General features: G+C 67.5%; 52 protein-coding genes and 1 tRNA gene (1 of these 53 only partly in view). 34 read left to right on the plus strand and 19 right to left on the minus strand.

The window, feature by feature from the left end; translation table 11 throughout:
- The first annotated feature begins 153 nt into the window (after positions 1–153).
- A complete protein-coding gene (gene sucD / locus ABQJ54_RS11410) occupies positions 154–1,029 on the plus strand; it encodes a succinate--CoA ligase subunit alpha (RefSeq protein WP_192163173.1) in 876 nt (291 codons plus the stop codon).
- Between the two features lie 63 nt (positions 1,030–1,092).
- Here sucD and ABQJ54_RS11415 read toward each other — a convergent pair whose 3' ends face one another.
- The gene (locus ABQJ54_RS11415; RefSeq protein WP_367854434.1) at positions 1,093–2,001 is read right to left on the minus strand and encodes a LysR family transcriptional regulator ArgP; all 909 of its coding nucleotides are present in this window, start codon (positions 1,999–2,001) and stop codon (positions 1,093–1,095) included.
- Between the two features lie 102 nt (positions 2,002–2,103).
- Here ABQJ54_RS11415 and ABQJ54_RS11420 point away from each other — a divergent pair, with 102 nt between their 5' ends.
- Together ABQJ54_RS11420 and ABQJ54_RS11425 are read left to right on the plus strand one after the other, a co-directional pair.
- Complete coding sequence (locus tag ABQJ54_RS11420; protein ID WP_367854435.1) at positions 2,104–2,721, plus strand: LysE/ArgO family amino acid transporter; 618 nt, start codon at positions 2,104–2,106, stop codon at positions 2,719–2,721.
- Positions 2,722–2,844: 123 nt separating this feature from the next.
- Positions 2,845–4,467 carry an NAD+ synthase gene (locus ABQJ54_RS11425; RefSeq protein WP_367854436.1) on the plus strand — a complete coding sequence of 541 codons (1,623 nt, stop codon included), beginning with the start codon at positions 2,845–2,847 and terminating at the stop codon, positions 4,465–4,467.
- Positions 4,468–4,548: 81 nt separating this feature from the next.
- On the opposite strand, the gene ABQJ54_RS11430 is transcribed toward ABQJ54_RS11425, so the two are convergent.
- Entirely contained in the window at positions 4,549–5,415 is an 867-nt protein-coding gene (locus ABQJ54_RS11430) for an outer membrane protein assembly factor BamD (RefSeq protein ID WP_367854437.1), read from the minus strand.
- Between the two features lie 94 nt (positions 5,416–5,509).
- On the opposite strand from ABQJ54_RS11430, the gene rluD reads away from it, so the two are divergent.
- The 3 genes from rluD to clpB all read left to right on the plus strand — a co-directional run bounded on the left by rluD (position 5,510) and on the right by clpB (position 10,134).
- The gene (gene rluD / locus ABQJ54_RS11435; RefSeq protein WP_367854438.1) at positions 5,510–6,484 is read left to right on the plus strand and encodes a 23S rRNA pseudouridine(1911/1915/1917) synthase RluD; all 975 of its coding nucleotides are present in this window, start codon (positions 5,510–5,512) and stop codon (positions 6,482–6,484) included.
- 133 nt (positions 6,485–6,617) lie between these two features.
- Positions 6,618–7,367: a peptidoglycan editing factor PgeF gene (gene pgeF, locus ABQJ54_RS11440; protein ID WP_367854439.1), complete on the plus strand. Its 750-nt coding sequence runs from the start codon at positions 6,618–6,620 to the stop codon at positions 7,365–7,367.
- A gap of 184 nt (positions 7,368–7,551) precedes the next feature.
- A complete protein-coding gene (clpB, locus tag ABQJ54_RS11445) occupies positions 7,552–10,134 on the plus strand; it encodes an ATP-dependent chaperone ClpB (protein ID WP_367854440.1) in 2,583 nt (860 codons plus the stop codon).
- 174 nt (positions 10,135–10,308) lie between these two features.
- Here clpB and ggt read toward each other — a convergent pair whose 3' ends face one another.
- Both ggt and ABQJ54_RS11455 read right to left on the minus strand, forming a co-directional pair.
- Complete coding sequence (ggt, locus tag ABQJ54_RS11450) at positions 10,309–12,090, minus strand: gamma-glutamyltransferase (protein ID WP_367854441.1); 1,782 nt, start codon at positions 12,088–12,090, stop codon at positions 10,309–10,311.
- Between the two features lie 139 nt (positions 12,091–12,229).
- Positions 12,230–14,722: a TonB-dependent receptor plug domain-containing protein gene (locus ABQJ54_RS11455; RefSeq protein WP_367854442.1), complete on the minus strand. Its 2,493-nt coding sequence runs from the start codon at positions 14,720–14,722 to the stop codon at positions 12,230–12,232.
- Positions 14,723–15,009: 287 nt separating this feature from the next.
- Here ABQJ54_RS11455 and ABQJ54_RS11460 point away from each other — a divergent pair, with 287 nt between their 5' ends.
- From ABQJ54_RS11460 to ABQJ54_RS11555, 20 genes are all read left to right on the plus strand, one after another.
- On the plus strand, positions 15,010–15,333 hold the full coding sequence (locus ABQJ54_RS11460; protein ID WP_367854443.1) for an FmdB family zinc ribbon protein: 324 nt from the start codon (positions 15,010–15,012) through the stop codon (positions 15,331–15,333).
- Between the two features lie 16 nt (positions 15,334–15,349).
- On the plus strand, positions 15,350–15,505 hold the full coding sequence (locus tag ABQJ54_RS11465; protein WP_367854444.1) for a DUF3011 domain-containing protein: 156 nt from the start codon (positions 15,350–15,352) through the stop codon (positions 15,503–15,505).
- 91 nt (positions 15,506–15,596) lie between these two features.
- The gene (gene aspS / locus ABQJ54_RS11470; RefSeq protein ID WP_367854445.1) at positions 15,597–17,360 is read left to right on the plus strand and encodes an aspartate--tRNA ligase; all 1,764 of its coding nucleotides are present in this window, start codon (positions 15,597–15,599) and stop codon (positions 17,358–17,360) included.
- A 181-nt stretch (positions 17,361–17,541) separates the two neighbouring features.
- The gene (locus ABQJ54_RS11475) at positions 17,542–18,174 is read left to right on the plus strand and encodes an alpha/beta fold hydrolase (protein ID WP_367854446.1); all 633 of its coding nucleotides are present in this window, start codon (positions 17,542–17,544) and stop codon (positions 18,172–18,174) included.
- Between the two features lie 80 nt (positions 18,175–18,254).
- Positions 18,255–18,983, plus strand: coding sequence for a YebC/PmpR family DNA-binding transcriptional regulator (locus tag ABQJ54_RS11480; RefSeq protein ID WP_367854447.1), 729 nt, complete (start codon positions 18,255–18,257; stop codon positions 18,981–18,983).
- Positions 18,984–19,016: 33 nt separating this feature from the next.
- Positions 19,017–19,538 carry a crossover junction endodeoxyribonuclease RuvC gene (gene ruvC, locus ABQJ54_RS11485; protein ID WP_367854448.1) on the plus strand — a complete coding sequence of 174 codons (522 nt, stop codon included), beginning with the start codon at positions 19,017–19,019 and terminating at the stop codon, positions 19,536–19,538.
- On the plus strand, positions 19,535–20,128 hold the full coding sequence (ruvA, locus tag ABQJ54_RS11490) for a Holliday junction branch migration protein RuvA (protein ID WP_367854449.1): 594 nt from the start codon (positions 19,535–19,537) through the stop codon (positions 20,126–20,128). Before ruvC ends, ruvA begins: the two co-directional genes overlap by 4 nt.
- Before the next feature lie 15 nt (positions 20,129–20,143).
- Complete coding sequence (locus ABQJ54_RS11495) at positions 20,144–22,066, plus strand: potassium transporter Kup (protein WP_367854450.1); 1,923 nt, start codon at positions 20,144–20,146, stop codon at positions 22,064–22,066.
- 27 nt (positions 22,067–22,093) lie between these two features.
- Positions 22,094–23,989 (plus strand): potassium transporter Kup, encoded by a 1,896-nt coding sequence (locus ABQJ54_RS11500; protein ID WP_367854451.1) that lies wholly within the window; start codon positions 22,094–22,096, stop codon positions 23,987–23,989.
- A 184-nt stretch (positions 23,990–24,173) separates the two neighbouring features.
- Positions 24,174–25,223: a Holliday junction branch migration DNA helicase RuvB gene (gene ruvB, locus ABQJ54_RS11505; protein ID WP_367854452.1), complete on the plus strand. Its 1,050-nt coding sequence runs from the start codon at positions 24,174–24,176 to the stop codon at positions 25,221–25,223.
- On the plus strand, positions 25,216–25,626 hold the full coding sequence (ybgC, locus tag ABQJ54_RS11510; RefSeq protein ID WP_367854453.1) for a tol-pal system-associated acyl-CoA thioesterase: 411 nt from the start codon (positions 25,216–25,218) through the stop codon (positions 25,624–25,626). Before ruvB ends, ybgC begins: the two co-directional genes overlap by 8 nt.
- A gap of 31 nt (positions 25,627–25,657) precedes the next feature.
- Positions 25,658–26,341: a protein TolQ gene (gene tolQ, locus ABQJ54_RS11515; RefSeq protein WP_367854454.1), complete on the plus strand. Its 684-nt coding sequence runs from the start codon at positions 25,658–25,660 to the stop codon at positions 26,339–26,341.
- Positions 26,342–26,354: 13 nt separating this feature from the next.
- Positions 26,355–26,816, plus strand: coding sequence for a protein TolR (tolR, locus tag ABQJ54_RS11520; RefSeq protein WP_367854455.1), 462 nt, complete (start codon positions 26,355–26,357; stop codon positions 26,814–26,816).
- Positions 26,803–27,747: a cell envelope integrity protein TolA gene (gene tolA, locus ABQJ54_RS11525; RefSeq protein ID WP_367854456.1), complete on the plus strand. Its 945-nt coding sequence runs from the start codon at positions 26,803–26,805 to the stop codon at positions 27,745–27,747. Before tolR ends, tolA begins: the two co-directional genes overlap by 14 nt.
- 8 nt (positions 27,748–27,755) lie before the next feature.
- On the plus strand, positions 27,756–29,078 hold the full coding sequence (gene tolB, locus ABQJ54_RS11530; protein ID WP_437343346.1) for a Tol-Pal system beta propeller repeat protein TolB: 1,323 nt from the start codon (positions 27,756–27,758) through the stop codon (positions 29,076–29,078).
- Between the two features lie 241 nt (positions 29,079–29,319).
- Complete coding sequence (pal, locus tag ABQJ54_RS11535) at positions 29,320–29,829, plus strand: peptidoglycan-associated lipoprotein Pal (RefSeq protein ID WP_367854457.1); 510 nt, start codon at positions 29,320–29,322, stop codon at positions 29,827–29,829.
- A gap of 42 nt (positions 29,830–29,871) precedes the next feature.
- Positions 29,872–30,696 carry a tol-pal system protein YbgF gene (gene ybgF, locus ABQJ54_RS11540; protein ID WP_367854458.1) on the plus strand — a complete coding sequence of 275 codons (825 nt, stop codon included), beginning with the start codon at positions 29,872–29,874 and terminating at the stop codon, positions 30,694–30,696.
- Between the two features lie 42 nt (positions 30,697–30,738).
- On the plus strand, positions 30,739–31,395 hold the full coding sequence (gene queE, locus ABQJ54_RS11545) for a 7-carboxy-7-deazaguanine synthase QueE (RefSeq protein WP_367854459.1): 657 nt from the start codon (positions 30,739–30,741) through the stop codon (positions 31,393–31,395).
- Between the two features lie 147 nt (positions 31,396–31,542).
- Positions 31,543–32,238, plus strand: coding sequence for a 7-cyano-7-deazaguanine synthase QueC (queC, locus tag ABQJ54_RS11550; RefSeq protein WP_367854460.1), 696 nt, complete (start codon positions 31,543–31,545; stop codon positions 32,236–32,238).
- A 61-nt stretch (positions 32,239–32,299) separates the two neighbouring features.
- Positions 32,300–32,375 (plus strand) — tRNA-Lys (locus tag ABQJ54_RS11555).
- A 98-nt stretch (positions 32,376–32,473) separates the two neighbouring features.
- On the opposite strand, the gene ABQJ54_RS11560 is transcribed toward ABQJ54_RS11555, so the two are convergent.
- From ABQJ54_RS11560 to ABQJ54_RS11580, 5 genes are all read right to left on the minus strand, one after another.
- Entirely contained in the window at positions 32,474–33,469 is a 996-nt protein-coding gene (locus ABQJ54_RS11560; protein WP_367854461.1) for a YncE family protein, read from the minus strand.
- A gap of 75 nt (positions 33,470–33,544) precedes the next feature.
- A complete protein-coding gene (locus ABQJ54_RS11565; protein ID WP_367854462.1) occupies positions 33,545–34,267 on the minus strand; it encodes a TVP38/TMEM64 family protein in 723 nt (240 codons plus the stop codon).
- Positions 34,264–34,824: a deaminase gene (locus ABQJ54_RS11570; protein ID WP_367854463.1), complete on the minus strand. Its 561-nt coding sequence runs from the start codon at positions 34,822–34,824 to the stop codon at positions 34,264–34,266. Before ABQJ54_RS11570 ends, ABQJ54_RS11565 begins: the two co-directional genes overlap by 4 nt.
- 7 nt (positions 34,825–34,831) lie before the next feature.
- Positions 34,832–36,592, minus strand: coding sequence for a glutamine--tRNA ligase/YqeY domain fusion protein (locus tag ABQJ54_RS11575; RefSeq protein ID WP_367854464.1), 1,761 nt, complete (start codon positions 36,590–36,592; stop codon positions 34,832–34,834).
- An 81-nt stretch (positions 36,593–36,673) separates the two neighbouring features.
- Positions 36,674–37,729, minus strand: a complete 1,056-nt coding sequence (locus ABQJ54_RS11580) for a diguanylate cyclase (protein ID WP_367854465.1) — start codon at positions 37,727–37,729, stop codon at positions 36,674–36,676.
- Positions 37,730–37,863: 134 nt separating this feature from the next.
- On the opposite strand from ABQJ54_RS11580, the gene ABQJ54_RS11585 reads away from it, so the two are divergent.
- The 3 genes from ABQJ54_RS11585 to msrA all read left to right on the plus strand — a co-directional run bounded on the left by ABQJ54_RS11585 (position 37,864) and on the right by msrA (position 39,454).
- Positions 37,864–38,148 carry a putative signal transducing protein gene (locus tag ABQJ54_RS11585; RefSeq protein ID WP_367854466.1) on the plus strand — a complete coding sequence of 95 codons (285 nt, stop codon included), beginning with the start codon at positions 37,864–37,866 and terminating at the stop codon, positions 38,146–38,148.
- 78 nt (positions 38,149–38,226) lie between these two features.
- Positions 38,227–38,745, plus strand: a complete 519-nt coding sequence (locus tag ABQJ54_RS11590; protein WP_367854467.1) for an adenine phosphoribosyltransferase — start codon at positions 38,227–38,229, stop codon at positions 38,743–38,745.
- Positions 38,746–38,797: 52 nt separating this feature from the next.
- Positions 38,798–39,454, plus strand: a complete 657-nt coding sequence (gene msrA, locus ABQJ54_RS11595; RefSeq protein ID WP_367854468.1) for a peptide-methionine (S)-S-oxide reductase MsrA — start codon at positions 38,798–38,800, stop codon at positions 39,452–39,454.
- Positions 39,455–39,457: 3 nt separating this feature from the next.
- Here msrA and ABQJ54_RS11600 read toward each other — a convergent pair whose 3' ends face one another.
- The 4 genes from ABQJ54_RS11600 to oxyR all read right to left on the minus strand — a co-directional run bounded on the left by ABQJ54_RS11600 (position 39,458) and on the right by oxyR (position 43,275).
- Positions 39,458–40,039: a DUF3501 family protein gene (locus tag ABQJ54_RS11600; RefSeq protein WP_367854469.1), complete on the minus strand. Its 582-nt coding sequence runs from the start codon at positions 40,037–40,039 to the stop codon at positions 39,458–39,460.
- A gap of 299 nt (positions 40,040–40,338) precedes the next feature.
- Positions 40,339–41,682: a heterodisulfide reductase-related iron-sulfur binding cluster gene (locus ABQJ54_RS11605; protein ID WP_367854470.1), complete on the minus strand. Its 1,344-nt coding sequence runs from the start codon at positions 41,680–41,682 to the stop codon at positions 40,339–40,341.
- Between the two features lie 83 nt (positions 41,683–41,765).
- Positions 41,766–42,185 (minus strand): rubrerythrin family protein, encoded by a 420-nt coding sequence (locus ABQJ54_RS11610; protein ID WP_367854471.1) that lies wholly within the window; start codon positions 42,183–42,185, stop codon positions 41,766–41,768.
- Between the two features lie 109 nt (positions 42,186–42,294).
- Complete coding sequence (gene oxyR / locus ABQJ54_RS11615; RefSeq protein ID WP_367854472.1) at positions 42,295–43,275, minus strand: DNA-binding transcriptional regulator OxyR; 981 nt, start codon at positions 43,273–43,275, stop codon at positions 42,295–42,297.
- A 164-nt stretch (positions 43,276–43,439) separates the two neighbouring features.
- Between oxyR and ABQJ54_RS11620 the strand changes: the two genes are divergently transcribed.
- From ABQJ54_RS11620 to prmC, 3 genes are all read left to right on the plus strand, one after another.
- Positions 43,440–46,121, plus strand: coding sequence for a M1 family metallopeptidase (locus ABQJ54_RS11620; RefSeq protein ID WP_367854473.1), 2,682 nt, complete (start codon positions 43,440–43,442; stop codon positions 46,119–46,121).
- A gap of 77 nt (positions 46,122–46,198) precedes the next feature.
- On the plus strand, positions 46,199–47,209 hold the full coding sequence (locus ABQJ54_RS11625) for a hypothetical protein (protein WP_367854474.1): 1,011 nt from the start codon (positions 46,199–46,201) through the stop codon (positions 47,207–47,209).
- An 88-nt stretch (positions 47,210–47,297) separates the two neighbouring features.
- Entirely contained in the window at positions 47,298–48,128 is an 831-nt protein-coding gene (gene prmC / locus ABQJ54_RS11630) for a peptide chain release factor N(5)-glutamine methyltransferase (RefSeq protein ID WP_367854475.1), read from the plus strand.
- Between the two features lie 227 nt (positions 48,129–48,355).
- Here prmC and ABQJ54_RS11635 read toward each other — a convergent pair whose 3' ends face one another.
- The 5 genes from ABQJ54_RS11635 to ABQJ54_RS11655 form a co-directional block, all read right to left on the minus strand.
- Entirely contained in the window at positions 48,356–48,520 is a 165-nt protein-coding gene (locus ABQJ54_RS11635; RefSeq protein ID WP_367854476.1) for a DUF1328 domain-containing protein, read from the minus strand.
- A 141-nt stretch (positions 48,521–48,661) separates the two neighbouring features.
- On the minus strand, positions 48,662–48,859 hold the full coding sequence (locus tag ABQJ54_RS11640; RefSeq protein WP_367854477.1) for a CsbD family protein: 198 nt from the start codon (positions 48,857–48,859) through the stop codon (positions 48,662–48,664).
- Entirely contained in the window at positions 48,859–49,224 is a 366-nt protein-coding gene (locus tag ABQJ54_RS11645; RefSeq protein ID WP_367854478.1) for a BON domain-containing protein, read from the minus strand. The genes ABQJ54_RS11640 and ABQJ54_RS11645 overlap by 1 nt, the downstream gene beginning before the upstream one ends.
- A gap of 550 nt (positions 49,225–49,774) precedes the next feature.
- Entirely contained in the window at positions 49,775–51,667 is a 1,893-nt protein-coding gene (gene dxs / locus ABQJ54_RS11650) for a 1-deoxy-D-xylulose-5-phosphate synthase (protein ID WP_367854479.1), read from the minus strand.
- 79 nt (positions 51,668–51,746) lie between these two features.
- On the minus strand, positions 51,747–52,346 hold the full coding sequence (locus tag ABQJ54_RS11655; protein ID WP_367854480.1) for an HNH endonuclease: 600 nt from the start codon (positions 52,344–52,346) through the stop codon (positions 51,747–51,749).
- A 303-nt stretch (positions 52,347–52,649) separates the two neighbouring features.
- Here ABQJ54_RS11655 and ABQJ54_RS11660 point away from each other — a divergent pair, with 303 nt between their 5' ends.
- Positions 52,650–53,426: a SapC family protein gene (locus ABQJ54_RS11660; RefSeq protein ID WP_367854481.1), complete on the plus strand. Its 777-nt coding sequence runs from the start codon at positions 52,650–52,652 to the stop codon at positions 53,424–53,426.
- 202 nt (positions 53,427–53,628) lie between these two features.
- On the opposite strand, the gene ABQJ54_RS11665 is transcribed toward ABQJ54_RS11660, so the two are convergent.
- Complete coding sequence (locus tag ABQJ54_RS11665; protein WP_367854482.1) at positions 53,629–55,593, minus strand: CocE/NonD family hydrolase; 1,965 nt, start codon at positions 55,591–55,593, stop codon at positions 53,629–53,631.
- A 104-nt stretch (positions 55,594–55,697) separates the two neighbouring features.
- Between ABQJ54_RS11665 and ABQJ54_RS11670 the strand changes: the two genes are divergently transcribed.
- Positions 55,698–56,067: the 5' end (the start) of a TolC family protein gene (locus ABQJ54_RS11670; RefSeq protein ID WP_367854483.1), read on the plus strand. Its footprint extends 1,010 nt past the window's final position; 370 of the gene's 1,380 nt are visible here — the first part of the coding sequence; the start codon lies at positions 55,698–55,700; its stop codon lies off the right edge, out of view.

Below are 56,067 nucleotides of genomic sequence, written 5' to 3' on the forward strand. Positions count from 1 at the left end.
GCGCAGAAAGCCGTGGCCGCCGCCAAATAATCCCCTGGGGGCGCGGCGCGGGGTGGTTGTAGGAGCGGCTTCAGCCGCGATCCTGCAGCCATCGCGGCTGAAGCCGCTCCTACCCAGGCCGCTCCTACGGGCAAGCATTTCGAGGATTGATCCATGAGCGTTTTGATCAACAAGAACACCAAGGTGCTGGTGCAGGGCTTCACCGGCCAGCAGGGCACCTTCCACGCGCAGCAGGCGATCGACTACGGCACCAAGGTCGTCGGCGGCGTCACCCCCGGCAAGGGCGGCAGCGAGCACATCGGCCTGCCGGTCTTCAATTCGGTGTCCGAGGCCGTCGATGAAACCGGCGCTGACGCGTCGGTGATCTTCGTGCCGCCGCCGTTCGCGGCCGACTCCATCCTCGAAGCCGTCGATGCCGGCATCCGCGTGATCGTGGCGATCACCGAGGGCATCCCGGTGCTGGACATGCTGCGCGTGAAGAACGTGCTGGCGCAGCATCCGGAGACCGTGCTGATCGGCCCGAACTGCCCCGGCGTGATCACCCCGGGCGAATGCAAGATCGGCATCATGCCGGGCCACATCCACCAGCCGGGCAAGGTCGGCATCGTGTCGCGTTCGGGCACGCTGACCTATGAAGCCGTGTTCCAGACCACCAACGAGGGCCTGGGCCAGTCCACCTGCATCGGCATCGGCGGCGACCCGATCAACGGCCTCAGCTTCATCGACTGCCTGAAGCTGTTCCAGGACGATCCGCAGACCGAGGGCATCATCATGGTCGGTGAGATCGGTGGTTCGGCGGAGGAAGACGCCGCCGAGTTCATCGGCGAGTACGTCAAGAAGCCGGTGGTGTCCTTCATCGCCGGCGCCTCGGCCCCGGCCGGCAAGCGCATGGGCCATGCCGGCGCGATCATCTCCGGCGGCAAGGGCACGGCGGCGGCGAAGTTCGCCGCGCTGGAGAAGGCCGGCGTCACCACGGTGAAGTCGCCTGCCGACCTCGGCAAGACGCTCGCCAAGCTGATGAAGAAGTAATCGGGTTCGTCCGACCGATACCGGAAGGGCCGCCGTCGTGCGGCCCTTCTTGTTTTCCTGCGTCTACGGGGAAGAGTGCGCGCTGCGCAAGCCTTGCCGTGCCGCGCGCAGCAGGGCGTCGGTGACCTTGGCCAGTGCGGTCGAACGGATCGACCAGTGTTGCCAGTACAACGGCACGTCCAGCCAGCGCCGGGGCGCGATCGGCTGCAGCATGCCCTGGGCGAAGGGCTGTTCCAGCATGGCCTCCGGCGCCATCGCCCAGCCCAGGCCCAGCGCCGCGCCTTCCACGAAGGCGGTGGAGGAGGGCAGGTAGTGCATGGGCGGGGCCAGCCGGGCGTGGGTCACGCTGCGAATGAAGCGCCATTGTAGGGCGTCCTTGCGGTTGAACACCAGCATCGGCGCCGCGCCTAGCGAAGCGGCGTCCGGGCCCTGAGGGAAATGCCTGGCGACGAAGCTTGGCGAGGCGATCGGCAGATAGCGCATCACCCCCAGCTTCTTCACCGTGCAGCCCTGCACGGGTCTGGCATCGGCGGTGATCGCGCCGAGCACCGAGCCGTCGCGCAGCAGATTGGCGGAATGGTCCTGGTCCTCCACCCGCACGTCGAACAGCAACCCGTCGTGCTGGTGCGGTTCGACCAGGGCGCCGAGCACCCACGTGGCGAGCGAATCCGCGTTCACGGCGATCGACACCGTGACCGGGGCGGCGCGCGCGGTTTCGACGGCGAAGTCACCCAGGATCTCGGCCTCCAGCAGGCGCATCTGCTGCACGCCACGCAGCAGCCGTTCCCCCGCGGGCGTGGCCCGGCTGGGCGACTGGCGCAGCACCAGCACCTGGCCCAGGCGGTCCTCCAGCGCCTTGATGCGCTGCGAGATGGCCGAGGGGGTCAGCGCGAGCCGTCGCGCGGCGCCATCGAAACTGCCCTCGTCCAGCACGGCGACGAAGGCGGCCAGTTGGGGATTGAGCATGCGCACGGGCTCTCTCCTGAATTCAGGAAAACTGAATTGAGTTAAGCAAATATAGTTTTACTGATGCGGACGGCTATTCGAAAGTAGGCCACTTTCCGCGGGGTCTCCATGCTTTCGTCCGCCTATTTCGCCGGGCTCGGTACCGGTGCCGGCCTGATCGTCGCCATCGGGGCGCAGAATGCCTTCGTCTTGCGCCAGGGGCTGCAGCGCCTGCATGTCGGCGCAGTGGTGCTGGTCTGCGTGCTGGCCGATGTCGTGTTGATCGCATTGGGCGTGGCCGGCATGGGGCTTGCGGTAAAGCAGCAGCCCGTATTGCTGCAGGTCCTGCGCTTCGTGGGTGCCGCCTTCCTCGCCACGTATGGCCTGCTGGCCGCGCGGCGTGCCTGGCGCGGCGAAAGCGGCTTGCGTCCGGCCGATGCAGCGGCGAACGGGCGCGGACGCACGGTGCTGGCCTGCCTGGGCTTCACCCTGCTCAACCCGCACGTGTACCTGGATACCGTGGTGCTGCTCGGCAGCCTGTCCACCCATTACGACGGCCGCAGACAATGGTCGTTCGCCGCCGGCGCAGGGAGTGCCAGCCTGCTGTGGTTCACGGCGCTGGGCTACGGTGCGCGGTGGCTGCTTCCGGTATTCCGCAGCCCAGCCGCCTGGCGCGTGTTCGATGTATTCGTAGCTGCGCTGATGTGGGGGCTGGCCTGCCTGCTGCTGTTGCAGCCGATGGCCTGAGGCCGGCATGGCGCGGGGGAGCTGGTGACGGCGGGGTGTCCAGGGAGAGCTGTCCGGGCCTCTTGTGCGGATGGCGATGCACTACCATTTCGTTCCCGATTCCATCCCTGAAGAGCTTGATCCATGGCTGTCCTGAGACTGGCGCTGGCCCAGCACGATTTCCCGGTCGGCGCGGTCGCGGCGAATGCCGCGAAGATGGGCGACCTGATGGCACAGGCCCGCAGCGGTGGCGCCGAGCTTGTGGTATTCCCCGAGCTGGCTCTTTCCGGCTACCCGCCGGAAGATTTGCTGCTGCGCCCCAGTTTCCTCGCCGCCTGCCAGCAGGAACTGGAAGCGCTGGCGACCGGTACGAACGGCCTGGCCGCGCTGGTGGGCTTTCCGCACAGCGAGGGCGAGGTGTTCAACGCCGCCGCGCTGCTGCGCGATGGCCGCATTGCGCAGATCGCGCACAAGCAGGCGTTGCCCAACTACGGCGTATTCGACGACAAGCGCTATTTCCGTCCCGGCCATGCCAGTGCGGTGACCACGCTGGGCGGCGTGCGCATCGGCCTCTTGATCTGCGAGGACGTGTGGCGGCCCGAGCCAGCTGCCGCCGCGGCCCATGCCGGCGCCGAGCTGATCGTGGTGATCAACGCATCGCCCTGGAACGACGCGAAACAGGCCGAGCGCGAGGCAGTGCTGGTTGCGCGCGCGCAGGAGACTGGCTGCGCCTTCGCCTACCTCAACCTGGTCGGCGGCCAGGACGAAGTGGTCTACGACGGCGGCTCGCTGCTGGTGAACGGCGACGGCCGTGTCGCGGCGCGTGCGCCGGCCTTCGTCGATACGCTGCTGTGGACCGAGTTCGACCCGGCCACGCGCACCTTGCAGGCCGAAGGCTGGCCAACGCCGGCCGAGGTGCCACCCGCGGCCGCGCTGTATGCCGCGCTGGTGCGCGGCATACGTGACTACATCGACAAGAACGGCTTCCCCGGCGTATTGCTGGGCCTGTCCGGCGGCATCGACTCGGCGCTGACCCTGGCGCTGGCGGTGGATGCACTGGGTGCCGAACGCGTCACCGCGGTGATGATGCCCACCCGCCACACCTCGCAACTGTCGCTGGACGGTGCCCGCGCACAGGCGGAGCAACTGGGTGTGGACTACCACGTGATCGATATCGAGCCGACCTGCCGCTCCTTCCTCGGCGCGCTGGCCCCCGTCTTCGCCGGCAGGGGCGCCGACACCACCGAGGAGAACCTGCAGTCGCGCACCCGCGGCGTGATGCTGATGGCGTTGTCCAACAAGCACGGCAAGCTGCTGCTCGCCACCGGCAACAAGAGCGAGATGGCGGTGGGCTACTGCACGCTGTACGGCGACATGTGCGGCGCCTACGCGCCGCTCAAGGACGTCTACAAGACCACGGTGTACCGCCTGGCACGCTGGCGCAACGCGCAGGCCGGTGGCGGGGAGGCGATCCCGGCGGCCGTGATCGACCGTCCACCCTCGGCCGAACTGCGCGACAACCAGACCGACCAGGATTCGCTGCCACCCTACGAGGTGCTGGACGCGATCCTCGAGCGTTTCATCGAGGGCGAGCAGTCGCAGGCCGAGATCATCGAAGCCGGTTTCGCCGCCGACGTGGTGCATCGCGTGGTGCGGCTGGTGCTGGCCAACGAGTTCAAGCGCCGCCAGTCGGCGCCAGGGCCGCGCGTCACCACTCGCGCGTTCGGCCGCGAGCGGCGTTACCCGATCACCTCGGGCTGGCGTTGAGCTGCGCGCGACGCTCCTCGGCATCGGGCATGAAAAAAGACACCGGGCCAGGCCCGGTGTCTTTGTGTGATGTCGCCGTGCTCAGTGATGTCGCATGAATGGAACCATCTTGCGCCACTTCGCCACTTCGTGCGGCCACTTCGGATCCTTCAGGTAGGGATGGTTCGGGTAGTTCATCGCCAGCACCTGGCGGGTCTGGTCGGCCAGCTTGTCCTGCTTCAGCGCGAGATAGCTGCGAGTGAGGATGGCCAGCGCGTCGCCGGCCTGTGGAGCCTGCTGGTAATGCTCGATCACGTACTGGGCGCGGTCGGCAGCGCCGACGTAGACGCGGTTGAACAGGTAGAACTCGGCCACGTTGATCTCGTACTGCGCCAGCACGTTGCGCAGGTAGATCATGCGCTGGCGCGCATCGGCCGCGTAGGCGCTGTTCGGGAAGCGGCGCGACAGCTCGGCAAAGTCGTCGAAGGACTGCAGGTTGTAGCCCTGGTCGCGGCGCGACTGCGCCTCCTTGTCGTGCGAGACGCGATCCATGAAGCCGGTGGTGCGGTCGAAATTGATCAGGCCGCGCAGGTAGTAGGCATAATCCACATGCTTGTTGGCCGGGTAGGTCTTGATGAAGCGGTTGATCGTCGAGTACGCGTCGTCCGACTGGCTGTCCTTGTACTGCGCGTAGGCCAGCTCCAGTTGGGCCTGCTCGTTGTAGTCGCCGGACGGGAAGCGGGCGATCAGGCGCTGGTAGGCCTTGATGGCCGCGGAATAGTCGGAATTCTCCAGCGAGGTGTGCGCGTTGTTGTACAGCGCGTCCACCGGCATGGTATCGATGTTGGGGCGGTGGCGGCCGAACAGCGAGCAGGCGCTCGTCGTGAGGGCCAGGGCGAGTACGGCGAGCGTCCTGATGTAGAACCGGGTGGTCATCGGCAGCTTGAGCGAGTCGATAGTTGGACGCATGGAAAAGGATTCAGATGTTTGATCGAAAAGGCATGATAGCCGAAACCGGCACCACTCCGCGGCATGTCGCCAGCCGCCTTGCGGGAGGCGGCGCATGACCGTAATACGCCATGAGGCCCGGGTGCCGCTGTCGGCGGCCGGACGCAGGTTCGACCAGGCCTTGGCCGAGTTGTTCCCGGACTATTCACGCTCGCGCCTCTCCGCCTGGATCAAGTCCGGCGCGGCCACGCTGGATGGCGCCACGGCGCCACCCCGCCAGCTGCTGCGCGGCGGCGAACAGGTGCGGCTGGAGGCCGAACTGGAGGCCGAGGTGGCCAGCGCACCGGAGGCTATTGCGCTGCGCATCGTGCACGAGGACGAGCACCTGCTGGTGCTGGACAAGCCGGCCGGGCTGGTGGTGCACCCCGGCGCGGGCAACCCTTCCGGCACCCTGCTCAATGCGCTGCTGCACCACGATGCGAAGCTGGCCGAGCTGCCGCGCGCCGGCATCGTGCACCGGCTGGACAAGGACACCTCCGGCCTGATGGTGGTGGCGAAGACCCTGCCCGCGATGACCGCCTTGGTGGAGATGCTGTCGCGCCACGATGTCGAGCGCCAGTACGAGGCCGTGGTGCTGGGCAGCCTGGTTTCCGGCGGCACGGTGGACGCGCCGATCGGCCGCAGCATGGGCGACCGCCTGCGCCAGGCCGTGCGCGACGAGGAAAGCGGCAAGCACGCCGTCACCCATTACCGGCTGCGCGAGCGCTTCCGCGTCCACAGCCTGATCCAGTGCAACCTGGAAACCGGCCGCACCCACCAGATCCGCGTGCACCTCACCCACGCCGGCCATCCGCTGGTGGGCGATCCGCTCTACGGCGGCGGCCTCAAGCTGCCGAAGCGCGCCACGCCGGAGCTGGTTGCCGCCCTGCGCGGCTTCCGGCGCCAGGCACTGCATGCCGAGCGGTTGGCGTTCGCGCATCCGGTCAGCGGCGAGGCCCTGTCTTTCGCCGCCGAACGCCCCGCCGACTTGACTGCGCTGATCGCTGCCCTGCGCGACGACCTCGCTGCCCACGGCCACGACGACGGCTGACCTCGAACCCTCCCTTCTCTGTACGCAGGGGAGGGCAGCGGTGGGTTTCTTGTTTCAGGGTGCCGTCGCCACACGCCGATGACGCGGGTATGCGATGCTTGCCGCTTCCCCGCCTCCACCCGCGTCGAAGGACATGACCGACACCTGGATCTTTCCCGACTGGCCGGCGCCCGCGCGCGTGCACGCGGCGGTGAGCACCAGCGAAGGCCCCGGCGTTTCGGCGCCACCGTTCGGCCGCTTCAACCTGGGCCTGCGCAGCGGCGAATCCGCCGAGGTGGTGGGCAGCAATCGCGGCGTGCTGCAGCAGGCGCTGGACCTGCCCAGCGCACCGCGCTGGCTGCACCAGGTGCATGGCGCCACGGTCGCCGAACTCGGCCCGCTGCCCGGCACGACCGAACCGCAGGCTGACGCTGTGGTCTCGCGCATCCCCGGCACCGCGCTCGCCATCCTCACCGCCGACTGCCTGCCGGTGCTGTTCTGCGCCGACGACGGCAGCGCCATCGGCGCCGCCCACGCCGGCTGGCGCGGCCTTGCCGCCGGCGTGCTGGAAGCGACCATCGAGCAGATGCAACTCGCACCGTCGCGCTTGCTGGTGTGGCTGGGACCATGCATCGGCGGACCTTCCTACGAGGTGGGTGAGGAGGTTCGCACCGCCTTCGTGGATCACTCGGCCGGGGCTGCCGCCTGCTTCACGGCGACGCGGCCGGGGCATTGGCGTTGCGACCTCGCGGCGCTGGCGCGGCAGCGCCTGGCCGCTGCAGGAATCATGCGGATGCACGGGGGCGGATTCGATACCTTCGTCGATCCGCGGTTCTACTCGTATCGGCGGGAAGGGGCGCGGAGCGGGCGATTCGCGAGCCTGATCTGGCTGGCCGGCGGTTGACCTTGCGCTGGCGGCATTGCCCTGCCGCCTGCACAAACACCTGCCAGCATCACGTTGCAATCCCGCCTGCCGGCTGAAGCCTTGACGCCAGCTAGGCACCCCGCCTGCTTGAATCGACGGGCGCCGTCCGCATCTCCCTGCCCAGTGGCGGCGCAGCCGCCAAACCTTTGTGGGGATTGCACCGATGCGGATGGACAAACTCACCTCGCGTTTCCAGCAGGCGCTGGCCGACGCGCAGTCGCTGGCCGTCGGCCGCGACAACAACATGCTCGAACCCGTGCACGTGATGGCGGCGCTGCTGAACCAGCAGGGTGGTTCGACCGCGCCGCTGCTCACGCACGCGGGCGTGAACGTGCCGGCGCTGCGCCAGCGCGTGAACGAGCTGCTCGACCGCCTGCCCAGGGTCAGCGGGCAGGAGGGCAACCTCAACGTGGGCAACGACCTCAATCGCCTGCTCAACCTCACCGACAAGCTGGCGCAGCAGCGCGGCGACCAGTTCATCGCCAGCGAGCTGTTCGTGCTGGCGGCACTGGGGGACAAGGGCGAGCTGGGCACGGTGCTCAAGGCGGCGGGTGCCACCAAGGCGAACCTCGAGGCCGCCATCGAGCAGGTGCGCGGCGGCGAGAAGGTGCAGAGCGAGAACGCCGAGGACCAGCGCCAGGCGCTGCAGAAATACTGTATCGACCTCACCGAGCGGGCGGAGTCGGGCAGGCTCGATCCGGTGATCGGCCGCGACGAGGAGATCCGCCGCACCATCCAGGTGCTGCAGCGGCGCACCAAGAACAACCCCGTGCTGATCGGCGAACCCGGCGTGGGCAAGACCGCGATCGTGGAAGGCCTGGCCCAGCGCATCGTCAAGGGCGAGGTGCCGGAGGGCCTGCGCGACCGCCGCGTGCTGGCGCTGGACATGGGCGCGTTGATCGCGGGCGCGAAATTCCGCGGCGAGTTCGAGGAGCGGCTGAAGGCCGTGCTGAACGACCTCGCCAAGAACGAAGGCCAGATCATCCTGTTCATCGACGAGCTGCACACCATGGTCGGCGCTGGCAAGGGCGAGGGCGCGATGGACGCGGGCAACATGCTGAAGCCCGCGCTGGCGCGCGGCGAGCTGCACTGCATCGGCGCCACCACGCTGGACGAGTATCGCCAGTACATCGAGAAGGACGCCGCGCTGGAACGCCGTTTCCAGAAGGTGTTCGTGGGCGAGCCCTCGGTGGAGGACACCATCGCGATCCTGCGTGGCCTCAAGGAGCGCTACGCGGTGCACCACGGCGTGGAGATCACCGACCCAGCCATCGTGGCCGCGGCCACGCTCTCGAACCGCTACATCCCCGACCGCCAGCTGCCCGACAAGGCCATCGACCTGATGGACGAGGCGGCCTCGCGCATCCGCATGGAGATCGACTCCAAGCCGGAGGAACTCGATCGCCTCGAACGCCGGCTGATCCAGCTGAAGATCCAGCGCGAGATGCTGAAGAAGGAGAAGGACAGCGAATCGAAGCAGCGCCTGGCCGACCTGGAAGCCGACATCGCCAAGCTGGAGCGCGAGTTCTCCGACCTCAACGAGGTGTGGAAATCGGAAAAGGCTGCGCTGCAGGGCGCGACCAAGGTGAAGGAGCAGATCGAGGCCGCGCGCCTCGAGCTTGAAACGGCCCAGCGCCGGCAGGACTACGCCAAGATGAGCGAGATCCAGTACGGCAAGCTACCGGAACTGGAAAAGCAGCTCGCCGCCGCACAGGCCGCCGAGACGCAGGAATTCACCCTGGTGCAGGACAAGGTCACCGCCGAGGAAATCGCCGAAGTGGTGGCGCGCTGGACCGGCATCCCGGTCGCCAAGATGCTGGAAGGCGAGCGCGAGAAGCTGCTGCACATGGAGGACGAGCTGCACAAGCGCGTGGTGGGCCAGGACGAGGCCGTGCGCGCGGTGTCCGACGCGGTGCGCCGTGCGCGGGCGGGCCTGTCCGACCCGAACCGGCCCAGCGGTTCCTTCCTGTTCCTCGGCCCCACCGGCGTGGGCAAGACCGAGCTGTGCAAGGCGCTGGCCGAGTTCCTGTTCGACACCCAGGATGCGATGGTGCGCATCGACATGAGCGAGTTCATGGAAAAGCACTCGGTGAGCCGGCTGATCGGTGCGCCCCCTGGCTACGTGGGCTATGAGGAAGGCGGCTACCTCACCGAAGCCGTGCGCCGGCGTCCGTACAGCGTGATCCTGCTGGACGAGGTGGAGAAGGCGCATCCGGACGTGTTCAACATCCTGCTGCAGGTGCTGGACGACGGCCGCCTCACCGACGGCCAGGGCCGCACCGTGGATTTCCGCAACACCGTGATCGTGATGACTTCCAACCTCGGCTCGCAGCTGATCCAGGAGCAGGCCGGCGATTCGGAAGCGGACTACCTGCAGATGAAGGCCGCTGTGCTCGGCGTGGTGCAGGCGCACTTCCGCCCCGAGTTCATCAACCGCCTCGACGAGCTGGTGGTGTTCCGCCCATTGGAGAAGAAGCAGATCCGCCGCATCGCGCTGATCCAGCTCACCGCGCTGGAGAAGCGCCTGGCCGAGCGCCAGTTGAAACTGGAGATCAGCGAGAAGGCGCTGGACCTGCTTGGCAACGTGGGCTTCGACCCGGTGTACGGTGCGCGGCCGCTGAAGCGCGCGATCCAGCAGCAGCTGGAGAACCCGCTGGCGAAGGAAATCCTCGAAGGCCGCCATGCGCCGGGCAGCACCATCGGTGTGGATGCAGCAGGCGGGCATCTGGTGTTCCGCCAGGATTGACGTGCGGAACACTGCCCAGTGAATCCCTCTCCCTTCGGGAGAGGGTGCCCGAAGGGCGGGAGAGGGTTCGGGCGGAGCGCGTGATTGAATTGCACGGGAAACTTCTTCAACGCGCTGCGCCCGAGCCCTCTCCCCCAACCCCTCTCCCGCAAGCGGGAGAGGGGAGTTACGGCGTCAGTAGCCGGCAGCCAGACCCGCCGGGCGGCGACGGTCGTTGGCGCCTTCGAGCACGCCGGTATCCGGGTTCACGCGGATCGCTTCGTCCGCGCCCCATGAGCGCACTTCCTTGAACTTGTAGCCCATCGCTTCAAGCCGCTTCTGTACGTCGGGCGCGAACAGGCCGGGCTCGATCATCACCATGTCCGGCAGCCACTGCATGTGCATGCGCGGCGCGTCCACCGCCTGCTTGATGTTCATGCCGAACTCGGCCACGTTGAGGAAGCTCTGCAGCACGGTGGTGATGATGGTGGAGCCGCCGGGGCTGCCGGTGACCATGTAGAGCTTCTTCTCCGGGCCGCGCAGCACGATGCTGGGCGACATGGAGCTGAGCGGGCGCTTGCCGGGTTCGATCTGGTTGGCCTTGCCCTGCACCAGGCCGAAGGAATTGGGCACGCCCGGCTTGGAGGTGAAGTCGTCCATCTCGTTGTTGAGGAAGAAGCCGGTGTCGCCGGCGATCTGGCCGTTGCCGAACAGGTAGTTGATGGTATAGGTCACGGCCACCGCGTTGCCGTGGCTGTCCACCACGGAGTAGTGGGTGGTGTTGGTGCCTTCTTCCGGCCCCAGGCTGCCCTTGATCTCCGACGACGGCGTGGCCTTGTCGGGCTGGATGCTGGCGCGCAGCGCGGCGATGTGCCCGGGTGCGAGCAGCTTGGCTATGGGGTTGTGCACGAAGGCGGGGTCGCCGAGGTAGGTGTTGCGGTCGGCGTAGGCACGCCGCTCGGCCTCGATGATGGTGTGCGCGCTGTTCACCGAGCCGTAGCCCCACTTCGCCAGCGGATACGGTTCCAGGATCTGCAGGATCTGGCAGATCGAGGCGCCGCCGGAACTGGGCGGTGGTGCGGCGACGTAGGTATAGCCGTGATACGAGCAGGTGATCGGCGCCTCCCACTGCACCGTATAGTCGGCGAAGTCCTGCAGCGACAGGATGCCGCCGTTGGCGTCGCTGCCGGCGACCACGGCCTTGGCGATGGGCCCGCGGTAGAACGCGTCGGTGCCGTCCTTCGCGATCAGCTCCAGCGTCTTCGCCAGTTGCGGCTGGCGCAGGCGCTCGCCCACGGTCCACGGCTTGCCCTGGTTGAGGAAGGTCGCGGCGACGTTGGGGTATTTGGCGAAGTCCTTGACCCGCTGGTCGAGGATGTTGACGTCGCCCTGTTCCAGCACGTAGCCCTCGCTGGCCAGCTTGATCGCAGGCGCGATCACCTTGCTGAGCGGCATCGTGCCGTACTTCTGCAGCGCAGTGTCCAGGCCCATCACGGTGCCCGGCACGCCGACGCCGAGGTAGGTATGGGTGCTCTTGCCCGGGATCACGTTGCCCTTGTCGTCCTGGAACAGCGTGGGGGTGGCCTTCAGCGGTGCCTTCTCGCGGAAATCGAGGAAGACGTTCCTGCCGTCGGCCAGGTGCACCAGCATGAAGCCGCCGCCGCCGATGTTGCCGCAACAGGGATGCACCACTGCTTCCGCATAGCCCACCGCCACCGCGGCGTCGACGGCGTTGCCGCCCTGCCTGAGGATGTCCACGCCCACCTGCGTGGCGAGATGCTGGGCGGAGACCACCATGGCGTGTCGCGCCGTCACCGGCCTGGCGTTGGCGAGTTCCGCCATGGTGGTGCCATGCGCGGTGGCGTCGAGGGCCTGCTGGGGAATCGGCGCCTGCGTCGCCTGCCGGGCTGTGGCCTGCGCGATGGGTGCGGCCGCCAGCACGGTGGCGAAGCTCCACAGGAAAGCTGACTTGGTCATGTTCGAAACCTTGGAGATGGGGCAAAGATCAGCGTGGCGATTTTCGACATCGCGTCAGCGATGGCCCGTTGGGCGACCGCCAGGGATGGTGAGCGCAAAATAACGGCGCGGCCGGAGCCGCGCCGTTCGTGCTGGACCGTTACCAGCTGTAGCGCACCTTGCCGTAGACGTAGGCGCCGTTGTAGCCGAATGGCGAGAACGTGGAGTAGGGCAGGGTGCCATTGTTGGTGCCGCTGGCGATGTTCTTGTCCGGGTAGGTGTCGGTGGCGTCGTCCACGCCCAGGGTGAAGGTCCAGCTCTGCCAGCGGTAGCTGCCGGACAGGTCCAGCACCCACTTCGGGGTGAAGGTCTGGTCGACCACGCCCGTCGCCGGGTCGTAGCTGGTCAGGCTGCTCACGTAGCTGGTGTAGCGGCCATAGCGGGTCAGCGTGCCGTTGAAGCTCCAGTTGCCGATGGCGTACTGCTCGCCGAGGATCAGCTTGCTGCGCGGCGTGGAATTGGCGAGATAGCCCTCAATGTCCTGGCGGTTGAGGCGCACGAAGCTGACGCCGAGGTTGTTGAGCACGGCGGGGTTGGGTTTGACGCTGGTGACCACGTTCTGGTTGTAGTTGGCACTCAGCGTGGTCGTGAACGTGCCGATATCACCGAGATCCTTCACCCAGGTGCCCACGAAGTCCACGCCGCGCGTGCGCGTGTCGCCGGCGTTGGTGAAGTAGTTGACGCTGCTGTAGTTGAGGTTGGTGATGCCGTTGGCCGCCAGGTAGCTGGTCACGACCGGCGAGGTGGTGGAGATGGCGCCGGACAACGCGATGCGGTTGTCGATGTAGATCTGGTAGACGTCCAGGCTGAGGTTCAGCGTGTCGGTGGGGTTCCACACCGCGCCGAGGGTGTAGTTGCGCGACTTCTCCGGTTTCAGCGCCTCAGCGCCGAGCAGGGTGGCGATCTGGCTGCCCACCGGCACCAGGCCGCTGTTGTAGATGCCGGGCGGCAAGGCCGCCGAGTTGCCGGCGCCGAAATACAGCGAGGAGATCTGCGAGAAATACTCCTGCCCGAGCGATGGCGCGCGGAAGCCGGTGCCCGCAGTGCCGCGCAGCGCGAAGCTGTCGGTGAAGTCATAGCGCAACGACAGCGAGCCCGAGGTGGTGTTGCCGAAGTCGGAGTAGTCCTCGTGGCGCACCGCCAGCGAGGCGCCGAGCTTGTCGGTGAGGTTCGTCTCGAGGTCGATGTACTCGGCCACGTCGTGGCGCGCGGCATTCACGGCGTTGGCCGGCTGCCAGCCGGCGAAGCCCTGCGCGCCGCCGGAGACGCCCGAGGTGCCCACGTACCAGGAAGCCAGCTCGCCCGGGCCGATCTGATAGCCCTGGCGCAGGTACTCGGTGCCGAAGGCCAGGGTCAACGGATTCGGCAGCCAACCGGGGTTGAGATCCTTCGCGATGTCGATGTCGAACGACTGCTGGCTGGACTTGAGGATGCCGTCCTGGAACACCGTGGGCGAGTAGCCGAAGTCGTTGAAGAAGGCGAAGTTCATGCTGTTTTGCGTCTCGTAGGAGACGCGGTTGCCGCCGGCGTTGGCCGAGACGTCCCAGCGCCAGCCGTCCACCGTGCCGCGCAGGCCGGCCACCAGCGACTGGTCGAAGGAGTCGGCGTTTTCCAGCGGCAGGAAGCCGTCGGGATACATCGAGGCCATCAGCGGGCTTTTCGGCGAGGGCGAGTTCAGTCCGTAACGGAAGAACGCCGGCGAGATGCTGTTGCGGCGGCCATAGTGGCCGAAGGCGTAGAACTGCACGTTCGGCGTGATGTCGTACTGCATGTTGAGCAGCACGTTGTTGCTGTGTACCCAGGGGTCGCCCTGGCGGAAGTTCACGCCCAGCGCTTCCCAGGCCGGCGAGCGGTCATCCGGGCCGGCGCGGTTGGTGTTGTCCTCGTTGCCGCTTTCCAGCGCGAGGCGCAGCCAACCGCTGTCGCCGCCGAGCGGGATGCCGAAGTTGGCCGAGCCCAGCCACTGCCGGCCGTCGCCGGCGGAGTACTGGCCGCCGCTCACCTCCACGTCGCCGCCCTTGGCGCCCTTCTTGAGGATGATGTTGATCACGCCGGCGATCGCGTCCGAGCCGTATTGCGCCGAGGCACCATCGCGCAGTACCTCGATGTGGTCGATGGCCGACATCGGAATGGTATTGAGGTCCACCGGCTGCGAGCCGCGCCCGATCACGCCGTTGTTGAGCAGGATCGCGCCGGGGTGCCAGCGCTTGCCGTTCACCAGCACCAGCACCTGGTCGGGCGACAGGCCGCGCAGTTGTGCGGGGCGCTGGGTGTCGGCGGTATCGGCGGCGGCCGGGCGCGGGAAGTTCAGCGAAGGAATGATGCGCGCCAGCGCGGTGGGCAGATCGGTGGTGCCGGTCTGCTGCAGCACCTGGGCGGAAACCACGTCGATCGGCGTCAGCGCGCTGCTTTCGGTGCGGTTGGCGGAGCGGGTGCCGGTGACGATTACCGTCTGCAGCTGCTTGGCCTTGGCGGGCGTGGTGGTGTTGGTGGCGGTGTTGTCCTGGGCGGCGACGGTGCCGCTGGCGAGCGCCAGCAGCACGGCGGCAGCCAGGGCTGCAGGAAGCAGGGCAGTGTGATGTGGCTTGTTCATGGTGTCTCCCCGGGCAAATGGTTGGTGCGACGCAACAATTGCAGGCTAGTGGCGAAGCGTGGCTTCGTCAATAGCCGTATAGACGGCCAAATAGACAAGCTTGCGTGTTCTTTGGCGTGTTGCTTGACGGTCCGGAGTTCCCCTGATGGACAGCCTGCCGTGACTCGCGCCCGTCTGTCCATGCGCCACATGGCGCATTGAAAAGCGGGGGCGTGGCCCGAATAATGGGATGCTGCCGCGTCGCCTGCCCGGTTCGGGCGCGACGGTCCGGCAGCCACGGAGTGCCCATGCCCATCTACGAATTCGAATGCAGCCAGTGCGGTCACCGCTTCGACCGCCTGCAGAAACTGTCCGATGCCGATCCCGTCGATTGCTCCGAGTGCGGCGCGCCGCAGGTGCACCGGCGCGTGAGCGCGCCCTCGTTCCGGCTGGCCGGCGCCGGCTGGTACGAGACCGATTTCAAGAAGGATGGCGACAAGAAGCGCAACCTCGCTGGCGATGGTGGCGGCGCCCCGGCACCTGCACCTGCGCCAGCCCCGACTTCCGCGACCGCCGCTGCTGCTGCGCCGGCACCTGCCAGCGGCTCCTCCGCAGGCAACGGATCAAGCTGAATCGCCGCGTGTCGTGATGGTGGCCACACGCTATCCGGCGCTGTCGCGGCTGATGTCCGATGCGGCCTGCATCGAGGGTCGCACCTGGGGTAGCGACCCCTGCAGCGTGTGGGTGAAGGGCGGGTGCCGGGCCCAGTTCCGCGATGCGAGGGGCGGTCGGCCGCGCTGGTAGCTGCACCGCCGCCGGCCAACGCGGTCGGGATGCTAATATTCCAAGCCTTTCCTTCCGTTCCCCAAGGGCCGCGGCCCGGAGTTCCAAGCGCATGCGCACGCATCACTGCGGCCTCATCGACGAGTCGCTGCTCGGCCAGACCGTCACCCTGTGCGGCTGGGTCAACAAGATCCGCCTGCAGGCCCATGTGGCCTTCGTCGACCTGCGCGACCACGAGGGCCTGGCGCAGGTGGTGGTGGAGCGCGATAACGCCGCTGCGTTCGCGGTGGCCGGCGAACTGGGCTACGAGTACTGCGTGCGCGTCACCGGCACGCTGCGCAAGCGGCTGTCGGTGAACGACAAGCTGCGCACCGGCACGGTGGAGGTGCTGGCGGACAAGGTGGAAATCCTCAATGCGGCGAAGGACCTGCCGTTCGCGCTGCACGAGAATCCCAACGAGGACATGCGGATGACCTACCGCTACCTCGACCTGCGCCGCCCCGAGATGCAGGCGATGATGCGCAAGCGCATCAAGCTGGTGCAGGCGCTGCGCCGCTATCTCGATGCCCGCGGCTTCCAGGACATCGAGACGCCTATCCTCACCAAGGCCACGCCGGAAGGCGCGCGTGACTACCTGGTGCCCAGCCGCGTGCATCCGGGCCAGTTCTACGCGCTGCCGCAGTCGCCGCAGCTGTTCAAGCAGATCCTGATGATGGCGGGCTTCGACCGCTACTACCAGATCGCCCGCTGCTTCCGCGACGAGGACCTGCGCGCCGACCGCCAGCCGGAGTTCACCCAGCTCGATCTCGAATTCGCCTTCGTCGAGGAAAAGGACGTGCAGGACTTCGTGGAGGAGTTGATCCGACACGTGTTCAAGGAAGTGCAGGGCGTGGAACTGGACACGAGCTTCCCGCGCATGACCTGGGCGGAGGCGATGCGCCGTTTCGGCTCCGACAAGCCCGACCTGCGCATCGCGCTGGAACTGGTGGACGTGGCCGATGCGTTGAAGCACGTCGAGTTCAAGGTGTTCGCCGAGCCGGCCAACGATGCCGCCGGCCGCGTGGTCGCGCTGCGCGTGCCGGGCGGCGCGGCGCTGTCGCGCAAGGAGATCGACGGCCTTGCCGAATACGTCGCCAGGTATGGTGCCAAGGGTCTGGCGTGGATCAAGGTCGAGGATCTGGCCAAGGGCCGCGAAGGCATCAATTCGCCGGTGGTGAAGTTCCTCGACGACGTGGCACTGGACGCTGTGCTCAAGGCCACGGGTGCCGAGTCCGGCGACATCGTGTTCGTGGGCGCGGGCAGGTGGAAGGCGGTCACCGACTTCATGGGCGCGCTGCGCCTCAAGGTGGGCAAGGACCGCGGCCAGGTTGAGGAGGGCTGGCGCCCGCTGTGGGTCACCGATTTCCCGATGTTCGAATACGACGAGGAGGCGCAGCGCTACGTGGCCCTGCACCACCCGTTCACCGCGCCGAAGATCGACGACATCGCCGACCTGCGCAGCCACGCCGCCACCGCGGTGAGCCGCGGCTACGACATGGTGCTCAACGGCAACGAGATCGGCGGCGGCTCGATCCGCATACATAGCCCAGAGATGCAGAGCGCGGTGTTCGAGCTGCTCGGCATCGGGGCGGAAGAGGCCGAGATGAAGTTCGGCTTCCTCCTGAAGGCGCTGAAGTTCGGCGCGCCGCCGCATGGCGGCCTGGCCTTCGGCATCGATCGCATCGCCGCGTTGATGGCCGGCACCGAGTCGATCCGCGACGTGATCGCCTTCCCCAAGACCACCAGCGCGCAGGACCTGATGACCGACGCGCCGTCGGTGGTGACGGCGGTGCAGCTGAAGGAACTCGGCGTGGCGGTGGTGGCCGGGAAGGCCTGACTTTGCTTCCCTTCTCCCCGTGGGGAGTACGCAGGGAGGCGCCATGGATGGCGCCGGCTTTGAGGAGCGAGGAAGGTGGCCCGAAGGGTCGGATGAGGGGGCGGGGGCTTGCGATGTCGCAAGTTTTGGCCCTCACCCCAGCCCTCTCCCCGGTGGGGAGAGGGGGTTGATCGGGAACCTCATGACTGAGCATGTCATTCTGCTGCACGGCCTGTGGATGCGCGGTTTCGCGCTGGGCATGCTGCATCGTCGCCTGATCGCCGACGGCTTCCGCGTGCATCGCTTCGACTATTTGAGCGTGGCCTCGTCGCAGCAGCGCATCCTTGCGCGGCTGCAGGCCCAGATGGGCGAATACGTGCCTGATGCGGTGCACCTGGTGGGGCACAGCCTGGGCGGTCTGCTGGCACTGCGTGCCTGTCTCGATGCGACGGCACTGCCGCCGGGGCGCGTGGTCTGCCTCGGTTCGCCGCTCAAGGGCAGCGCGGCGGCGCGCGCCTTTGCCACCTGGGGGCGCGGCAGCGAGGTGCTGCTGGGCCACAATCGCAGCCTGCTGGAGCAGGGTTTCGAACGCTGGGATGGTCCGCGCGAAGTGGGCGTGATCGCCGGTCGCCTGCCGTTGGGGCTGGGTGCGATGCTGGGCCAGCTGGACGGCGAACACGACGGCACCGTGGCGGTGGAGGAAACCCGGTTGCCCGGCGTGGCCGACCATTGCGTGGTCGAAGCCAATCACACCGGCCTGCTGTTCTCGCAGGAGGTGGCCAGGCTGGTGAATGCGTTCCTGCGCCAGGGGCGGTTCGATTCCGCGGCGATTTGACCTGGCGGGCTGGCGGCTGCCGCCGCGACTTGCGGTAAAATCGCCGGCTTGTCCTTTTTGAACCGAGTCCGGGAACCGCCATGGGTAGAGGTCCGTCCATCGAAGGCCGCAAGAACGCCGAGGATGCCAAGCGCGCCAAGGTGTTCACCAAGCTGATCCGCGAGATCACCGTCGCCACGCGCGCCGGCGTGGCCGATCCCGCCAGCAATCCGCGTCTGCGCGCGGCGGTGGACAAGGCGTTGGCCGCCAACATGACCAAGGACACCATCGAACGCGCGATCAAGCGCGGCTCGGGCGCTGATGGCGCCGGCGAGGAAATGCGCTACGAAGGCTACGGCCCGGGCGGCATCGCGCTGATCGTCGATTGCTTCACCGACAACCCGGTGCGCACCGTGGCGGACGTGCGCCACGCGCTGACCAAGCACGGCGGCAACCTCGGCACCTCGGGCTCGGTGGCTTTCCAGTTCACCCGCTGCGGCGAGCTGGTGTTCGCCACCGGCGGCGACGCGGCGAAGGAAGAAAAGGTGCTGGAAGCCGCGCTGGAAGCTGGTGCCGACGACGTGGTGAACGAGCACGGCGAGAGCACCGTGCTGTGCGCGCCGGAGCATTTCGAAACGGTGCAGCAGGCGTTGGCCGCGGCCGGGCTGGAATCCGAGCACGCCGGCGTGGGCATGCGCCCCAACAACCGCACCGCGGTGAGCGGCGAGGCGCTGGAAGCGCTCACCGCCATGCTCGACAAGCTCGACGGGCTGGACGACGTGAGCGAGGTGTATCACAACGCCTTGCTGCCGGCCGAGGCGGGCGAGTAAGCGGCAACGCGCCGCTTGCCGCCCGCATCCGTGATGACCCGTATCCTCGGCATCGATCCGGGCAGCCAGCGCACCGGCGTGGGCATCATCGACGTCGATGTTGCCGGCAAGCTCACGCATGTGTTCCACGGCGCCTTGGCGGTGGCCGGCGAGGCCAGCTTCCCGCTGCGCCTGAAACGCATTTTTGACGAACTCAATGACATCATCGCCGCCCATCGTCCGGACGAGTGCGGTATCGAGCGCGTATTCATGGCGCGCAATGCCGACTCGGCCCTGAAGCTGGGGCAGGCGAGGGGAGCCGCGATCTGCGCGGTAGTGAGCCGGGGAATCGCGGTGCACGAATATGCGGCGACGGAAGTGAAGCAGGCTGTGGTCGGTAGCGGTCGAGGCGACAAGGCCCAGGTGCAGCACATGATCGGCGTGCTGCTCGGCTTGAAAGGGCCCTTGCAGGCCGACGCCGCCGACGCGCTGGCGATCGCGGTGGCGCATGCGCACACGCGCGCCAGCCTCGAACGCGTGGGCATTCCGCGCACGGCATGGAGGCGGCGGCGATGATCGGCCGCCTGCGCGGCATCCTGGTTTCCAAGCAGCCACCGTGGCTGCTGGTGGAAGTGGGCGGCGTCGGCTACGAGCTGGAGGCGCCGATGTCCACCATCTACGACCTGCCGGGGCTGGGCAAGGAAGTGACCCTGCTCACCCATTACGCGCAGAAGGAAGACAGCGTGGCGCTGTACGGTTTCCTGCAGGAGGCCGAGCGCGCGCTGTTCCGCAACCTGCAGAAGGTCTCGGGCATCGGCGCGAAGATCGCGCTGGCGGTGTTGTCCGGCGTGTCGACGAACGATTTCGCGCGGCTGGTGCATGCCGGCGACGTGGTGGCGCTGACCAAGATCCCCGGCATCGGCAAGAAGACCGCCGAGCGCATCGTGGTGGAGTTGCGCGACCGCGTGGACGGCTTGGCGGTGAGCCTGCCGGGCGCCGCGGTGGCCGGCGCGCCGCTCGACGCGGCCGGCGAAGCCACGGTGGCGCTGCAGCAACTGGGCTACAAGCCCGCCGAAGTGGCGCGGCTGGTACAGAAGGTCGCCGCCGACGGCGACAGTGCCGAAGCCATCATCCGCAAGGCGCTGCGCGCCGCGCTGGGCGGCTAGGCTGCCGGGATAACCATGAGCGCACAGGCCAGGACGGATCAGCCCGCACCGGCCGCCGGCGACGGCGAGCTTCTGCACGGCAGCAAGAAGGCGCTGATCCTCGGTGCCATCGGCGTGGTGTTCGGCGACATCGGCACCAGTCCGCTGTACACCATGCACGAGACCTTCCTGCCCGGGCATGGCCTGCATCCCCGCCCCAGCACGGTACTGGGCATTCTCTCGCTGGTCACCTGGTCGCTGATCCTGGTGGTGGCGGTGAAGTACGTGAGCCTGGTGATGCGCGCCGACAACAAGGGCGAAGGCGGCATCATGGCGTTGATGACACTGGCTCAGCGCGCGGTGGGTGGCTCCATGGGCATGCGCAAGCTGGTGGTGCTGATGGCATTGCTGGGTGCGGCGCTGTTCATCGGCGACGGCGTGATCACGCCGTCCATCTCGGTGCTGTCGGCGGTGGAAGGCCTGCAGGTGGCCGCGCCGCGGCTCGGGCACTGGGTGGTGCCAATCACGGTGGCGGTGCTGCTGGGGCTGTTCTGGTTCCAGCGCCATGGCACGGCCAGGGTCGGGGCGGTCTTCGGCCCGGTGATGGTGCTGTGGTTCCTGGCCCTTGGCCTGATCGGGGTGTGGAACATCATCCAGGCGCCCGGCGTGCTGTGGGCGCTCAACCCCTGGCACGCCGTGCAGTTCTTCAGCACCCACGGCAGGACCTCGATCCTGGCGCTGGGCTCGGTGGTGCTGTGCGTGACCGGCGCCGAGGCGCTGTACACCGACATGGGCCACTTCGGCCGTTTCCCGATCCGCGCCGCCTGGTTCTTCTTCGTGATGCCGGCGCTGCTGCTCAACTACTACGGCCAGGGCGGGCTGCTGCTGCTGCATCCGGAGGCGATCGCCAACCCGTTCTACCACTCTGTGCCGGGCTGGGCGCTGTACCCGATGATCGGGCTGTCCACGCTGGCCACGGTGATCGCCTCGCAGGCGGTGATCTCCGGCGCGTTCACGGTGACGCGACAGGCGATCCAGCTCGGCTTCATCCCGCGCATGCAGGTGGTGCATACCTCGCGCGAGGCGATCGGGCAGATCTTCCTGCCATGGGTGAACCGCTCGCTGATGGTGACGGTGATCGCCACGGTGATCAGTTTCGGCTCGTCCAACGCGCTGGCCGGCGCCTATGGCATCGCGGTGACCGGCACGATGGCGATCGACACCACGCTGACCATGATCGTGGCGCGCCGCATGTGGCACTGGAACCGCGCGCTGGTGATCGCCACCGCGTTGCTGTTCCTGTGCATCGACCTCAGCTACTTCGGCGCCAACACGCTGAAGATCCCCGACGGCGGCTGGTTCCCGCTGGTGCTGGGGCTGGCGATGTTCGTCATGATGACCACGTGGCATCGCGGGCGCGAACTGGTGGTGCGCGAGATCAAGCAGGGCGGCCTGGCGCTGGCGCCGTTCATCGGGAACATCGACAAGCACCCGCCGCTGCGTGTGCCGGGCACGGCGGTGTTCCTCACCGCCAACCAGGAGGCCGTGCCGCACGCGCTGCTGCACAACCTCAAGCACAACAAGGTGTTGCACGAGCGCAACGTGCTGCTGACGGTGGAAGTGCTGGAAACGCCGGTGGCCGATGCCGGGGAGCGCATCCGGATCGGGGACCTGGGCTGCGAGTTCTACAGCCTGGAATTGCGCTTCGGCTTCGCCGAGGACCCGAACGTGCCGCTGGCGCTGTCGCAGTGCGCACGCTCAGGCCTGCCGTTCGACATGATGGACACCACTTTTTTCCTGTCGCGCGAGAACATCGTGGCCGACAAGCGCCGTCCTGGCATGGCGTTGTGGCGCGACAAGCTGTTCGCCTTCCTTGCGCGCAACGCCCTGCCAGCCACCGCATTCTTCCAGATTCCAGGCAACCGGCTGATCGAGCTGGGCGCGCAGGTCGAGATCTGATCGAACCCAACCGGACCCATGTCCACCATGACTTCCACTGCATCTCCGCCGGGCGCCTCGCCCTCGCCGCGCCTGGCCGCGCTGGTGTTGGGCGCGGTCGGCATCGTCTACGGCGACATCGGCACCAGCCCGCTGTACACCCTGCAGACCACGCTCAGCCATGACGGCCTGCATCCCTCGCCGGCCAGCGTCTACGGCGTGCTGTCGCTGATCTTCTGGGCGCAGATCCTGGTGGTGTCGCTGAAATACGTGGTGTTCATCATGCGCGCCGACAACAAGGGCGAGGGCGGCATCATGGCGCTGATGGCGCTGGCCCAGCGCTGCGTGCGCGAACAGCCCCGGTTGCGCTGGGTGCTGGTGATCCTCGGCATCTTCGGTGCGGCGCTGTTCTACGGCGACGGCGTGATCACGCCGGCGATCACCACGCTGGGCGCGGTCGAGGGCGTGAAGGTGATCGCGCCGGGGCTGGACAAGTGGGTGGTGCCGATCACCGTGGTGGTGCTGATCCTGCTGTTCCTGCTGCAGAAGCACGGCACCGAGCGGGTGGGCAAGCTGTTCGGCCCGGTGATGATGGTCTGGTTCGTGACGATCGCGCTGCTCGGCATCAACATGATCGTGCGCCACCCGCAGGTGCTGTATGCGATCAACCCCTGGTACGGGGTGAGGTTCTTCTTCAGCCACGGTCTGCAGGCCTTCATCGCGCTGGGCGGCGTGGTGCTGGCGCTGACCGGCGCCGAGGCGCTGTATGCGGACATGGGGCATTTCGGCAAGAAACCGATACGCACGGCCTGGTTCAGTTTCGTGCTGCCGGCACTGGTGCTGAACTACTTCGGCCAGGGTGCGCTGCTGCTGATGCATCCGGAGGCGATCGACAGCCCGTTCTTCAAGCTGGTGCCATCGGTCCTGCTGTCCCCGATGATCGTGCTGGCCACCGCCGCGGCGGTGATCGCCTCGCAGTCGGTGATCTCGGGGGCGTTCTCGATGACCCGCGAGGCGATGTCGCTGGGCTATTCGATGCGCATGCCGATCGTGCACACCTCGCGCGAGATGTCCGGGCAGATCTTCGTGCCCTGGGTCAACTGGTTCCTGCTGCTGATGGTGCTGTTCGCGGTGCTGCACTTCGGCAGCTCCGACCGCCTGAGCGCGGCCTACGGCATCGCGGTGACCGGCACCATGAGCATCACCACGGTGCTGGCGCTCATCGTGGCGCGCCGGCAATGGGGCTGGAAGCTGCCGGTGGTGATCGCGGCGGGCGTGCTGTTCCTGGTGATCGACCTGTCGTTCTTCAGCGCGAACCTGATTAAGGTCGAATACGGCGGCTGGTTCCCGCTGGTGCTTGGCCTGGCGGTGTTTGCGTGGATGACCACCTGGCGCCGCGGGCGCGAACTGGTGGTGCGCGAGATCAAGCAGGGCGGCCTGGCGCTGGCGCCGTTCATCGAGGCCATGCGCGAGCATCCGCCGCTGCGCGTGCCAGGCACGGCGGTGTTCCTGACCGCGAACCAGCATGCGGTGCCGCATGCGCTGCTGCACAACCTCAAGCACAACAAGGTGCTGCACGAGCGCAACGTGCTGCTGACCGTGGAAATGCTGGAGTCGCCGGTGGCGGATGCCGAGGAGCGCGTCCACATCGATGCGCTGGGCGACGAGTTCCACGGCATCGAGCTGCGTTTCGGCTTCGCCGAGGACCCGAACGTGCCGCTGGCGCTGTCACAGTGCGCACGCTCGGGTCTGCCGTTCGACATGATGGACACCACCTTCTTCCTGTCGCGCGAAAACATCGTGGCGGACAAGCGTCGTCCCGGCATGGCGCTGTGGCGCGACAAGCTGTTCGCCTTCATGGCGCGCAATGCGCTGCCGGCCACCGCGTACTTCCAGATTCCGGGCAATCGGCTCATAGAACTCGGCGCGCAGGTGGAAATCTAGCGAGCCATGGACGGCCCGCACGCCAGCCGATCACGAAGTGACCGGCTGGCGGAGCCCCGATCGGGCAACGCCCGACCGGGGCGAGCCAAAGAAGGGCAGGACAGCCCTTCTTTGGCACATGGGCACGGCGCTCCTGCTCTTGTTCTTTGCCCCATTCAAGAGCTCAAACCGCCATAATGGCGCCATGACTGAACCACGCATCGTGACCCCCGTCTCCCAGCTCGACGACGAGGCGCTGGAGGCGACGATCCGTCCGCGCCGCTTCGCCGAGTACCTCGGCCAGCAGGCGGTGCGCGAGCAACTGGAGATCTACATCGAGGCGGCGCGCAAGCGCGGCGGTGCGCTGGACCACGTGCTGATCTTCGGTCCGCCCGGCTTGGGCAAGACCACGCTCAGCCACGTGATCGCCAACGAACTGGGCGTGAACCTGCGCTCCACTTCCGGCCCGGTGCTGGAGCGCGCCGGCGACCTCGCCGCGCTGCTCACCAACCTGCAGCCCAACGACGTGCTGTTCGTGGACGAGATCCACCGGCTGTCGCCCGTGGTGGAGGAGGTGCTCTATCCGGCGATGGAGGATTTCCAGATCGACATCATGATCGGCGAGGGCCCGGCCGCGCGCTCGATCAAGCTGGACCTGCCGCCGTTCACCCTGATCGGCGCCACCACGCGAGCCGGGATGCTTACGGCCCCGTTGCGCGACCGCTTCGGCATCGTGCAGCGGCTCGAGTTCTACACGGTGGACGAGCTCACCGCGATCGTGCGCCGTGCCGCGAAGATCCTCGGCATCGCCTGCGCACTGGACGGTGCCGAAGAGATCGCCCGCCGCTCGCGCGGCACGCCGCGCATCGCCAACCGCCTGCTGCGCCGGGTGCGCGACTACGCCGAGGTGCGTGCCGGCGGCCAGATCACTCTTGCCGCGGCGCAGGCTGCGCTGGACATGCTGAAGATCGACCCGGACGGCCTCGACGAGCTGGACCGCCGCATGCTCGGCACCATCATCGGGAGCTTCGACGGCGGTCCGGTGGGCGTGGAATCGCTGGCCGCCGCGCTCAGCGAGGACCGCGGCACGCTGGAGGACGTGGTCGAGCCCTACCTGATCCAGCAGGGCTACCTGGTACGCACCGCGCGCGGCCGCATGGCCAGTGCGCGGGCCTGGCGCCACCTGGGCCTGAACCCGCCGCCGCGTCAGGCGCAGGCGGCCGACCTGTTTGCCGGTGGTTCCGTCGATGGCTGAGCGCGAGCCCTTCCGCTGGCCGGTGCGGGTGTACTGGGAGGACACCGACGCCGGCGGCGTGGTGTATCACGCCAGCTACCTGCGCTTCCTGGAGCGGGCCCGCACCGAATGGCTGCGCGCGCTGGGCATCGGCCAGATGGCGTTCAAGGAGACCACCGGCCTGGCCTTCCTGGTGCGCGAGATGCAGCTGGATTTCCTGCGCGCCGCCCTGCTGGACGATGAACTGACGGTGACGGTGGCTGTCAAGGAACGGCGTGCAGCCAGTATCCTTTTCGGCCAGACGATCGCCCGCGCCGACGGTGCCTGCCTGGTCCGCGCCAACGTGCGCGTGGCCTGTGTGGACACCCGGCGCATGCGCGCCGTGGCGATACCCGCCGACCTGATCCTCGAACCTTCTCCCTGACCACCCTGCCTGTGCGGAGTACCCCAAGCCCATGAACGGCGGACTCAACGTTTTCGAACTGATCGCCAATTCCAGCCTGCCGGTGCAGGGCGTGCTGCTGATCCTGCTGGTGTTCTCCTTCCTGTCGTGGGTGATCATCATCCGCAAGTACGGCCAGACCAAGGCGGCGCTGGAGAATGCGGAGGGCTTCGAGGAGCGCTTCTGGTCCGGCGGCGACCTGGCCCAGCTGTTCCGCGAGGTGAGTCACCGCGGCGCCGAGGGCGGCATGGAAACCATCTTCGAGTCGGGCTTCCGCGAGTTCGCCCGCCAGCGCCAGCGCAAGACGCACGACGCGCGCGGCGTGATCGAGGGCGCCGAGCGCGCGATGCAGGTGGCCAGCACGCGCGAGATCGGCGTGCTGGAGCGCAGCCTGGAGTTCCTCGCCAACGTCGGCTCGATCAGCCCCTACGTGGGCCTGTTCGGCACCGTGTGGGGCATCATGGGCGCCTTCCAGGGCCTGGGCGACATGAAGGACGTCACCATCGCCGTGGTCGCGCCGCACATCTCCGAGGCGCTGATCGCCACCGCGATGGGCCTGTTCGCGGCGATCCCCGCGCAGTGGGCCTACAACCGCTACGCCACCAAGGTGGAGCGCATCGCCTCGCGCTACGACGTGTTCCAGGAGGAGTTCTCCTCCGTGCTGCAGCGGCAGATCCAGTCCGACGACGCGGCCTGAGCGGAGTCCTGCCATGCGCAACGCGAAGCGCCACCGGCGCTACAAACTGAAATCCGAGATCAACGTCGTTCCCTACATCGACGTGATGCTGGTGCTGCTGATCATCTTCATGGTCACCACGCCCATGCTGAACTCCAACGTCGACGTGAATCTGCCGCAGGCCAATGCCAAGGCGCTGCAGGGCAAGAAGGATTCGCTGGTCGTTCAGGTGGCGAAGGACGGCACGCTCGCCCTCATCATAGGCAACGGCAAACCGCAGCCGGTGGACGAGGCCGATCTCCAGGCCAAGGTCAAGGCCTTCATGGACGCCAACCAGCAGCTAAGTGTGCTGGTGGCCGGCGACACCGGCGGCAACTACGGCGGCGTGTACAAGGTGCTGGCGGACCTGCAGCAGGCGGGCGTGGACAAGGTTGGCCTGATGAGCACGCCTGGCGACGGTTCCGGCCAGGGTCAGGGGTCCCATGGACGACCGTAAGGCGACCCCGTGGGCGGTGGTGCTGTCCGCCCTGCTGCACCTGGGCATCGTGGCGTTCCTGTTCCTCGCGGTGCTGCCGTGCGCCAGCTACGAGGCGTTCTTCAATGCGCTGCACCTGCCGGCATGGCTGAACCCGATCACCTGTTCGCGCCCGCTGCAGCTGCAGGGGCCGGTGATCGAAGCCACCCTGATCGGCCCCACCGGCAGCCCACCGCCCAAGGCGGTGAAGACCAAGCCGATCCCGAACACCGTGCCGCCCCCGCCGGCGGTGCCGCCGCCTCCGCCGCCGCCCATAATGACGCCCAAGGTGGCGCCGCTGCCGCCGCCGCCCGAGCATCCGGACGTCAAGGACCAGGAGCGCGTGGTGGAGCAGGGCCTGCAGCAGGCCGAAGAGAAGAAGGTGCAGGAGGAAAAGGAGCGCCAGCGCCAGGCTGAGCTGGACGCGCAGGCGGCCGCCAAGAAGAAGCAGGAAGAGCTGAAGAAGGTCGACGAGATGCTCGCCCAGATGAATGCCGCTTCGGCACAGACCAAGAAGCTGGACAGCAAGGCGAAGCAGGCCAAGCAGCAGCTGGCCGACCTCAAGAATGCCCAGGAGAACGGCCAGGCCGACCTGCCCAATGCAGCACAGCGGCAGACCGGCAACAATGCCCAGAACAGCAACCTCGCCGACGAATATGCAGCGGCCATTCAGAATGCGGTCACGCCGAATTGGTTAAGGCCGGATAACATGCCTAATGCTCCATGCAAGGTGCATATCGTGCAGTTGCCCGGCGGTGACGTGATGAGTGCCACGGTCGATCCCAGTTGCCCGTATGACGACGTGGGTCGGCGTTCGGTGGAGAATGCGATCCTGCGCACCAGAACCTTGCCGTACAAGGGTTTCGAAAGCGTGTTCCAGCGCAACCTCACCTTCACCTTCACGCCGCAATGATGAGCCTGATGCGCAAACCGAATCCGTTGTACGCCCTCCTCCTGCTGCTCGCGATGGCGCTGTTCGCCGGGCCGGCGGCCGCCCAGTCCTCAGGACTCGACATCCAGATCGTCGGCGGCGTCAAGACCGCCACGCCGATCGCGGTGGTGCCGTTCGCCCAGCCCGGCGTGGCGCCGTTGCCCACCGACGTGGCCGACGTGATCCGCAACGATCTCAACCGCTGCGGCAAGTTCCGCGCGCTGGCCAAGAGCGACATCGTGGAGTTCCCGGCCAAGGGCGCGGACATCAAGTTCGCCACCTGGCGCCTGCTGAAGCAGGACTACATCACGGTGGGCAGCATCACCGACGCCGGCGGCGGCATGCTGAAGGTCAGCTACGAGCTGTGGGATGTGAACAAGCAGCAGAACCTGCTGGCGGCCTACTACACCGCACCGGCGGGCGACCTGCGTGGCGTGGCGCACCAGATCGCCGACGCGATCTACCAGAAGATCACCGGCGTGCGCGGCGCGTTCTGGACCCGCATCGCCTACATCACCCAGGTCGGCCTGGGCAACAACACTACCTATTCGCTGGTGGTGGCCGACTCGGACGGCTACAACCCGCAGGTGGTGGCACGCTCGCACGAGTCGCTGATGTCGCCGGCGTGGTCTCCCGATGGCAAGAAGATCGCCTACGTTTCCTTCGAGAGCGGCAACTCCCAGATCTACGTGCAGGACCTCACCACTGGCGCCCGTCAGCTGGTGGAGTCGCATCCCAAGGGCATCAACGGCGCACCGGCGTGGTCGCCCGACGGCAGGAAACTGGCGGTGGCGCTCTCCTACGTGGGCAACCTCGAGCTGTTCGTGCTCGACACGGCTACCCATCAGGAGACCCGGCTGACCCACAACCTGGCGATCGATACCGAGCCGGTGTGGGCTCCGGACGGCCAGTCCATCTATTTCACTTCCGACCGCTCCGGCCGCGCCCAGATCTACAAGATCCCGGCCAGTGGCGGCACCGCCGAGCGGGTCAGTTTCCAGGGCCAGACCAACTCCAATGCCAGCATCAGCTATGACGGCAAGGAGCTCGCCATGGTGCAGAGCAACGGGAACGTGTATCGTATTGCAGTCATGGATCTAAGCTTGGGCGGGCAGGTGCATTACCTCTCGCCGGGGCCGCTGGATTTCGGTCCCAGCTGGGCGCCGAACGCCAGCATGTTGTTGTACGGTGCCACCGAAGGCCCGCGCGGCGTGCTGTATGCCACCTCGGCCGACGGCATGGTGCGCCAGCGTCTCGCGCTTGCCAATGGCAGCGTGAGCGATCCTGCTTGGGGACCGTATCGACAGCAATGAATTTTCGTGCCGCCGCATCCGTGCGGCGGCCGATGCCGGGGACGACCCGCAAGGGGCGCACCCGGTGTGTTTTGCCGGCCGCAACGCCTTCGCGCGCCAGGGTCAGCCATTGAAGGCGCGCATCACACGCCGTAGATCTTGCAACACCAAAAATAAACAACAGCCGGCCCACCGGCGATTTCGTCCCGTAACCAGTCCGTCACTGTATGCCGGAACTCAACACGTTTGAAGGAACGTCACCATGAATAAGACCGTTCGCGTCGCCCTGGTCGCCCTGCTTTGCGTTGGCGCGGCCGCCTGTTCCAAGAAGCAGGAAGTCAAGCCGCAGGCTCCGGCCAGCGAGCCTGTCGCCCAGACCCAGCCGGCCGAGACCAGCGGCAAGTACACGCCGGCCGACCTCAACACCGATGCCTGCCTGCGCCAGCGCGTCGTGTACTTCGACTTCGACAAGACCGAGATCAAGCCGGAGTTCCAGCAGATCATGGCTTGCCACGCCAAGTACCTGCAGGACCGCCCGATGGCCCAGATGCGCCTCGAAGGCAACACCGACGAGCGCGGCTCCAAGGAATACAACCTGGGCCTCGGCGAGCGTCGTGCGAACGCCGTGTCCAGCGCGCTGCAGGCCAATGGCGGTTCCGCCAGCCAGATCAGCGTGATCTCCTACGGCAAGGAGAAGCCGGTGTGCCGCGAGCACAACGAGGATTGCTGGAGCAAGAACCGCCGCGTCGAGATCGTCTACACGGCAGAGTAAGCGATGAAACCTCTGGCCGGCAAACTTGCAGCCAGGATCGGCATGGCGGGCGCAATCGCGTCCGCCATGCTTTTCGTGCTGCCGGTATTCGCGCAGGACTCGCGTCTGAGTCTCGCCGACCGCGTCTCCCTGCTTGAGCAGCGGGCGCAGAACAAGGACCAGAGCAGCGTGGCGATGGTCAACCAGCTGCAGCAGATGCAGTCGCAGCTGCAGCAGATGCAGGGCCAGATCGAGGAATTGCAGCACCAGCTGCAGCAGCTCCAGGACAAGAGCAAGGATCAGTACATCGACCTCGACTCCCGCGTGGGACGCATCGAGGCCGTTGGCAAGACGGGCACGGCGCCGGCTTCCGGCAGCAGCGCGCCGACCGCCGCGGGCGCCGCCGCTGCAGGCGCCGCCGCCTCGACCAGCGCGGCCGCCCCGGCCACCCAGGCGCCGCCGCCAGCCAAGGGCGGCAAGCCGCTCTCGGCCGCGGACAACGCCGCGGCGCAGGCCGCTTACGACACCGCCTTCAAGACCCTGCGCGGTGGCGACTACGTCGGCGCCTCGCGTGATTTCCGCCAGTTCATCGAGAAATACCCGGATCATCCGCTCACCTCGAACGCGTTCTACTGGCTGGGCGAGTCGTACTACGTCACCACCAACTACCAGGTGGCGCTGGAGGCGTTCCAGCACCTGCTGAGCCAGTTCCCGCAGAGCGAGAAGGCGCCCGATGCCCTGCTCAAGGTCGGCTACTGCCAGTACGAACTGAAGCAGGTGCCTGCCGCCAAGGCCACGCTCGAGTCCGTGGTCAGCAAATACCCCAGCTCCAAGGCTGCCAGCCTGGCGAAGGAGCGGCTGCGCCGCATCCAGACCGCGGCTGGTTGAGGTCGCGTGGTGAGCGAGACCAGCACTAGCGCGGTTGACGCCGTGCCCCCGATTGTCGCCGAGCGGCTGCGCATCACCGAGATCTTCCACTCGATCCAAGGCGAGGCCGATGCGATCGGCTGGCGCACCGTGTTCGTGCGGCTCACCGGCTGCCCGCTGCGTTGCGTGTGGTGCGACACCACGTATTCGTTCCATGGCGGCGAATGGCGCGCCATCGACGACATCCTCGCCGAGGTCGCCAGCCATGGCGCGCATCACGTCTGCGTCACCGGCGGCGAGCCGCTGGCGCAGAAGCGCTGCCTGGCCTTGCTGCAACGCCTGTGCGACGCCGGCTACGAGGTCTCGCTGGAAACCTCCGGTGCGCTGGACGTGGCCGGGGTCGACCCGCGGGTGCGCAAGGTGATGGACCTGAAGGCGCCGGATTCCGGCGAAACCGCGCGCAACCTGTGGTCCAACCTCGACCACCTGCTGCCGAACGACCAGGTGAAGATCGTGATCGCCAGCCGCGCCGACTACGAATGGGCACGCAGCGCGGTGGCCACGCACGCGCTGGAGCGGCGCTGCATGGTGTTGTTCTCGCCGGTTTGGGGCAAGGTCGAGCCGCGCGAGCTGGCCGAATGGATCATCGCCGACAGGCTGCCCGTGCGCTTCCAGTTGCAGTTGCACAAGCTGCTTTGGAACGACACGCCGGGAAGGTGAGAGTCAATGAGTGCGTTCGTCCTTGAACGCGAGAATCAAAAAGCGGCCATCCGTGGCCGCACTCTTCAGGAAAATCCGCGCTGCGGCCTGTGTCGCCGCATGCGCTTTTCCGGCCGGTGACCGGCCGTACCCCAGTGGATGAAAACCATGTCTGAAACATCTCCCCGCAAGGCCGTCGTGCTCGTCTCCGGCGGCATGGATTCGGCCGTCACGGTGGCCATCGCGCGCGAGCAGGGTTACCGGGTGCATGCGCTCAGCGTCGCCTACGGCCAGCGCCACAGCTCCGAGCTGGAGGCCTCCGAGCGTGTATCGAAGATGCTCGGCGCGGTCGAGCACAAGACCGTGCACGTCGACCTGCGCCGCATCGGCGGCTCGGCGCTCACCGCCGATATCGACGTGCCGCTGGACGACGACGCGCACGACGGCGACGGCCACATCCCGGTGACCTACGTGCCGGCGCGCAACACCATCATGCTGTCGATCGCGCTGGGCTGGGCCGAGGTGCTGGGTTCCACCGACATCTGGTGCGGCGTCAACGCGGTGGACTACTCGGGCTACCCCGATTGCCGGCCCGCCTTCATCGAGGCCTTCGAGCAGTTGGCCAACGTGGCCACCAAGGCGGGTGTGGAAGGTGCGGGCATCCGCATCCATGCACCGCTGATGCGCATGAGCAAGGCGGACATCGCACGCGAGGGCGCGCGGCTGGGCGTGGATTTCGCGGCCACCGTGAGCTGCTACCAGGCCGATGCCGAGGGTCGCGCCTGCGGTCATTGCGACGCCTGTCGCCTGCGTGCGCAGGGCTTCCGCGAGGCGGGGCTGCCCGATCCCACGCGGTACGTCTGAGGCGTCCGTTGCTTGTGCCTGCAGCGGCCAGCCCATAAAATTGTGCGCTTGTCCTGAGCGCGGGCCGTTAGCTCAGTCGGTAGAGCAGTAGACTTTTAATCTATTGGTCGACGGTTCGAATCCGTCACGGCCCACCAGGATTTCAGGAGCGCCCGAGGGCGCTCCTTTTTGTCTGGAAAGGGCGGCCATTCGTGGCCGCCCTTTTGATTCTTGCAAGCAGAGACGGCCGCGGGTCTCAGTGCGGGCCGACCACCAGCGCGGTGAAGTCCTTCACCGGGGCGTGGCGCGGTGCGGGTGCGGCGGTGACCAGCCAGATGCGATGGGTGGCCCGGTCCAGCGCCATGGTGCGGGCACCCGCCTGGGTAGGCACATTCGCCACTACGCGGTAATGGTCGGCATCGTCCTCGTGCACGATGGTCAGCGTGCCATCGTGGTTGGAGCTGTAGACCAGCCGGGTGGCCGGATCGAAGCGGGCTGCGTCCGGGCCCTTGCCGATCGCCACGGTGGCGACCTGGTGGCCGTTGTCGGCGTCGGTGACCGCCATCAGCTGGTTGTCGCAGACCGAGAACACGCGGCGGGACTTCGCGTCGATGGCCAAGCCGCTGGGCGAATCGCAGGGTGCGAGGTTCCACACCGCATCGACCTTGTTCGTCCTGGTGTCGATGCGCGCCAACTCGCTCTTGTCTTCGATGTTGGCGTACACGTGGCCGCGGCCGTCGCTGACCGCGAACTCGGGGCGGCCGGGCAGGGCGATGTCGGCGATGGCCTTGTCGCTGGCCGGGTCGATCACGCTGGCGTTGCCGCTGTGGCCGTTCATGGTCAGCACATGGCCGCTGGCCGGATCGAACACGATGGCGTCGGGCCCCTGGCCGTCGATCGGGATGTCGCGCAGGTTTTTCAGGCTGTCCAGGTCGATCACGTGGACGCTGTTGGCGGCGCCGTCGCTGACGTAGCCGCGCCGCAGCTTCTGTACCAGCGCGATGCCGTGGATGTGCTGCATGCCGGGGATTTCGCCGGCCAGCTTGCCGTCGCGGGTATCCACCACCATCACGCGGTCGTTGCGGGCGATCAGCAGGTGGTGCGCGGCCGGATCGATGGTGAGGTAGTCCCAGCCGCCGCTGCCGCCCAGTGGATGGCGTTGCAGCACGGCGTACTGCGGCGCAGCGGCGGCAGCTGTCGCGGCAGCGGCGCTGCCGACGACAAGGAACAGCAGTGAAGCAAGGGGTTTCATGGGTGGCTCCGGCGGGATGGACGAAGTGGTCCGCCCAAGCATGCGCGCCGGATGATTAGCAAACGCTGTGGGCGTTCAGTCCCGCGTGGCAGGCGACGCGGCCTGCCGCCGGCGTCGGGTGAGGCGCTCGATCACGAGCGGCAGCAGGGCCAGCAGGGCGAGGGCGCCCATCGGCAGCAGCACCGCGGGATGCAGCAGCAGCCCGATGTCGAGCGCGCCGTCGCGGCCCAGCACCTCGCCCAGCCCCGCACCGATCGAGCATTCGAACACCAGCGACACGGTGCCGCCCAGCCAGCTGGCGCCGAGGAACAACCACAACGGGCAGCGCAGCCAGGCCAGTCCCACGGTGACCGCGCCGAACGGCATCACGGGCACGAAGCGCAGGAACAGCGTGTAGCTCACCGGGTGGCGTTCGAAGCCGTGGTGCAGCCGGGCCGCGAATGGCGGTGGCGGCCGCGTGCCCGCGCCGAAGGCATAGCGGCTGGCGAGGTACAGGACCAGCGAGCCCAGAGTGAGGCCTACAGAAGAGCACAGCGTGCCGTCGACCACGCCGAACGCGAAGCCGCCGGCGAGGATGATCACGATGGTGCCGGGGATGCCGGTGGACATCGCCAGCGTGAGCAGGCCGACGAAGGCCAGCCGGCTCAGCCAGGGGTGTGCGGCGATATGCGCGTGCAGCTCGTGCTGGTGAGTGACCAGGTGCTGCGGACTCAGCCGCTCCAGCGAACCGGAGGCGTACAGCACGACCCCCGCGAGCAGCAGCAGGATCAGCGGCAGCGCGGCGCGCAGGCGTTTCAATACGATGCGCCGCGGGTGCCGTAGGCGGCGAGCACGCCGCGCGCTTCGTCGCGGAGGATGTCACGGCGCACCGCGATGCCGCGGCGCGTGAGCTCGCCGATCCAGTCGGCAGGCAGCGGACCTTCGTCGAACTCGGTGAGCTCCTCGACGTCCTCGGCGCGCGCGCCGATCAGCAGTTCGTCGACGCCGGCCCACACTGTGGCGCCGTAGCACTGGCAACAGGGCTGGGCGCTGGTGGCCAGCGTGTAGCGTCCGCCACCGGCGTTGAGGCGGAAGCTGGCGAGGCGCTGCTGTGCGCTCATGTAAGCCATCATCTCGGCGTGCGCCACCGAACAAGTCTGCGGAACCACCCGGTTCACGCCCACCGACACCACGCGCCCTTCCGCGTTGAACACCGCGGCGCCGAACGGACCGCCCGGGCCGTGCTCGATGTTGCGGCGGGAGAGCGCGACGGCCAGGCCGACGCGTTCCTCGTCGCTGACGTAGCGGCGGCTGTCGTCGACCAGTTCCTCGACCCAGGGCGGCAGGGTGAGGTGGATCTGCATAGGCAGGAACATCGCGATCTCAGCCCTGCCTGGCCCAGGTGTCGCGCAGGGTCACCACGCGGTTGAACACCGGTGCATCGGCGCGGTGGTCGACGCGATCGGCCACGAAATAGCCCAGCCGCTCGAACTGGTAATGCTGCTCCGGTTCCGCCTGCGCCGCGGCCGGTTCGACCCAGCCTTGCACCACGCGCTTGGCTTCGGGGTTGATGTGCGCGGTCCATGGCTGGCCGTCGCCCTCGGCGTCCGGTGCGGGCACGTTGAACAGGCGGTCGTAGACGCGCACTTCGGCCGCCGCCGCGTGCGGCGCGCTGACCCAGTGGATGGTGCCCTTCACCTTGCGGTCGGCGCCCGGCAGGCCGCTGCGGGATTCGGGATCGAGCGTGCAGCGCAATCCGGTGACGTTGCCGGCGACGTCCTTCAGCACTTCCTCGCATTTCACGATGCCCACGCCGCGCAGGCGTACCTCGCCGCCGGGTACCAGGCGCTTCCAGCCCTTGGGCGGTACTTCGGCGAAGTCCTCGCGCTCGATCCACAGCTCGCGCGCGAACGGCACTTCGCGCGTACCGAAACTCTCGTCCTTGGGATGGTTGGCGAAGACCAGCGTCTCCGCGTGGCCTTCCGGCAGGTTGGTGATGACCAGCTTGAGCGGGTCGAGCACCGCCATGCGACGCGGCGCCCTGGCGTCGAGATCCTCGCGCACGCAGTTTTCGAGGATCGCGTAGTCGATCACGCTGTTCTGCTTGGAGACGCCCACGCGCTCGATCAGGAGGCGGATGCCGGCCGGGGTGAAGCCGCGCCGGCGCAGGCCGCGCAGGGTGTTCATGCGCGGGTCGTCCCAGCCGTCCACATGGCCCTCGGCCACCAGCTGCGCCAGCTTGCGCTTGCTGGTGATGCAGTAGCTGAGGTTGAGGCGCGAGAACTCGATCTGGCGCGGCTTGGCGGGCTTCGCCTCCAGCCCGGCAGCGACCACCGACTGCCACAGCTCCGGATGGTTCGGCAGGTCGACCTTGTCCACGCACCAGTCGTACAGCGGGCGGTGGTCCTCGAATTCCAGCGTGCACAGCGAATGCGTGATGCCTTCCATCGCGTCGGACAGCGCGTGCGCGAAGTCGTACATCGGGTAGATCGGCCAGGCGTCGCCGGTGTTCTGGTGGGTGACCTTGCGGATGCGGTACAGCGCCGGGTCGCGCAGGTTGATGTTGCCCGCGGCCATGTCGATCTTCGCGCGCAGGGTGCGGCTGCCGTCGGCGAACTCGCCCGCGCGCATGCGCTGGAACAGTTCGAGGTTCTCCGCGATGGAACGCCCTCGGTGCGGCGAGTTGCGGCCCGGTTCGGTGAGCGTGCCGCGGTATTCGCGCATCTCCTCGGCGCTGAGGTCGTCCACGTAGGCCACGCCGTCCCCGATCAGCTTGAGCGCGGCGCGGTACAGCACGTCGAAATAATCCGAGGCGTGGCGCAGCGCGTGCCACTCGTAGCCCAGCCAGCGCACGTCGTCCTTGATGCCCTGGACGAACTCGGGGTCTTCCTTGCCGGGATTGGTGTCGTCCAGCCGCAGGTTGCACCAGCCGCCGAACTCGCGGGCGATGCCGAAGGACAGGCAGATCGCCTTGGCGTGGCCGATGTGCAGGTAGCCGTTCGGCTCGGGCGGGAAGCGGGTGTGGATCGCGACGTGCTTGCCCGCGGCCAGATCCTCGCGGACGATCTGGCGGATGAAGTCGCGCGGGCCGTCGGCCGTCGCGACGGCGGTGGCGGACTCGGCGGGGCTGGACGGACTCGACATCGGACACGACTCGCGGAAGGTAACGGAACCCGCGGAGTTTACCCTGTCCCTGCCGGCGACCGAAGGCGTGGGCAGGGCGGGTCAGTGCGCCACGACTTCCGGCGGGTTGGCGCAGACCCGGTTGCGGCCTTGCGTCTTGGCCAGATACAGCGCGATGTCGGCCTGCCTGATCCAGGCTTCCACGTTCGCGTGCCGCGGTCCCACTTCCGCCACGCCGAGGCTGAGGGTGCATGGCTGCACGAGTGTGTCGTCGATGTGTCCGATCCGTTCGACCCGCTGGCGGATCCGTTCGGCCACCTCGCGGGCGCGGTCGAGGCCGGTTTCCGGCAGCACCACGCCGAACTCGTCGCCGCCGAGACGGCCGGGCGTGTCCACGCTGCGCAGGCTCTCGCGCAGCACCGCGGCCAGCTCCTGCAGCAGGGCGTCGCCGGCGGCGTGGCCATGGCGGTCGTTGACCAGCTTGAAACCGTCGATGTCGAGCAGGATCAGCGTGGCCGGCCGCTGGTTGCGCAGGTAGCGGTGCATCTCGCGCGCGGCCGTCTCCAGCCAGTGCGCACGGTTGGCGAGGCCGGTGAGCGTGTCGGTGCGGTTGAGTTGTTCCAGCAGGCGGTTCTGTTGGCGGATGCGGCGGGCGAACTTGAAGTTCACCGTGCTCAGCCAGACCGGATAGACCGCCATCATCGGGATGCAGGCGACGATGTCGAACATGTCGCTGACCGGCTGCCAGGCGAAGCCGGTCAGCCACGCGACCAGTGCGCAGGCCGCGACCTGCAGCAGCAGCGCACGGGCCAGCACCCGCCAGCCGCCGGCACTGATGCGGTCCATCGCCATCATCGAGACCAGCAGCACGCAGGGGAGCAGGTTGAACCGCATCACCGCGACCCATGCGCCCAGCATCGCCGAATCAACCATCAGGTTGAACTGTTCATGCTGTACGGGCCGGGTGGCGCGCACCGCATGCAGCCACGCCAGGTGCGGCCACAGCAGGCCGTTGGCGAACAGCAGCGCCCACAGCCAGAGCGGTGCCTGCTGCCGGTACAGCACGGCCGCCACTGGCAGCATGCCCAGGCCCAGTCCCAGCGCGCGCAGGCGATGAGCCAGGCTCACGAACCTCAGGCCTTCGTCGCGCTTGCCCATGGACCGTTGCCCCCGCATCGTCCTGCGGCGCCACCGGCGCCGTTGGCACGACGATAGAGCAGATGGCCGCCATGTCGCTACTGGCGGCAAATCGGGGGCTTGTCGTGGGCCCGCGGCAGGGCTAGCGTGCAACCATGCATACCGTCTACCGCGCCGAAAACCTGTTCGACGCGCATCTGGTGAAGGATGCGCTGGAGCACGCGCAGATTCCCGCCTTCATCGCCGGCGAGTACCTCACCGGCGGGGTGGGCCAGCTGCCGGCGCTGGACTATCTCGCGGTGATGGTGCCCGATTCCAGTGTGGCGATCGCCGAGGGCATCGTGCGCGAGGTCGAGGCGCAACTGGCCGAGGCACGCGAGGCGATGCGCGAATTCGGCGATGGCGATGTGCCGGATGACCCGTTGACCGTGCCCTGCTGAGCAGGGCCGCCACCCACTCCCGCGTCTATGCGCCCATGCCGGCGGCCCATGCCGCGACCGGCCATCATGGAGAACACGATGCATGCTTTCGCCGGACTGATTCGCGCCGTGCCGGACTTCCCCAGGAGCGGCGTGCTGTTCCGCGACATCACCCCGCTCCTGGCCGATCCCCGCGGCTTCGCCGGGTGCATCGCCGCACTGGCTGCTCCGTGGCGGGAGGCCGGCGTGCAAGCGGTGTGCGGCATAGAGGCGCGCGGCTTCATCTTCGGCGCCGCGCTGGCGCAGGCACTGGGCGCCGGCTTCGTACCGTTGCGCAAGCCGGGCAAGCTGCCACCGCCGGTGCTGGCGGTGGACTACCAGCTGGAATATGGCAGCGACCGGTTGGAGGCGCGCAGCGATGCGCTGAAGCCCGGTGAGCGTGTGCTGCTGGTGGACGACGTGCTGGCCACCGGCGGTACCCTGGCTGCGGCGCAGGCGCTGATCTCGCGTTTCGGCGCCGAACTCGCGGGTGCCAGCGTGGTCATCGAGCTGGAGGCGTTGTGCGGACGTGGGCGCTGGAGCGGCGGTCAACCGCTGCACGCGCTGTTGCGTTACTGATCGCCATGCCGCCGGCACCGTGCCGGCGGCGTAGCGGGGGGCGTTGCGGATCATGATCGGCATCGATGCCTGGAAGCAGCGCATGCCTCGTCGCGACGAGGCCTTGCCGGGACGTGAGCGGACCGTGTTGCCGACGCAGGCGCATCACGTGCTCGGCCGTTCGTTGCTGGCGGCGGATCATCCCGGCATGGCGCGGATCTGGTTCGGTATGGGCTGCTTCTGGGGTGCCGAACGCAAGTTCTGGAGCCTGCCCGGCGTGCGGAGCACGGCAGCCGGCTACGCGGGCGGATATACGTCCAACCCCGCCTACCGCGAAGTGTGCAGCGGCATGACCGGGCACGCCGAGGTGGTACAAGTGATCCACGATCCGGCGCAGATCGGCCTGGACGAGCTGCTCAGGGTGTTCTGGGAGAGCCACGACCCTACCCAAGGCATGCGCCAGGGCAACGACATCGGCACGCAGTACCGCTCGGCGATCTACGCAGCCGACGTGACCCAGCTGGCCGCTGCCGAGGCTTCCGCCCGGCGCTATCAGACCGCGCTCGATCAAGCCGGGCTGGGCGCGATCACCACCGAGATCGCCCTGGCCGGGCCGTTCTACTACGCCGAGGACGAGCACCAGCAGTACCTGTCGAAACATCCGGACGGTTATTGCGGGTTGGGTGGCACAGGCGTGAGTTGCCCGGTCGGACCCGTGCCCAGGATCTGAGCCTCAGTCGAAATCCTCGACCAGCGTGCGGCATTGCTCGGGCGTCAGCGCTGCCTCGACCGGCATCGCCGGCAGGCTGCAGGCCAGCGTCACCGGTGTGCCCGCCTTCCACGCGGCGATGCGCGCCGCGTCGAACGGGAAGCGCAGGAAGTGCACCGCAGCGGTCTTTTCATCGTTGCTGCGCTCCATGTCTTCGTCGGCCACCGCGATGGCCGGAGAGTGGCCGCGCACGGTCAGCGCAATCCCGTGCTCGATGCCGCGCAGGCGTACCAGCTCATGCTTGCGTTCCTCCACGTCGTCGTACTCGATCAGCAGCGTGGCCTTGAGGTTGTCACCGTCCGGGATCAAGGGGTTGTAGGCATCCAGCTCGTCCTGGATGCCGGCGGGTTCGAAGATGCGCTCGATGCGCAGCATCTCCTGCACCTGGTACTGGATGCTCAGGCGATCCTCGAAGATCAGGGTGAGGTGCCCGCCCAGGTGCACGGTGCGCTGCTTCTTGTGTGCCATCACGCGGGCACGGAACCCGGCGCGTTCCAGCGCGTAGTTCTCCAGGCTGAGCAGGTCGCTGCGTTCGAGCTTGTCCATGGTTAGAGCCTGTTCATGATCTCCAAGCGCTCCGCGCCGGAAGCTGTTTGCGCGCAGGCCAAGGAAGAAGGAGGGCACGCGGGGAGAGTCCATGGATGGATTCGGCTTTCCTCGCTCCCCAAAGCCGAGCACATCCATGGGCTCTTTCCGCGTGGAGGAGCGAGGAAGGGTTGCCATCGAGTGGCCGCCATGCGGCAGCGTGCGGCTTGGCCTGACGGCCAGTCAGGCCGGCACCACGCCCTACCACCTGACGGCCACTCGATGACAACGCGGAGTGCTTGGAGATCATGAACAGGCTCTCAAATTCCGTAGGCCTTGCGCAGCAGGCTGAGCGGATGCTCGGCCGACGGTTTGTCATCGAGGCCGTGCGCGATATGGCCGCCGGCCATCGGGCAGTCGCTGGTGAAGTGCGCGGGTTCGGCCTGGGCGACGCGGCTTTCCACCGGCTTGGCCAGTTTGCGCGACAGCGCGTAGGTCTTGTGCTTCACGCCGTAGGTGCCGTCGTGGCCGGAGCAGCGCTCGATGGTGAGCACCTCGGTATCCGGTACCAGCTGCAGGATCTCGCGCGTCTTCGGGCCGATCTTCTGCACGCGCTGGTGGCAGGGTACTTGCCAGGCGACTTTGCCCAGCGAGGCCTGGAAGTCGGTCCTGAGCAGGCCGGCCCTGTGACGTTCGGCGAGGTATTCGAACGGATCGAAGAAGCGTTCGCGCACCAACGCCACATCGGCATCGTCGGGAAACATCAGCGGCAGCTCCTGCTTGAACATCAGCACGCAGGAGGGAATCGGCGCGGTGAAGTCCCAGCCTTCGCGTGCCATCTGCGCCAGCACCGAGAGGTTGCGCTCCTTGTACTTGCGCACCGTGTCCAGGTCGCCCAGCTCCAGCTTGGGCATGCCGCAGCAGCTTTCCCGCTCGACCAGCCGGTGCGGGATCGCGTTGTGCGCCAGCACCGCGGCGAGGTCTTCCACCACGCCCGGCTCGGAGTGGTCACAGTAACAGGTGGCGAAGATCGCCAGCTTGCCGCTTGTGCGGCCGGCAGGCCGCGCGTCGCCGGTGCCGTCGAGCTTTTTCAGCCGCTTGCGCGCCGTAGGCGCGTGGTATTCGGGCACGCGTGCCTCGGCATCCACACCCAGCGTCTTCTGCAGCAGCTTGCGTGCTGCCTTGTTGCGGTTGGCGGCGTTGACCACCTCGACCACCACCGGGATCGATGCGAGCTTGCCCACCGCACGGGTGTTGGAGAGGATCCTTGCCGACAGTGGCGCGTCATGCTCGCGAAACTCGACCGCCTTGGCACGCAGCATCAGGTGCGGGAAATCCACGTTCCACGGGTGCGGCGGCGTGTACGGACACTTGGTCTGGTAGCAGAGGTCGCACAGGTAGCACTGCTCGACCACCTTGGGGTAGTCGGCCTTGGCCACGCCGTCGATCTCCATCGTGGTCGACTCGTCGATCAGGTCGAACAGGGTGGGGAAGGCGTGGCACAGGCTCACGCAGCGGCGGCAGCCGTGGCAGATGTTGAACACGCGCTCCAGTTCCGCGTCGAGCGCGGCCCGGTCCCAGAACGCGGGATCGTCCTGCCCCAGCGGGTGCCGGGTGGGCGCCTCGAGGTTGCCTTCGCGGTTGCTGTCGACCGGTTCCGACATGGGCATCTCTGTGGACACCGTGGCGCGGTGACCATGACGTTGCGACGGCCCTGCCGGCAGCCTGAAGGCTGCCGGCAGGCGGCTCAGCCCAGTTCGCCCAGCGCCTTGGTGAAGCGGTTGGCGTGCGAACGCTCGGCCTTGGCGAGCGTCTCGAACCAGTCGGCGACTTCGTCGAAGCCTTCCTCGCGCGCGGTCTTGGCCATGCCCGGGTACATGTCGGTGTACTCGTGGGTCTCGCCGGCGATCGCGCTCTTCAGGTTGGCATGGGTCTCGCCGAACGGCAGGCCGGTGGCCGGGTCGCCGCACTGTTCGAGGTACTCCAAATGACCGTGGGCGTGGCCGGTCTCGCCTTCGGCGGTGGAGCGGAACACGGCGGAAACGTCGTTGTAACCCTCCACGTCTGCCTTGCCGGCGAAGTAGAGGTAGCGACGGTTGGCCATGGATTCGCCGGCAAACGCGTCTTTCAGACTCTGCTCGGTCTTCGAGCCTTTCAGCTTGCTCATGACATCACCTCGTGGCGTCGGGCTGGGAGGGCAATGCGGGAGCGGCCTGGCGGTCGCGACCTACCGAGCCTAGCGCTGCGGCGGGTTTCGTTGAAATTGATTGTGCTTATCAGGACGATCGTTGCCGGCTATCGCGCCGCGGCTTGGCGCGCGCGTTCGCGGCCGGAGCCGGCATGACCGCATCGTGCGGATCGAGCAGGCCCTTCGGCAGCTCGCAGAACACGCCGGCGAGCTGCCTGAGGAAGCCGCCCATCGCCGAGCTCTTGCGCCACAGCATCGCGATGCGCCGGCTGGGCGGATGGCTGCCGCGGAATTCGACTAGCTGCACGTTCGGTGCCTGCGCCACCGGCGGCTTCACCGCCAGCGTGGGCAGCAGGGTGATGCCCACGTCGGCGGCCACCATCTGGCGCAGCGTCTCCAGGCTGGTGGCGCGGAAGCCGCTCTTCTCGCCCGCGCCGGCGAGGTGGCAGACCTCCAGCGCCTGGTCGCGCAGGCAGTGGCCGTCCTCCAGTAGCAGCAGGCTCTGGTCGCCGAGGTCGGCCAGCTTCAGCGAGGGGCGCTTCGCCAGCGGATGCGATTGCGGCACCGCCAGCAGGAACGGTTCCTCGAACAGGAATTCCGCGTGCAGGCTGTCGTCGTGGACCGGCAGGGCGAGGATGCCGGCGTCGAGCCGGCCTTCGCGCAGGCGGCGCAGCACTTCCTCGGTCTTCTCCTCCACCAGCAAGAGTTCCAGCCGCGGGAAGCGCTTGCGCACTAGCGGCACCACGTGCGGCAGCAGGTAGGGGCCGAGCGTGGGGAAGATGCCCAGCCGCACCGTGCCGGATTCGGGATCGAGCGTGCGCCGCGCGATGCCCTTGATCTGCTCCACCTCGTTCAGCACGTCGCGCGCACGCGCCACGATCTCGCGGCCCACGTCGGTGAGCAGCACCTTGCGCGGCGTGCGTTCCACCAGCGCCACGCCCAGTTCTTCCTCCAGCTTCTTGATCTGGGTAGACAGCGTGGGTTGGCTGACGAAGCAGGCCTCCGCCGCGCGGCCGAAATGGCGCTGCTCGGCGAGGGCCACCAGATAGTGCAGGTCGCGCAGGTTCATGGCATGCTCACCGATAGATCGAGTCTATGAAGGGCATGTTAACCATTGGCAAGGTATGTGCAAGCACCGGGTGATCGGCCACCGCAGCCATGTCTTATGGCACTGTGTGCAAAGTCATGCGCCACCTAGCGTGGGGAGTCCTGTACCTATCCGGGGAAACCGCCATGCGTCGCCATATCCGTCCATTCCTGCTCACCGCGCTGGCCGCCAGCTGCGGTCTGGCGTTCGCCGCCGGCGCCGACCAGGCACCCGAGGGGCGCCTGCCGTCCTGGGCGGTGCCGCAGTCCTACCAGATCGCGTTCAAGGTGGATCCGGCGCAGACCGATTTCTCCGGCACCACCACGATCAAGGTGAAACTTGCCCAGGCTTCCGATCACGTGTGGCTGGATGGCGCCGAGCTGAAAGTGTCGAAGGTGACGGTCACCGACGCCAGGGGCCATGCGCACGAGGCGAAGTACGTGGATGCGGACCCGAAGGCCGGCGTGGTGCGCGTGGACTTCGGCAGCACGCTGCAGCCCGGCGAGATCACGCTGAAGTTCGACTACACCGCGCCGCTCAACGCGCAGCTGCAGGGCCTCTACAAGGTCACCGCCAAGGGGCAGCCCTACGCGATGACGCAGATGGAGCCGATCAGCGCGCGCTTCGCGTTCCCGAGCTTCGACGAGCCGGGCTTCAAGACGCCGTTCGACATCTCCATCACCTTGCCTGAGAAGGACGTGGCGGTGGCGAACACGCAGCAGATGAGCGAGAAGCCCGCCGGCAAGGGTTGGAAGACGGTGACCTTCGCGCAGACCCTGCCGCTGCCCACCTACCTGGTGGCCTTCGCCGTCGGCCCGTGGGACATCACGCCGACCGCAGAAATCTCGCCCGACGCCTACCGCAGCAAGCCGCTGCCGCTGCGCGGCATCGCCGCCGCCGGCGAGGCGCACCGCATGAGCCACGTGATCTCCGAGACGCCGAGCATCATCCATGCATTGGAGAACTACTACGGCTTCGGCTACCCGTGGGACAAGCTGGACGTGCTCGCCGCGCCGGACTTCTCCGCCGGCGCGATGGAGAACGCGGGCCTGGTCACCTTCCGCGACTGGCTGCTGCTGCTCGACAAGGATTCGCCGGCACGCAACGTGCGCGGCTCGTTCAACGTCACCGCGCACGAGCTGGCCCACCAGTGGACCGGCGACACCGTGACGCTGGCCTGGTGGAACGACATCTGGCTCAACGAGGCCTTCGCCACCTGGATGCAGGAGAAGGTCACCGAGGAAGTCCACCCCGAGTACCGCGCCGACCTCGACCGCGTGCGCGGCGCGCAAGGCGCGATGGCCAACGACAGCCTGGTCAGCGCGCGCAAGATCCGCCAGCCGATCACCGGCAACGGCGACATCGAGACCGCCTTCGACGGTATCACCTACCAGAAGGGTGCCTCGGTGATCGGCATGTTCGAGAACTACGTGGGCGAGCAGACCTTCCAGAAGGGCATGCGCGCCTACATCCAGGCGCACAAGTTCGGCAACGCGGACGCGGACGACCTGGTCGGCGCGATCGCCACCGCGGCGGGCAAGGGCGACGCGTTCAAGCACGCGTTCAAGAGCTTCCTCGACCAGTCGGGCGTGCCCTACGTGCAAACGAAGCTGGAGCACAAGAATGGCCAGACCGTGCTGGAGCTGAAGCAGAGCCGCTACCTGCCGCTGGGCAGCCGCGGCGACAGCCAGCGCATCTGGGGCGTGCCGGTGTGCGTGCGCTACGGCACCGCCGACGGCAGCAAGGTGACTTGCGACATGCTGGACAAGGCCACCGGCTCGATGGTGCTCGCGGGCGCCAGCAACCCGACCTGGGTGATGCCGAACGCGAACGCCGCCGGCTACTACCGCTTCAGCCTCGACAAGAGCGAGCTTGCCGCACTGGTGAAGGAAGTCGCCAAGCTCAGCGACGCCGAGCAGCTCGCGTATGCCGATGCGATCGGTGCCAGCTTCCAGCACGGAGACCTCGATGCCGGCCAGGTGCTCGCCGCGCTGCAGCCGCTCACCGAATCCAGGACGCCCCAGGTGTTCACCGCCCCGCTGGGACATGTGAGCTGGATCTATCACCACGTGGCGAAGACCGACGCCCAGCGCGCCCGTGTCGCGGACTGGGTGAAGGCCGCCTACCTGCCGAAGCTCGAATCGCTGGGCTACCAGCGCAAGCCGGGCGAGTCGGAGGACGATTCCCTGCTGCGCAGCACGCTCGCCAGTGCGCTGGCCTTCGACTACAAGCTGCCCGCGGTGCGTGCAGCCTTGCTCCAGCAGGGCGAGGCGGCGCTGAAGAAGAACGCCGCCGGTCGCCTCGACCTCGCCGCTGCCAACCCCGACCTGCTCGGCGACGCGCTGGGCGTGGCCGTGCAGACGCAGGGCAAGGGGGCGGTGGATGCGCTGATCGCCGAGCTGCCGCAGACCAGCGACCCGGCGCTGCGCAACGGCATCCTGGGCGGCCTGGCCGGCGTCGAGGACCCCGCACTCACCGAGCAGGTGCGCGACTTCGCGCTGAGCAAGCCGGTCAAGGTGGGCGAGATGGCCTCGCTGCTGCGTGCCGGCCGAGACACCGAAGCCCAGCGCGATGCGATGTGGACCTGGTTCACCGGCCACTACCCGCAGATCCTCAAGCGCACCGGCAGCTTCGCCGGCGGTTACCTGCCGATGCTGGCCGCGGGTGGCGGCTGCTCTACCGCCGAGGCGCAGCGCCTGCAGGCGTTCTTCAAGCCGCGCATGGACGACGCCGCCGGCATCGCCCGCGGCCTGGCGCAGACCACCGAGTCGATCGAGCTGTGCTCGGCGCTGCAGGCCAAACAAGATCCGGCCTCGATCCTGCGCTGACCATCCCGTCAGCTGGACCGACAAGCCCCGCTTTGGCGGGGCTTGTCGTTTTCGGGCGTGGCCCGCCGTGTCGTAGCATGGGCGCACAATCCGACGCACCGGCATCGCACACAGGGGGACTGATGGTCGAGCTGGAAATCCAGGCGCTCGCGCTGCAACGCGAGGGCCTGCTCATCGAAGTCGGCCGGTTGGCCGGCAGCTGCGGTTTCACCCTGGTGCGGCAGCGCCTGGTGCAGGACCCGCACGGCATCCTGCTGACCATGGTGGTGCGCGGTTCGTGGTTCAGGAAGCGGGCGCTGCGAACAGCGCTGGAGGGTTGCGAGCGCCTGACCAGCTTCGAGCTCGGATCCTTCGTGGAGGGCGAGTCGCGCCCGCATTTCGCCGCCACGCGCAAGGTCGCCAGCGGCTACGTGCCGCCGCCGGCACCGTCGCCCGCGCCGGTCGCCGCGTCGACGGAGGAAGCCGTCGACGAATGTGTGGCGGAAGCGGGCGCGGATACAGCGGCGCCACCCGCCGAGACTGTGGCGGAGGCGTCATCGCCGGAATCGTTCGAGGATTTCGCGCCGATCCAACCGCGCACGCCGCCACCCGCCCCCAAGCCGGCAGAGCCGGTGTCTGCGCCGTTCGTCGAAGTGGCGGCGCTGGAAGCGGATGTGGCGGCGGTCGAGCAGGCGCTGGCCGCGCTGGAACACGACTACCCGCGCATCGTGCCGCGCCTGCTGGCGCTGGCGTGCACCGTCGCCGCCGGTGCGCGCGAATCCACGCTGCAACTGGCGGGGCAGCGCGTAGGTGCGTGGCTGTTCGCGCGCGAGTACGCCCTGGACACCGGACTGGACCTGGATGCGGCGCTCGCCGCCATCGGCGTGCCCGCGCTGCACGCGTTCGCCGAGGTCGACTTGCAGGGGAGGCAGCTGCATATTCGGCACAGCCCGTTGTGCACCGAAGACGGCCGCTCAGGCTGCGGTTTCTTCAGCGGCATGCTGGAAGGCCTGCTGGGTCCGGCTATTGCGCCGGGAGGCTTGTCGACCTTTCCTGTCTGCTGCAGCAGCTGCGGCGCAGACGAATGCGTGCTGGCGGTTTCGGAGTGAAGTCCGGCAACGTATGCGCAAGCCGGATGCGACGGATGTGTCGGACTCCGGGCGCCGTCGCTGCCCGGGCATCGCGTAGACTGCGACAATGACCACGGTGCGCCAATCGCTGCACGAATCCACGGCAAGCCTGGGCGAGCGCGCCGACGCCGAGGCCCTCCTGCTGCACGTGCTGGGCAGGTCGCGGAGCTGGTTGGTCGCCCACGCTGGCGATGCCTTGCCGGTTGAGGCGCAACAGGCATTCGCGGCGTTGGTCGCGCGCCGCGAAGCCGGTGAGCCGGTGGCCTATCTCACAGGGCGGCGCGGCTTCTGGACGCTGGAGCTGGAGGTCACGCCGGCCACCTTGATCCCGCGCCCGGAGACCGAACTGCTGGTGGAACTGGCGCTGGAGCGCCTGCCGCGCGATGCCGTGGCCCACGTGGCCGATCTCGGCACCGGCAGCGGTGCGATCGCACTGGCGATCGCCAGCGAGCGCACGCGCGCACGCGTGCTGGCCACGGATGCGAGCGCGGACGCACTGGCGGTGGCGCGCCGCAACGCGCAGCGGCTGGGGACCGACAACGTGCGTTTCGTCCAGGGCGACTGGCTGGCGCCGCTGGCGGGCGAACGTTTTGCGCTGATTGTTTCCAACCCGCCGTACATCGAGGCAGCCGATCCGCATCTCGCTCGGGGCGACTTGCGCTACGAGCCGGCCACGGCGTTGGCGTCAGGCGCGGATGGCCTGGACGACATCCGCCGCATCGTCACCGGGGCGCCCGCGTATCTCGAAGCCGGCGGCTGGCTATTGTTCGAGCACGGCTGGAACCAGGGCGACGTCGCCCGCGCGCTGCTGCGCGCGGCGGGTTATGCGCAGGTGTTTACCGCGCAGGATCTGGAAGCGCGCGACCGGGTGAGCGGCGGAAGAAAAGCCGGCGACTGATCCTGGACGAGTGCGGCCTGGATCTGAAGTGGCGCCGCGTGTCCTGATGCGTCGATCGACGTCGACAGCGCGCAGACAGCAAAGAAAGCGAGCGGTGCGATCCGGGCTCCTCGTGTTTCAACGCGAAGATCGCGCCATGAGAAAAGCCGCCGTCCCCGGCACGCACCGGGGACGGCGGCTTTCGCGATTCCCGGGGGACGGCGAATCACGAGGCGTGGCGGCCTTCGTCAGAGTGGCCGGCGGCGCCCGAAGATCAACGACACGATGAACAGGATGATGAAGACGACGAACAGGATCTTGGCGATGCTCGCGGCGAGGCCGGCGATGCCGAAAAATCCGAAGAAGCCGGCGACCAGCGCGATGACCAGAAAGACTATTGCGTAATAGAGCATGATTTTCTCCCGTGGCCCGTCATGCGGATTTCGGTGCCGCAATCGTGGATTTATGCCCGTTCATGCTGCAACTTGAGAGGCTTTGTGGTGGGTGGCCGAGGATCACCTTCCTCTCCAGCACCGCGAAGTGGATGGTTGCAATCACAGGCCGGAATTGAAGTCCCGCAGCTGCTTCATCGCTTCGTCCCTGGCAATGCCGTAGCGTTCCTGCAGTTTTCCGACGAGATACTCGGCGTTGCCGTCGGCCACACCGATGTCGTCATCGGTCAGCTTGCTCCAGCGGGATTTGAGCTTGCCATGGAGCTGTTTCCACTGGCCCTTCAGCTTGTCTTCGTTCATCAGGATTCTCCATGTTGGGAAGTGGGTCGCTTCACCTTCAGGCCCGAGGCGTCGACGCTCTGCACGCCCTTGATGCTCTTGGCCGCGGCCACCGCCTTGTTCACTGCGATCTTGGTGGGAAGCACGCCGGTGAGGGTGACTACGCCATCGACGGTGCTGACGGAAACTTCGCTGCTGGAGACTCCCTTGGTGGTTGCCAGCTCGGTTTTCACCTTGGTGGTGATCCAGGTATCGCTGCCGGCCTGGCCCAGATTGGTGGAGTGGTCGCTGGCCGGCCTGTCTTGCGCTTGTGCCATGCCGGCGAACGAGCCCATGGCAGTGGCCACTGCAAAAGCCATGACTGACAGGGTGACTGAGGTTTTCATGATGACCTCCCATCTCGAAAGTGGATTTTCCGACGGCGCGGAAAGCGGCGGCATATGCCGTTTGCGATGTGATGCCGCAGGCATCGGAACCGCTTTGCGAATGTCTCGTTTCGCGACCGATTTGCGTGCGCAGCGAAACGGTACGGCTCCACTGATAGAGGGCGGAGGGTTAGGTGAGGGTGAATTATTCGTCGAGTGAATCAAGCGGCATTCATGCGCGAAAGGCCCATCGGGATCGGTGTCAGGCGTGCATGACATTTGAATGCGGTCTGTTGTTGAGGCTCGTTGCCGTGCCACTGCACGGACCGGCACCGCCACAGTGGCGGCCTGTGCGGCGCCCCCGTATTCGGGTTGTCCGTGTCTGGTAGCCGGGCTTGGCTGCGGGGCCGGAGTGCATGCGGGGGCATGTCGGGACAGGCGGCTCTCCGTGGGCGACGCGGACGCGATGACCGGGCGCAACACGGCCGCCGATGGGCGCGAGGCCACGCCGTGCTCCGACACTGGCGAAGCGTCGGCAGTGTCGATAACTGCGTCGTGACTCGCCGGGCTTCTAGCCCGCGCTGGCGAGGCTGCCGCCGGACAGCTGCGGGAAGCGCGCGTGGATCGCGTGGCGGATGCCGGGCAGGTCGAGGCCGGCCATGGTGAGCACTTCCTCGCGGCTGCCGTGTTCCAGATAGACGTCTGGAAGGCCGAGGTGGAGGATGGATTTGACGATGCCGTGCGCGGCGAGGCACTCGGCCACGGCGGAGCCGGCGCCGCCGGCGATCGCGTTGTCTTCCAGCGTCACAAAGGCGTCGTGGGTCCTGGCCAGCTCCACTAGCAGCGCCTCGTCCAGCGGCTTCACGAAGCGCATGTTGACCAGGGTGGCATCGAGCTCGCCGGCGATCACCGCGGCGGGTGCCAGCATCGCGCCGAAGCTGAGCAGGGCCAGGCCGCGGCCGCGTCGGCGCAGCTCGGCCCTGCCGATCGGCAGGGTGTCGAGTTCCTGCCGGATGGCGATGCCGGGACCGGTGCCGCGCGGATAGCGGATCGCGGCGGGGCCGGCGTACCGGAAGCCGGTGCTGAGCATCTGCCGGCACTCGTTCTCGTCGGCCGGCGCCATGATCAGCATGTTCGGCAGGCAGCGCAGAAACGACAGGTCGAAGCTGCCCGCATGGGTGGCGCCGTCCGGGCCGACCACGCCGGCGCGGTCGATCGCGAAGGTGACGTCGAGGTTCTGCAGCGCCACATCGTGGATCGCCTGGTCGTAGGCGCGCTGCAGGAAGGTGGAATAGATCGCCACCACGGGCTTGGCGCCTTCACACGCCATGCCGGCGGCCAGCGTCACCGCGTGCTGCTCGGCGATGGCCACGTCGAAGTAGCGCTCCGGGTATTCCTTCGAGAAGCGCACCAGGCCGGAGCCTTCGCGCATCGCGGGCGTGATGCCCAGCAGACGCTCGTCGGCGGCGGCCTGGTCGCACAGCCAGTCGCTGAAGATGTCGGTGTAGGTGGGTTTGGCGGGCGCGGCCTTCTTCACCAGGCCGGCCTCGGGGTCGAACGGACCCACCGCGTGGTATTCGATCTGCGCCTGCTCGGCGGGGGCGTAGCCCTTGCCCTTGGTGGTGATCACGTGCAGCAGCTGCGGGCCCGGCAGGTTCTTCACCGTGCGCAGCGCGGCCAGCAGCTGCGGGATGTTGTGGCCGTCGATCGGGCCGGTGTAGTGGAAGCCCAGTTCCTCGAACAGCGTGGAAGGCACGAACATGCCTTTGGCGTGCTCCTCCCAGCGCTTGAAGAAGCGGCCGGCGAAGGACTGCTTGGGGATCGCCCGCTTGGCCCGCTCGCGCACCGCGTTCAAGCGGCGGCTGGCCAGCGCGCGCGACATCACCTTGGTCAGCGCGCCGACGTTCTCGCTGATCGACATGCCGTTGTCGTTGAACACCACCAGCATGTCCGGTTCCACGTCGCCGCCGTGGTTCAGCGCCTCGAAGGCCATGCCGGCGGTCATCGCGCCGTCGCCGATCACCGCCACCACCTTGCGCGCGTCGCCCTTGCGCTGGTTGGCGATGGCCATGCCCAGCGCGGCGGAGATCGAGGTGGATGAATGGCCCACGCCGAAGGTGTCGTACTCGCTTTCCTCGCGGCGCGGGAACGGGGCGAGGCCGTCCTTCTTCTTGATCGTGGTGATGCGGTCGCGGCGGCCGGTGAGGATCTTGTGCGGGTAGCACTGGTGGCCCACGTCCCACACCAGGCGATCGGTGGGCGTGTCGAACTCGTGGTGCAGCGCCACGGTAAGCTCCACCACGCCCAGTCCCGCACCAAAGTGGCCGCCCGAACTGGCCACGGACTCGATCAGGTACTGGCGCAGCTCGTCGGCGACGGCAGGCAGTTCCTCGTCGGGAACGCGACGCAGGTCGGCGGGCGCCTCGATGGTTGCCAGGTGGGGGTAGCGAGCAGGATCTTTCATCCGCATATTGTTGAACCAGCGGACGGGCGGAGCAAGGGCGGCGGTCTGGCGGCGCCGGGGCGGTCGGCTACGGAGCGGTTCAGCTGAGCGCCTGGCGCCGGTCGCGCGGCAGGTGGCTGACCAGGAATTCCATCTGGTCGGCCAGGATGTTGCGGTTGGACAGGATCAGGTGCTCCACCCAGCTCGGCCGGTAGGGCACGGCCAGCAGCGGCATGTGCGCCTGCTGCGGGGTGCGGCTGCCTTTCCTGAGATTGCAGGCGAGGCAGGCGCTGACCACGTTCTCCCACTCGTCGCGGCCGCCCTTCGACACCGGCTGCACGTGGTCGCGGGTCAGCTCGCCGCGATTGAAATGCTCGCCGCAGTACAGGCACAGGTGGCGGTCGCGGGCGAACAGCGCGCTATTGGTGAGCGCGGGGGCGGGATCGATCGCATGCTCGTGGCAGTGGCCGGTGCTGGCCACGATGGGATGCAGCTCAAGCAGGCTCTGCACACCCAGCGCACGGTTGTGGCCGCCGTGCACCGTGAGGCAGGGATCGCCCAGCGTCCATGCCACCGCGTCGCGCACATAGAGGCACACGGCATCCTGCCAGCTGATCCAGTCCAGGATGCGGCCGGCGGCGTCCAGTGACAGCACGCGGGTCGAACAGAGGTCGGCCCGGTTCGTGACTTCCATCAGCATGCGGTTCGTCCTTCCTCACCAGAAAGAGCGCTGCGGCCATGCAACGGTGCTCGGATGCACCGCAGCATAGAACAAAACTTGAAGAGTGCGGCCATGGATGGCCGCCCGTGTGATCCTGCGATCAGGGACGATCGCAAAAGTACAGCTATTTCTTTGCGGTCAAGCAGATAGGTCTTGCACGTGGAGATTCGCGGACGGACGCGGGCGCTGATATAGTGATCGTTCATCTGTAGACCCGACGCCGGGTTTGGGAGGGGAAGCCGCTGGTGGCAACCCCGGCACGGCGGGGCAGAGGTAAATGACGTGGCTGAAGTTCTTTTCTACGAGCGCCCGGTGCCGCTCAACCGCAACGAGCACAAGGATCTGCGCCTGAAGCCGATCCCGAACATGAAGTTCGCGCTGGATGCGCATTCGGTGCCGCTCACCGGGGTGGAGTTCGGCCTGGCCGCGCGTGACCTGCCGATCGTGTTCGCCGGCAATGACATGGCCTCTGCCGGTCCGGTGGCGCTGCTGGGCTTGCGCCAGAACGAGAACCTGTTCGTCGACGCCCAGGGCCAGTGGGCGCCGAACGTCTACGTCCCCGCTTTCGTGCGCCGCTATCCGTTCGTGCTGGCCGAGAAGCCGGCCGGCCAGGAGGGCGACGACTTCGCCGTGTTCCTCGACGAGGGCTACGAGGGCTTCAACACCGCCGAAGGCGATCGCCTGTTCAACGAGGACGGCAGCGACACCGAAATGCTGACCCGCGCCGTGGGTTTCCTCGGCGAGTTCCAGCAGCACGTGGCGCGCACCCGCTGGTTCATGGACCAGCTGCGCAAGCACGGCCTGCTGGAGCCGCGCAACCTCAGCATGCGCAAGGGCGCGCCCGACAACCCGGATGGCCATGTGATCAACCTCAACGGCCTGTTCGTGGTCAACGAGGAGAAGCTGCGCCAACTGGACGAGAAGACCGCCCAGGAGTTCCTGCGCGAAGGTGTTGCCGGCTGGATCTACGCGCACCTGATCTCGATGAACAACCTCGACCGTCTGGGCCAGCGCCTAGGCGAGCGCGAGGACAGCGAAGCGGGCGCCCCCAGGAACTGAGGCTGCCCAGGCGCCATGCGCGCCTGAAAGGAAAGCGCCGCGACGGGTGACTGTCGCGGCGTTTGCTTTTGCGATCGTCCTTGATCGCGAAGATCAAACGGGCGGCCATCCATGACCGCACTTTTCAACTCTTTTGCGATCGTCCTTGATCGCGAAGATCAAATGGGCGGCCATCCATGGCCGTACTTTTCAATTGTCGGGATCAGTTCGCCGCCACCGGCAACGCGATGTAGCTGGCTTCGCCAGGCGAGTGGTAGATGCGCTGTTCGGCTTTCACGTAGTCCGACGGCCTGGCCTCGAAGATGCTGGGCACGAAGGTCTGCGGATTGCGGTCGTACAGCGGGAACCAGCTCGATTGCACCTGCACCATGATGCGGTGGCCGGGCAGGAACACGTGGTTGGTGGCGGGCAGGTCGAAGCGGTAGGCCAGCGGCTGGTTGGATGCGAGCGGTTCGGGTTTGTCCCAGCCGTTGCGGTAGCGGCCGCGGAAGATGTCCATCGCCACCGCGAGCTGGTAGCCGCCCATGTCGGGTTGTTCGGCCACCTGGTCGGGATAGACGTCGATCAGCTTCACCACCCAGTCGCTGTCGGTGCCGCTGGTGGAGGCCACCAGGTGCACCACCGGCACGCCGGTGATGGCCAGTGGTTTGTCCAGTGGCGCCGTCTCGTAGGTCAGCACGTCGGTGCGGCCGGAGGCTTCGCGCTGGTCGTCCACCAGCCATTCGGACCAGGTGAGGCCGTTGTCGTAGCCGATCGGCTGGATCGGCCGCGCGCGGAACGGCACCGGGTGCGCGGGGTCGGAGACGTATTCGTCGTAGGCGCTGCCGCCCGCGGGTGCGTCGAAGCCGAGTCGCATGCCGGGTTCCAGGTACAGCGCGCGGTCCTTGTCGGGGCAGCCGCTGGCGCAGGCCAGCGGCCAGCGATCCAGCCGCTGCCAGCGGTCGGTGCCGGTCTGGAAGGCGGTGACCGGTGCAAGGTTCGCCTTCGGCGCGCCATCCTTGAGGTACTGCGCCAGGAACGGCCGAAGGATGTGCTCGCGGAAGTACTTCGCGGTGTCGCTGCCGAAGCGGATCGCGCCCAGCGAGCTGCCTTCCTCGATCTCCTGGCCGTGATGCCAGGGGCCTATCACCAGCTTCACCATGTCGCCGCTGGTGTCCTTCGGCTTGATCGCGCGATAGACGGCCAGCGCACCGTAGATGTCCTCCTGGTCCCACAGGCTGTGCACCAGCATCACCGGCACGGTGAGTGGCTGCGCGGCGAGCACCTTGTCCACCGCCTGCTGCTGCCAGAACGCGTCGTAGGCGGGGTGGGCGAGGATCTTGTTCCAGAAACCGAGCTGCTGCATGCCGTAGGCCTCGCCCAGCGCGCCGGCGGAGCCGTAGTGCATGAACAGGTCGTACTCGTCGTGGTAATCCGTCCACCACTTGTACTTGTTGTCGCGGCTGGCCTCCTGCTCGTAGATGTAGCTCATGTTCTGTTCGCGGAAGGCGCCGTGGTGGAACCAGTCGTCGCCCATCCAGCCATCCACCATCGGGTTCATCGGCACCGCCGCCTTCAGCGCGGGATGCGGATGCACCAGTGACATCAGCGGCTCGAAACCGTCGTAGGAGATGCCGATGGTGGCGACGCGCCCGTTCGATTCCGGGATGTGCTTCACCAGCCAGTCGATGGTGTCGTACGTGTCGGTGGCATCGTCCACCGGGGTGGGATTGAGCGGGCCGTGCACCGGCCGGTTCATCACGTAGTCGCCCTCGGAGCCGTACTTGCCGCGGATGTCCTGGATCACGCGGATGTAGCCGTCCTCCGCGATCACATCGGCGGCGTTGTCGTAGCCCTGCAGCAGCGGCTCAAGGTGGCCGCTCATGAAGTTGTGGGTGAGCTGGTGGGCGTCGTAGGGCGTGCGCGTGAGCACGATGCCGGCATGCTTCGCGCCTTTCGGAATCAGGATCACGGTGTTGAGCTTCACGCCGTCGCGCATCGGGATCATCACGTCGCGCTCGACGTAGTCGAAGCTGGCGGTGGCCGGCTTGAAGCTGGCCGGCGTCTCGCTGGGGTAGTCCGGGTATTTCGCCTGGGGCGCATCCATGGCCGGCACGGCGCCGGCGGCGGCGAGCAGGAAGGCGAGCAGCGCGGTATTCAGCCGCGCAGCGATACGGCGTGAGGTCATGGCGATCGGTTCCCCTGAAGGAAGTGGCCGATCCAGCTTACCGCGGTGCGGTCGCAGGCAGCCATGATAAGAAAGCCCTAAGCGCCCCCCGGCAAGCTGTAACGATGACCTTCGACGTGCGTTCGCGCCCATCCATCCGTGCCACGTTGCTCGCCACGGCGACGCTGCTGTGCGGCTGCGCCACGTATCACCCCCTGCCGCTGGGCAAGGGCGAAGGCGCCGCCAGTGCCGCGCAGCTCAGCGTGCCGGCCAGTGCGATGCCGCTGCCGGAACTGGCCACGCATCGTTTCGATCCCGCCGATGGCCTGGACGTCACCGAGGTGGCGATGCTGGCCGTGGCGAACAGCCCCGACCTCAAGCTGCAGCGCGATGCGCTGGGCATCGCCCGGGCGCAGGCCTTCGCCGCGGGCCTGCTGCCCGATCCACAGCTGAGTTTCGGCGAGGATTTCCCGCAGGATTCCGGCGACGGCGCCA

Source organism: Rhodanobacter lycopersici (genome assembly GCF_040812335.1).
Taxonomy (GTDB): Bacteria; Pseudomonadota; Gammaproteobacteria; order Xanthomonadales; family Rhodanobacteraceae; genus Rhodanobacter_A; species Rhodanobacter_A lycopersici.

Coding starts and splice junctions, on each gene's coding strand:
- dxs (WP_367854479.1), bottom strand. CDS start 51,667: ATGAAAGATCCTGCTCGCTACCCCCACCTGGCAACCATCGAGGCGCCC.
- tolB (WP_437343346.1), top strand. CDS start 27,756: ATGCGCAAACCGAATCCGTTGTACGCCCTCCTCCTGCTGCTCGCGATG.
- tolA (WP_367854456.1), top strand. CDS start 26,803: ATGGACGACCGTAAGGCGACCCCGTGGGCGGTGGTGCTGTCCGCCCTG.
- oxyR (WP_367854472.1), bottom strand. CDS start 43,275: ATGAACCTGCGCGACCTGCACTATCTGGTGGCCCTCGCCGAGCAGCGC.
- clpB (WP_367854440.1), top strand. CDS start 7,552: ATGCGGATGGACAAACTCACCTCGCGTTTCCAGCAGGCGCTGGCCGAC.
- ABQJ54_RS11610 (WP_367854471.1), bottom strand. CDS start 42,185: ATGAGCAAGCTGAAAGGCTCGAAGACCGAGCAGAGTCTGAAAGACGCG.
- prmC (WP_367854475.1), top strand. CDS start 47,298: ATGACCACGGTGCGCCAATCGCTGCACGAATCCACGGCAAGCCTGGGC.
- ABQJ54_RS11580 (WP_367854465.1), bottom strand. CDS start 37,729: ATGGGCAAGCGCGACGAAGGCCTGAGGTTCGTGAGCCTGGCTCATCGC.
- ABQJ54_RS11620 (WP_367854473.1), top strand. CDS start 43,440: ATGCGTCGCCATATCCGTCCATTCCTGCTCACCGCGCTGGCCGCCAGC.
- pal (WP_367854457.1), top strand. CDS start 29,320: ATGAATAAGACCGTTCGCGTCGCCCTGGTCGCCCTGCTTTGCGTTGGC.
- rluD (WP_367854438.1), top strand. CDS start 5,510: ATGACCGTAATACGCCATGAGGCCCGGGTGCCGCTGTCGGCGGCCGGA.
- ABQJ54_RS11495 (WP_367854450.1), top strand. CDS start 20,144: ATGAGCGCACAGGCCAGGACGGATCAGCCCGCACCGGCCGCCGGCGAC.
- ABQJ54_RS11430 (WP_367854437.1), bottom strand. CDS start 5,415: ATGCGTCCAACTATCGACTCGCTCAAGCTGCCGATGACCACCCGGTTC.
- ABQJ54_RS11500 (WP_367854451.1), top strand. CDS start 22,094: ATGACTTCCACTGCATCTCCGCCGGGCGCCTCGCCCTCGCCGCGCCTG.
- sucD (WP_192163173.1), top strand. CDS start 154: ATGAGCGTTTTGATCAACAAGAACACCAAGGTGCTGGTGCAGGGCTTC.
- ABQJ54_RS11420 (WP_367854435.1), top strand. CDS start 2,104: ATGCTTTCGTCCGCCTATTTCGCCGGGCTCGGTACCGGTGCCGGCCTG.
- ABQJ54_RS11600 (WP_367854469.1), bottom strand. CDS start 40,039: ATGGACAAGCTCGAACGCAGCGACCTGCTCAGCCTGGAGAACTACGCG.
- ABQJ54_RS11480 (WP_367854447.1), top strand. CDS start 18,255: ATGGGTAGAGGTCCGTCCATCGAAGGCCGCAAGAACGCCGAGGATGCC.
- ruvA (WP_367854449.1), top strand. CDS start 19,535: ATGATCGGCCGCCTGCGCGGCATCCTGGTTTCCAAGCAGCCACCGTGG.
- msrA (WP_367854468.1), top strand. CDS start 38,798: ATGATCGGCATCGATGCCTGGAAGCAGCGCATGCCTCGTCGCGACGAG.
- ABQJ54_RS11475 (WP_367854446.1), top strand. CDS start 17,542: ATGACTGAGCATGTCATTCTGCTGCACGGCCTGTGGATGCGCGGTTTC.
- ABQJ54_RS11455 (WP_367854442.1), bottom strand. CDS start 14,722: ATGAACAAGCCACATCACACTGCCCTGCTTCCTGCAGCCCTGGCTGCC.
- ABQJ54_RS11560 (WP_367854461.1), bottom strand. CDS start 33,469: ATGAAACCCCTTGCTTCACTGCTGTTCCTTGTCGTCGGCAGCGCCGCT.
- ABQJ54_RS11640 (WP_367854477.1), bottom strand. CDS start 48,859: ATGAACGAAGACAAGCTGAAGGGCCAGTGGAAACAGCTCCATGGCAAG.
- ABQJ54_RS11665 (WP_367854482.1), bottom strand. CDS start 55,593: ATGACCTCACGCCGTATCGCTGCGCGGCTGAATACCGCGCTGCTCGCC.
- ABQJ54_RS11425 (WP_367854436.1), top strand. CDS start 2,845: ATGGCTGTCCTGAGACTGGCGCTGGCCCAGCACGATTTCCCGGTCGGC.
- ruvC (WP_367854448.1), top strand. CDS start 19,017: ATGACCCGTATCCTCGGCATCGATCCGGGCAGCCAGCGCACCGGCGTG.
- ABQJ54_RS11465 (WP_367854444.1), top strand. CDS start 15,350: ATGGTGGCCACACGCTATCCGGCGCTGTCGCGGCTGATGTCCGATGCG.
- ABQJ54_RS11625 (WP_367854474.1), top strand. CDS start 46,199: ATGGGCGCACAATCCGACGCACCGGCATCGCACACAGGGGGACTGATG.
- ggt (WP_367854441.1), bottom strand. CDS start 12,090: ATGACCAAGTCAGCTTTCCTGTGGAGCTTCGCCACCGTGCTGGCGGCC.
- ybgF (WP_367854458.1), top strand. CDS start 29,872: ATGGCGGGCGCAATCGCGTCCGCCATGCTTTTCGTGCTGCCGGTATTC.
- ybgC (WP_367854453.1), top strand. CDS start 25,216: ATGGCTGAGCGCGAGCCCTTCCGCTGGCCGGTGCGGGTGTACTGGGAG.
- ABQJ54_RS11655 (WP_367854480.1), bottom strand. CDS start 52,346: ATGCTGATGGAAGTCACGAACCGGGCCGACCTCTGTTCGACCCGCGTG.
- tolQ (WP_367854454.1), top strand. CDS start 25,658: ATGAACGGCGGACTCAACGTTTTCGAACTGATCGCCAATTCCAGCCTG.
- ABQJ54_RS11570 (WP_367854463.1), bottom strand. CDS start 34,824: ATGTTCCTGCCTATGCAGATCCACCTCACCCTGCCGCCCTGGGTCGAG.
- ABQJ54_RS11605 (WP_367854470.1), bottom strand. CDS start 41,682: ATGTCGGAACCGGTCGACAGCAACCGCGAAGGCAACCTCGAGGCGCCC.
- ABQJ54_RS11585 (WP_367854466.1), top strand. CDS start 37,864: ATGCATACCGTCTACCGCGCCGAAAACCTGTTCGACGCGCATCTGGTG.
- aspS (WP_367854445.1), top strand. CDS start 15,597: ATGCGCACGCATCACTGCGGCCTCATCGACGAGTCGCTGCTCGGCCAG.
- ruvB (WP_367854452.1), top strand. CDS start 24,174: ATGACTGAACCACGCATCGTGACCCCCGTCTCCCAGCTCGACGACGAG.
- ABQJ54_RS11590 (WP_367854467.1), top strand. CDS start 38,227: ATGCATGCTTTCGCCGGACTGATTCGCGCCGTGCCGGACTTCCCCAGG.
- pgeF (WP_367854439.1), top strand. CDS start 6,618: ATGACCGACACCTGGATCTTTCCCGACTGGCCGGCGCCCGCGCGCGTG.
- tolR (WP_367854455.1), top strand. CDS start 26,355: ATGCGCAACGCGAAGCGCCACCGGCGCTACAAACTGAAATCCGAGATC.
- ABQJ54_RS11645 (WP_367854478.1), bottom strand. CDS start 49,224: ATGAAAACCTCAGTCACCCTGTCAGTCATGGCTTTTGCAGTGGCCACT.
- ABQJ54_RS11575 (WP_367854464.1), bottom strand. CDS start 36,592: ATGTCGAGTCCGTCCAGCCCCGCCGAGTCCGCCACCGCCGTCGCGACG.
- ABQJ54_RS11460 (WP_367854443.1), top strand. CDS start 15,010: ATGCCCATCTACGAATTCGAATGCAGCCAGTGCGGTCACCGCTTCGAC.
- queC (WP_367854460.1), top strand. CDS start 31,543: ATGTCTGAAACATCTCCCCGCAAGGCCGTCGTGCTCGTCTCCGGCGGC.
- ABQJ54_RS11635 (WP_367854476.1), bottom strand. CDS start 48,520: ATGCTCTATTACGCAATAGTCTTTCTGGTCATCGCGCTGGTCGCCGGC.